The 57,671-nt window shown below is 63.0% G+C and carries 48 protein-coding genes (2 of these 48 running past the window's edge); 30 read left to right on the forward strand and 18 right to left on the reverse strand.

From position 1 onward, the window contains the following. Window positions 1-116 carry the 5' portion of a hypothetical protein gene (locus tag M1E17_RS22935; protein ID WP_457964428.1) on the reverse strand. 85 nt of this gene lie to the left of the window's left edge, so only the first 116 of its 201 coding nucleotides appear in the window; the start codon lies at window positions 114-116; the stop codon falls past the left edge of the window. A 378-nt stretch (window positions 117-494) separates the two neighbouring features. On the opposite strand from M1E17_RS22935, the gene M1E17_RS22940 reads away from it, so the two are divergent. The 6 genes from M1E17_RS22940 (at window position 495) to M1E17_RS22965 (ending at window position 6,302) form a co-directional block, all read left to right on the forward strand. After that, window positions 495-1,394, forward strand: a complete 900-nt coding sequence (locus tag M1E17_RS22940) for a hypothetical protein (protein ID WP_457964429.1) — start codon at window positions 495-497, stop codon at window positions 1,392-1,394. Window positions 1,395-1,521: 127 nt separating this feature from the next. Next, a complete protein-coding gene (locus tag M1E17_RS22945; RefSeq protein WP_457964430.1) occupies window positions 1,522-2,292 on the forward strand; it encodes a class F sortase in 771 nt (256 codons plus the stop codon). A 60-nt stretch (window positions 2,293-2,352) separates the two neighbouring features. Next, entirely contained in the window at window positions 2,353-2,871 is a 519-nt protein-coding gene (locus tag M1E17_RS22950; RefSeq protein WP_457964432.1) for a universal stress protein, read from the forward strand. A gap of 240 nt (window positions 2,872-3,111) precedes the next feature. Then, window positions 3,112-3,465: a metal-sensitive transcriptional regulator gene (locus M1E17_RS22955; protein ID WP_457964433.1), complete on the forward strand. Its 354-nt coding sequence runs from the start codon at window positions 3,112-3,114 to the stop codon at window positions 3,463-3,465. 113 nt (window positions 3,466-3,578) lie between these two features. Then, window positions 3,579-3,818: a heavy-metal-associated domain-containing protein gene (locus tag M1E17_RS22960; RefSeq protein ID WP_457964434.1), complete on the forward strand. Its 240-nt coding sequence runs from the start codon at window positions 3,579-3,581 to the stop codon at window positions 3,816-3,818. Between the two features lie 24 nt (window positions 3,819-3,842). After that, the gene (locus M1E17_RS22965; protein ID WP_457964435.1) at window positions 3,843-6,302 is read left to right on the forward strand and encodes a heavy metal translocating P-type ATPase; all 2,460 of its coding nucleotides are present in this window, start codon (window positions 3,843-3,845) and stop codon (window positions 6,300-6,302) included. 18 nt (window positions 6,303-6,320) lie between these two features. Here the strand turns inward: M1E17_RS22965 and M1E17_RS22970 are convergent, their stop codons facing one another. Continuing rightward, window positions 6,321-6,593 (reverse strand): DUF2277 domain-containing protein, encoded by a 273-nt coding sequence (locus M1E17_RS22970; RefSeq protein ID WP_267276945.1) that lies wholly within the window; start codon window positions 6,591-6,593, stop codon window positions 6,321-6,323. Between the two features lie 210 nt (window positions 6,594-6,803). Between M1E17_RS22970 and M1E17_RS22975 the strand changes: the two genes are divergently transcribed. After that, window positions 6,804-7,067 carry a WXG100 family type VII secretion target gene (locus M1E17_RS22975; protein ID WP_457964436.1) on the forward strand — a complete coding sequence of 88 codons (264 nt, stop codon included), beginning with the start codon at window positions 6,804-6,806 and terminating at the stop codon, window positions 7,065-7,067. A 107-nt stretch (window positions 7,068-7,174) separates the two neighbouring features. Here M1E17_RS22975 and M1E17_RS22980 read toward each other — a convergent pair whose 3' ends face one another. Further along, on the reverse strand, window positions 7,175-8,260 hold the full coding sequence (locus M1E17_RS22980; RefSeq protein WP_457964437.1) for an EamA family transporter: 1,086 nt from the start codon (window positions 8,258-8,260) through the stop codon (window positions 7,175-7,177). A gap of 71 nt (window positions 8,261-8,331) precedes the next feature. Here M1E17_RS22980 and M1E17_RS22985 point away from each other — a divergent pair, with 71 nt between their 5' ends. After that, window positions 8,332-8,877, forward strand: a complete 546-nt coding sequence (locus tag M1E17_RS22985; protein ID WP_457964438.1) for a CGNR zinc finger domain-containing protein — start codon at window positions 8,332-8,334, stop codon at window positions 8,875-8,877. 99 nt (window positions 8,878-8,976) lie between these two features. Here the strand turns inward: M1E17_RS22985 and M1E17_RS22990 are convergent, their stop codons facing one another. The 3 genes from M1E17_RS22990 to M1E17_RS23000 form a co-directional block, all read right to left on the reverse strand. Further along, window positions 8,977-9,357: a hypothetical protein gene (locus tag M1E17_RS22990; RefSeq protein ID WP_457964440.1), complete on the reverse strand. Its 381-nt coding sequence runs from the start codon at window positions 9,355-9,357 to the stop codon at window positions 8,977-8,979. A 126-nt stretch (window positions 9,358-9,483) separates the two neighbouring features. Then, a complete protein-coding gene (locus M1E17_RS22995; RefSeq protein ID WP_457964441.1) occupies window positions 9,484-10,074 on the reverse strand; it encodes a hypothetical protein in 591 nt (196 codons plus the stop codon). A 25-nt stretch (window positions 10,075-10,099) separates the two neighbouring features. Next, entirely contained in the window at window positions 10,100-11,455 is a 1,356-nt protein-coding gene (locus M1E17_RS23000) for an MATE family efflux transporter (protein ID WP_457964442.1), read from the reverse strand. Between the two features lie 195 nt (window positions 11,456-11,650). Between M1E17_RS23000 and M1E17_RS23005 the strand changes: the two genes are divergently transcribed. The 3 genes from M1E17_RS23005 (at window position 11,651) to M1E17_RS23015 (ending at window position 18,011) form a co-directional block, all read left to right on the forward strand. Beyond that, a complete protein-coding gene (locus tag M1E17_RS23005) occupies window positions 11,651-12,085 on the forward strand; it encodes a DoxX family protein (protein ID WP_457964443.1) in 435 nt (144 codons plus the stop codon). 426 nt (window positions 12,086-12,511) lie between these two features. Beyond that, window positions 12,512-16,903, forward strand: a complete 4,392-nt coding sequence (locus M1E17_RS23010; protein WP_457964444.1) for a rhamnogalacturonan lyase family protein — start codon at window positions 12,512-12,514, stop codon at window positions 16,901-16,903. A gap of 124 nt (window positions 16,904-17,027) precedes the next feature. Continuing rightward, window positions 17,028-18,011: an acyl-CoA thioesterase gene (locus tag M1E17_RS23015; protein ID WP_457964445.1), complete on the forward strand. Its 984-nt coding sequence runs from the start codon at window positions 17,028-17,030 to the stop codon at window positions 18,009-18,011. A gap of 19 nt (window positions 18,012-18,030) precedes the next feature. On the opposite strand, the gene dnaB is transcribed toward M1E17_RS23015, so the two are convergent. Then, the gene (dnaB, locus tag M1E17_RS23020) at window positions 18,031-19,413 is read right to left on the reverse strand and encodes a replicative DNA helicase (RefSeq protein ID WP_267276951.1); all 1,383 of its coding nucleotides are present in this window, start codon (window positions 19,411-19,413) and stop codon (window positions 18,031-18,033) included. Window positions 19,414-20,097: 684 nt separating this feature from the next. Between dnaB and M1E17_RS23025 the strand changes: the two genes are divergently transcribed. Both M1E17_RS23025 and M1E17_RS23030 read left to right on the forward strand, forming a co-directional pair. Continuing rightward, window positions 20,098-20,553: a hypothetical protein gene (locus M1E17_RS23025; protein WP_457964446.1), complete on the forward strand. Its 456-nt coding sequence runs from the start codon at window positions 20,098-20,100 to the stop codon at window positions 20,551-20,553. Window positions 20,554-20,556: 3 nt separating this feature from the next. Further along, window positions 20,557-21,132 carry a hypothetical protein gene (locus M1E17_RS23030; RefSeq protein ID WP_457964447.1) on the forward strand — a complete coding sequence of 192 codons (576 nt, stop codon included), beginning with the start codon at window positions 20,557-20,559 and terminating at the stop codon, window positions 21,130-21,132. A 149-nt stretch (window positions 21,133-21,281) separates the two neighbouring features. On the opposite strand, the gene M1E17_RS23035 is transcribed toward M1E17_RS23030, so the two are convergent. The 7 genes from M1E17_RS23035 to rpsF form a co-directional block, all read right to left on the reverse strand. Beyond that, window positions 21,282-21,623, reverse strand: coding sequence for a TFIIB-type zinc ribbon-containing protein (locus tag M1E17_RS23035; protein ID WP_457964449.1), 342 nt, complete (start codon window positions 21,621-21,623; stop codon window positions 21,282-21,284). Between the two features lie 66 nt (window positions 21,624-21,689). Then, window positions 21,690-22,316 (reverse strand): FMN reductase, encoded by a 627-nt coding sequence (locus tag M1E17_RS23040; protein ID WP_457964451.1) that lies wholly within the window; start codon window positions 22,314-22,316, stop codon window positions 21,690-21,692. A gap of 95 nt (window positions 22,317-22,411) precedes the next feature. Continuing rightward, window positions 22,412-23,296, reverse strand: a complete 885-nt coding sequence (locus M1E17_RS23045; protein WP_457964453.1) for a PhzF family phenazine biosynthesis protein — start codon at window positions 23,294-23,296, stop codon at window positions 22,412-22,414. Window positions 23,297-23,518: 222 nt separating this feature from the next. Further along, window positions 23,519-23,971 (reverse strand): 50S ribosomal protein L9, encoded by a 453-nt coding sequence (rplI, locus tag M1E17_RS23050; protein ID WP_457964455.1) that lies wholly within the window; start codon window positions 23,969-23,971, stop codon window positions 23,519-23,521. A 17-nt stretch (window positions 23,972-23,988) separates the two neighbouring features. Then, window positions 23,989-24,228: a 30S ribosomal protein S18 gene (gene rpsR, locus M1E17_RS23055; protein WP_003800144.1), complete on the reverse strand. Its 240-nt coding sequence runs from the start codon at window positions 24,226-24,228 to the stop codon at window positions 23,989-23,991. 123 nt (window positions 24,229-24,351) lie between these two features. Continuing rightward, window positions 24,352-24,924 carry a single-stranded DNA-binding protein gene (locus M1E17_RS23060; protein ID WP_267276957.1) on the reverse strand — a complete coding sequence of 191 codons (573 nt, stop codon included), beginning with the start codon at window positions 24,922-24,924 and terminating at the stop codon, window positions 24,352-24,354. Window positions 24,925-24,994: 70 nt separating this feature from the next. After that, entirely contained in the window at window positions 24,995-25,300 is a 306-nt protein-coding gene (gene rpsF / locus M1E17_RS23065) for a 30S ribosomal protein S6 (protein WP_050683795.1), read from the reverse strand. Between the two features lie 305 nt (window positions 25,301-25,605). On the opposite strand from rpsF, the gene M1E17_RS23070 reads away from it, so the two are divergent. The 17 genes from M1E17_RS23070 to M1E17_RS23150 all read left to right on the forward strand — a co-directional run bounded on the left by M1E17_RS23070 (window position 25,606) and on the right by M1E17_RS23150 (window position 47,218). After that, window positions 25,606-26,256: a DUF1345 domain-containing protein gene (locus M1E17_RS23070; protein WP_457964458.1), complete on the forward strand. Its 651-nt coding sequence runs from the start codon at window positions 25,606-25,608 to the stop codon at window positions 26,254-26,256. A gap of 434 nt (window positions 26,257-26,690) precedes the next feature. After that, window positions 26,691-29,384, forward strand: a complete 2,694-nt coding sequence (locus M1E17_RS23075; RefSeq protein ID WP_457964460.1) for an AAA family ATPase — start codon at window positions 26,691-26,693, stop codon at window positions 29,382-29,384. Window positions 29,385-29,544: 160 nt separating this feature from the next. Continuing rightward, window positions 29,545-31,131, forward strand: a complete 1,587-nt coding sequence (locus M1E17_RS23080; RefSeq protein ID WP_457964462.1) for a sugar transferase — start codon at window positions 29,545-29,547, stop codon at window positions 31,129-31,131. A gap of 28 nt (window positions 31,132-31,159) precedes the next feature. Further along, on the forward strand, window positions 31,160-32,299 hold the full coding sequence (locus M1E17_RS23085; protein WP_457964464.1) for a Gfo/Idh/MocA family protein: 1,140 nt from the start codon (window positions 31,160-31,162) through the stop codon (window positions 32,297-32,299). After that, window positions 32,296-33,291 (forward strand): NAD-dependent epimerase/dehydratase family protein, encoded by a 996-nt coding sequence (locus M1E17_RS23090; protein ID WP_457964466.1) that lies wholly within the window; start codon window positions 32,296-32,298, stop codon window positions 33,289-33,291. The genes M1E17_RS23085 and M1E17_RS23090 overlap by 4 nt, the downstream gene beginning before the upstream one ends. Then, window positions 33,288-34,454 carry a DegT/DnrJ/EryC1/StrS family aminotransferase gene (locus M1E17_RS23095; protein WP_457964468.1) on the forward strand — a complete coding sequence of 389 codons (1,167 nt, stop codon included), beginning with the start codon at window positions 33,288-33,290 and terminating at the stop codon, window positions 34,452-34,454. Before M1E17_RS23090 ends, M1E17_RS23095 begins: the two co-directional genes overlap by 4 nt. Then, a complete protein-coding gene (locus tag M1E17_RS23100; protein WP_457964470.1) occupies window positions 34,451-35,110 on the forward strand; it encodes an acetyltransferase in 660 nt (219 codons plus the stop codon). The genes M1E17_RS23095 and M1E17_RS23100 overlap by 4 nt, the downstream gene beginning before the upstream one ends. Further along, window positions 35,107-36,297 carry a DegT/DnrJ/EryC1/StrS family aminotransferase gene (locus tag M1E17_RS23105; protein WP_457964472.1) on the forward strand — a complete coding sequence of 397 codons (1,191 nt, stop codon included), beginning with the start codon at window positions 35,107-35,109 and terminating at the stop codon, window positions 36,295-36,297. The genes M1E17_RS23100 and M1E17_RS23105 overlap by 4 nt, the downstream gene beginning before the upstream one ends. Before the next feature lie 2 nt (window positions 36,298-36,299). Continuing rightward, window positions 36,300-37,862, forward strand: a complete 1,563-nt coding sequence (locus tag M1E17_RS23110; protein WP_457964474.1) for an oligosaccharide flippase family protein — start codon at window positions 36,300-36,302, stop codon at window positions 37,860-37,862. Next, window positions 37,859-39,022 (forward strand): glycosyltransferase family 4 protein, encoded by a 1,164-nt coding sequence (locus M1E17_RS23115; protein ID WP_457964476.1) that lies wholly within the window; start codon window positions 37,859-37,861, stop codon window positions 39,020-39,022. The genes M1E17_RS23110 and M1E17_RS23115 overlap by 4 nt, the downstream gene beginning before the upstream one ends. Next, window positions 39,015-40,088, forward strand: coding sequence for a glycosyltransferase family 2 protein (locus M1E17_RS23120; protein ID WP_457964477.1), 1,074 nt, complete (start codon window positions 39,015-39,017; stop codon window positions 40,086-40,088). The genes M1E17_RS23115 and M1E17_RS23120 overlap by 8 nt, the downstream gene beginning before the upstream one ends. Window position 40,089: 1 nt before the next feature. Next, window positions 40,090-40,983, forward strand: a complete 894-nt coding sequence (locus tag M1E17_RS23125; protein ID WP_457964479.1) for a DUF6492 family protein — start codon at window positions 40,090-40,092, stop codon at window positions 40,981-40,983. After that, window positions 40,980-42,245: a glycosyltransferase family 1 protein gene (locus tag M1E17_RS23130; RefSeq protein WP_457964481.1), complete on the forward strand. Its 1,266-nt coding sequence runs from the start codon at window positions 40,980-40,982 to the stop codon at window positions 42,243-42,245. Before M1E17_RS23125 ends, M1E17_RS23130 begins: the two co-directional genes overlap by 4 nt. A 2-nt stretch (window positions 42,246-42,247) precedes the next feature. After that, window positions 42,248-43,693, forward strand: coding sequence for an O-antigen ligase family protein (locus M1E17_RS23135; protein ID WP_457967903.1), 1,446 nt, complete (start codon window positions 42,248-42,250; stop codon window positions 43,691-43,693). Continuing rightward, entirely contained in the window at window positions 43,681-44,517 is an 837-nt protein-coding gene (locus M1E17_RS23140) for a chain-length determining protein (RefSeq protein ID WP_457964483.1), read from the forward strand. Before M1E17_RS23135 ends, M1E17_RS23140 begins: the two co-directional genes overlap by 13 nt. Next, a complete protein-coding gene (epsE, locus tag M1E17_RS23145; RefSeq protein WP_457964485.1) occupies window positions 44,514-45,812 on the forward strand; it encodes an exopolysaccharide biosynthesis GT4 family glycosyltransferase EpsE in 1,299 nt (432 codons plus the stop codon). Before M1E17_RS23140 ends, epsE begins: the two co-directional genes overlap by 4 nt. Before the next feature lie 98 nt (window positions 45,813-45,910). Continuing rightward, the gene (locus M1E17_RS23150; protein ID WP_457964487.1) at window positions 45,911-47,218 is read left to right on the forward strand and encodes a hypothetical protein; all 1,308 of its coding nucleotides are present in this window, start codon (window positions 45,911-45,913) and stop codon (window positions 47,216-47,218) included. A gap of 171 nt (window positions 47,219-47,389) precedes the next feature. Here M1E17_RS23150 and M1E17_RS23155 read toward each other — a convergent pair whose 3' ends face one another. The 4 genes from M1E17_RS23155 to M1E17_RS23170 all read right to left on the reverse strand — a co-directional run. Then, entirely contained in the window at window positions 47,390-50,116 is a 2,727-nt protein-coding gene (locus M1E17_RS23155) for a WecB/TagA/CpsF family glycosyltransferase (RefSeq protein WP_457964489.1), read from the reverse strand. 5 nt (window positions 50,117-50,121) lie between these two features. Further along, window positions 50,122-51,576: a glycosyl hydrolase gene (locus tag M1E17_RS23160; protein ID WP_457964491.1), complete on the reverse strand. Its 1,455-nt coding sequence runs from the start codon at window positions 51,574-51,576 to the stop codon at window positions 50,122-50,124. Between the two features lie 28 nt (window positions 51,577-51,604). Continuing rightward, window positions 51,605-57,121, reverse strand: a complete 5,517-nt coding sequence (locus tag M1E17_RS23165) for a DUF4082 domain-containing protein (protein WP_457964493.1) — start codon at window positions 57,119-57,121, stop codon at window positions 51,605-51,607. Between the two features lie 304 nt (window positions 57,122-57,425). Next, window positions 57,426-57,671, reverse strand: partial view of a M18 family aminopeptidase gene (locus M1E17_RS23170; protein ID WP_457964494.1) — the 3' end only. The gene runs 1,095 nt beyond the window's last position; only the last 246 of its 1,341 coding nucleotides appear in the window; its start codon lies off the right edge, out of view; the stop codon is at window positions 57,426-57,428.

Consider the following 57,671-nt stretch of genomic DNA (forward strand, 5'->3'; position numbering starts at 1 on the left):
CCTGCCTCGGCGATGCCCTGGAGCACTGGGAGGGGCAACTCCTCGGCGCGCAGATTCTCCCGGAGCCATTCCTTCGTTGCCAGATCCAGATCGAGCCACCACATGAAGATTTCCATGCCGTTCACGCACCTTTCATATGTCTCCACGTTAGGCGCGGGCATGGCTGCGTACAAGGGAAAGATGAGGGGTTCCGGACGCGCTTTAAGGCCTGGGAGGCTCCGCAGTTTCTGTTCGCGTTCAGGCCGGGCATCCGACAAATCCCCTGCTCAGGCCGTCATCGCTGGGGCAGGTAGTGCCCACTAGTTTCCGGGTACCCGCAGGTAACGGAGCCGATAAGTACGGGGGAAAGACGAGTACACGCTACTCGCGACTGCCTCCAGCCCCCGCCCTAGCCTAAAAACACAAAGCTGACTGTGCTGCTGGGGCACTGAGAGTCGTTGCTTCTCCCCCTTGGCTTGGCATGGTCCGTTTCCAACAGACTGGGGAGAAATATCATGAAACGAACTTCTGCAACCCTGGCGGTGGTGGGGCTGGGACTAATCAGTGTCACCGCCCCCGCCAGCGCCGCTCCGAATATGGTCACCGTCTGCCATGACGGGTCAGACACGGGTACGGGCTGGAACCCAATGCAATTCAATGTGAACGGCTTGAACGGCCACGACGGGCATCCCACCGACATCATTCCGCCTAACAATTCCATTCCGGGCGGCCTGAACTGGACGAATTCGGGAAAGATCATCTACATCGCCAACTGCGCCCCGTTGCCGCCGGGTGAGACGCCGCCGGTCTATCCTCCTGTGGAGGAAGAACCAGTCGTTCCCCCCGTCGAGGAAGAACCAGTGGTCCCCCCGGTCGAGGAAGAACCAGTCGTTCCCCCCGTCGACGAAGAACCAGTGGTCCCCCCGGTCGACGAAGAACCAGTGGTCCCCCCGGTCGACGAAGAACCAGTGGTCCCCCCGGTCGACGAAGAACCAGTCATTCCCCCCGTCGATGAAGAACCAGTCGTTCCCCCGGTCGACGAAGAACCAGTCATTCCCCCCGTCGACGAAGAACCAGTCATTCCCCCCGTCGACGAAGAACCAGTGGTCCCCCCGGTCGACGAAGAACCAGTCGTTCCCCCGGTCGAGGAAGAACCAGTGGTCCCCCCGGTCGACGAAGAACCAGTGGTCCCCCCGGTCGTGAACCAGCCTGTAGTGGCTCCAGCTGCTCCTGCCGCCGCTGTTGCCGCCACCGGCATCCAGAGCAGAAATCGGGGCTTCAACGCACAGACGGCAATCGGCGAAGCCACCGATACCGCACCAACCTGGTTGGGAGGCCTGGGCGTGATGGTTGCGGCAGTTATGGCAGTTACGGTCCGACGTCGGGTTCGCTCAGAAGCACCAGCCGTCCGATAAGACGGACCGAACGCAGACTCGGCCATCGCCAAGCGGCGAACTGGTCGACACAAAAGGAGGGCGCCCCGCCGGATAAGGCAGGGCGCTCTCCTGCAAAAAACCTTCTTTCCAGGGCACAGGGGGCATCATGGGAAAGCATCGGGAATCCACAACAAAACGCCGGCGCCGCTTTAGCCGCGCAGATGCAGCCATCCTGTTGTGCGGGATCCTGGGGTTTCTTTCCCTCACGTTCGGTGCACCGCTCCTCCAAGCGGGAGAACCTGGCGCGGGCGGAACGGCCGCCACGGTCGAGTCGCCAGGAACGACGTCGTTTATTGAGTGGCCGGAATCCGCTGGCGCCACCCAACCGGTGGCCAGGCCTGCAGCACCGACACAGGAGGCTTCTGGTCCCCCGGACCCGGTAGCTGCGGTGGCAGCTGAGCCTGCACCAGCACCCGCCGGTCCCGTTCTTCCCGATGCCTCCGCACCCGTCCGTATCCAATACGCAGCCGCAGCTATCGATACCGCCGTCCATCCTCTTGAGCCGGACAACTCCGCCATGGCCAGCCAGACCATCGTGCCACCCACCACCATGGACGGATACTGGCTGATGCCCTTCGGCGCGCCGGGAAACGGGTCAACAAACACGACGTACATCATTGGCCACAGCTGGGAAGGCCGTGATGCCCCTTTTAACCACCTCAGCTCGGACGCGGCGGTGGGCGACGAGTTCGATGTGGTGACCGGCAACGGCACCATCCGCTATCGCGTGGACAGCGTCACAACGTACGTCAAGGCCGCCCTGAAGGACAGCCCCATCTGGGACATGGTGCCCAATCGCATCGTGCTGATCAGCTGCTACACGGAAGACCCATGGGGAAAGAATGTGGTGGTATCGGCGTCGCCCGCTGTTGCCTGAAAAGCTTGCCCACCAGCCGCGGTACTGTTCAAGTGCCACTGCCCGGACAGACAATGAGCTATGACTCCAGAACGTTTCAACGCATCGGCTCCGCTGCTGGTGGGGGTTGTGCCGAACCAGCATCCGGAGGTTCTTCAGACTGCGGCAGCCCTCGCAGTCAAGCTCTCAACTCCGCTCGTGTGCGCCTATGTGGATGAAGCAAGCTATCTGGTGGAATGGGACCCGGCCAGGTCAGCGCACCGGCTGTCCCTGCATCCGGACAAGAACGACGACGACATCCGGGCGGTGACCGTGGAGCTCGGGGCCGTGATCGAATCCGCAATGAACGATGCGGCCACAGGAGGTCCCCCACCGGAATGGAGCCTGCGCACCCTGGCAGGGGATCCTGCCCGGGCACTTGCCCGGCTCGCCGCGGAAAGCAACGCCCCGATGATCATTGTGGGAACGTCCGAGCGCGGGCTGGTGCACAAGATTTCCGAAGTCCTGACCGGCTCGGTGGGAGCGTGGCTGACCCATCATCAGAGCAAACCGGTGCTGCTGGTCCCCTATCGGATGCCAGCCCATCAGGATGGATTGTGAGCGCTAAATAATAAAGCGAAAGTAGTTATTCGAGGTGGTGGCGGAGAGCGTTCTGCCCACGTAAGCTGGTTCAAGCAGAGAGATCCGGTCGAAAGAACGGATAGCAAATCTGCCCAAAGGCTGCTCCGGAGTGCGTATCCCCCAATAACGCACTCCGGAGCTTTTTAATGCCTTTTTGAAGCAGCTGGATACCCCCTAGGGGTACTTGCAGTATACCCCCTCCGGGTATATGTTTGCATTATGAATACACCGGAAGAAGCCGCCCAAGTGCTGCCTACCGCTGAATCGCAGCCGGAGCACGCACACGGCTATACAGGAAATAAAGAGGCTTACCTCCGCCGTTTGAAGCGGATCGAAGGCCAGGTACGGGGAATCGCCCGCATGGTTGATGAGGACAAATACTGCATCGACATCCTGACCCAGGTATCGGCGGTAACCAAGGCCCTCCATGCTGTGAGTCTCGGGCTTGTGGAGGAGCATATCGGGCATTGTGTCGTGGGAGCTGCGGCCGAACCGGACTCGGCGCTGCGGGCGGAGGCCATCGATTTCAAGGTCAAAGAGGCCGCCGACGCTATTGGCCGGCTGCTTCGCTGACGGCCACACCGCACCACTTACGTCGCACACTGCATAAACCGGACCCACACTTCAGACTTCGCACTAAACACATCGCCGGCCTACAGGCCGGCCAGAACCCCAGGGAGCCAGCCATGAGCACCACCTCCACAGTCACCACCACCGTCAGCGTTTCGGGCATGACCTGCGGCCATTGCGTCTCGTCGGTGAGTGAAGAACTTGAAGCCCTCGCCGGCGTCGAAGCTGTCGACGTCGATCTCAACGCCGGTGGCATCTCCACCGTTACCATCACCTCCAGTGATGAACTGTCCCCCTCCGAAATCGGCGAGGCGGTCGCGGAGGCCGGCTACCTCGTTGTTGCCAACGAAGCCTGAACCCCAGGGATCCGAACGGACATCATGACTAACGAACAACTCCTCCATCAGGGCGGGAGCCGGGTGGTTGAACTTGATATCGAGGGTATGACCTGCGCGTCCTGCGTGAACCGCGTGGAAAAGAAGCTCGGCAAGCTCGACGGCGTGGAAGCCTCGGTCAACCTTCCCCTGGAATCAGCCCACGTGACGGCTCCGGACGGCATCACGGATGAACAGATCGTGAATACGGTCAACGCCGCGGGTTACAAGGCAACGGTCCGCATGCAGGAGGCGCCCCCGCAGGACGACGGGCAGAGCCAAGACCACGGGCAGAGGCAGGACGACGGGCAGACCGGGCACGCAGGTCACGGGATGGATGGCACTGGACCATCCAGTCATGTCCAGCACGGCGGCGCGGCGGCCGCGCTGAAGCCGCGCCTGATGGTGGCCGCCGTCCTGACCGTTCCCGTGTTCCTGATCTCGATGCTGGAGGCCTTCCAGTTCCCGCATTGGGGCTGGGTTGCCGCGGCCCTCGCGCTGCCCGTGGTCACCTGGGCGGCCTGGCCCTTCCACCGTGCGGCAGCCGTCAATGCCCGCCACCTTGCCTCCACCATGGACACCCTGGTGTCCATCGGCGTGGCGGCCGCCTACCTGTTCTCCACCGCGCAACTCCTGATGGATCCGCGCATGACGGAACACCCCGGGATGGAAGGGATGGAGTCCGGCGGGCTGTACTTTGAGGTGGCTGCGGTGGTGACCACCTTCCTGCTCCTGGGCAGGTTCCTGGAAGCCAGTGCCAAGCAAAAGGCCGGTGATGCGCTCAGGGCCCTGCTGAATCTCGGGGCCAAGGAGGCCACCCTCCTCAGTAACGGTACGGAGCGCAAGATTGCCGCCGAGCAGCTCCAGGTGGGTGACGTGATGGTGGTACGCCCCGGTGAGAAGATCGCTGCCGACGGAATAGTCATCGACGGCAGTTCCGCAGTTGATGCCTCCCTGGTGACCGGTGAGTCTGTGCCCGTGGAGGTGGGCCCGGACAGCAAGGTCACCGGCGCCACCATCAACACCTCCGGCCGGCTGCTTGTCCGTGCCACCCGGGTGGGCTCCGAAACCACGCTGGCGCACATGGCCCGCCTCGTGGCACAGGCGCAAACGGGGAAAGCCCCCATCGCCCGGCTGGCCGACCGTATCAGCGCTGTTTTCGTTCCGGTTGTCCTGGTAATTGCGGTGCTCACCTTTGCGCTGTGGCTCCTGTTCGCCGCGCCCGTTATCAGCGACGCGGAGCTGCGCGCCGCCTTCACCGCCGCGGTCACTGTCCTGGTCATTGCCTGCCCGTGCGCGCTGGGGCTTGCCACACCGGTGGGCCTGCTCACCGGATCCGGCCGCGGCGCCCAACTGGGCATCCTGATCAAGGGTCCTCAGGTCCTGGAGGACACCCGGACCGTGGACACCATCCTGCTGGACAAGACCGGTACGGTAACCACCGGGAAGCTTGCGGTAGACGGCGCTGAGGCCTTTGACGGCTTCAATCGGTCCGAAATTCTGCGGCTCTCCGGTGCAGTCGAAGCGGCGTCCGAGCACCCCATTGCGCACGCCATCGCCGCGGCCGCGCTGGCAGAACGTATTGCCCACTTCGCCCCGCAGGCGGGGGCGGCGCATGCCCCCGAGCCGGCACTTACTGGACAATCGGGCCATCCGCTTGCCCACACCCCAATGGGCAACGAAAGCCACGACGACGACGGCAGGCGCCTTCCCGCCGTCGCAAACTTCCGCTCCGCGCCAGGTGGCGGCGTAACCGGAACCGTGGAGGGGCAAGTGGTCGTGGCCGGCCGAACAGGATGGCTGGAAGAGAACGGCATCTCCATTGCGCCAGCACAGCGGCAGGCGTTTGCCGCGGCCGAACTCAGCGGTGCCACAGCCATCTGGGTCGCGGTGGACGGCAGGACCGCTGGCTTTATCACGCTCCGGGACACCATCAAGGAAGGCTCAGCCGAGGCCATCTCCCGCCTCAAGCGGCTGGGTCTGCGCCCCATCCTGCTGACCGGCGACAACGGCGCGGTTGCAGCGCAGGTTGCCGCCGCCGTCGGCATCGCCCCGGAGGATGTTTACGCGGAAGTCCTGCCCGCCGGAAAAGTTGAGGCCGTGCGAAAGCTGCAGGCTGCCGGCGCCACGGTGGCCATGGCCGGCGACGGGGTCAACGATGCCGCCGCCCTGGCGCAGGCAGACCTGGGCATCGCCATGGGCTCGGGCACTGATGTGGCCATCGAGGCTGCGGATCTGACGGTGATGGGCAACGATCTGGGCCAGGTGGCCCAGGCCATCGAACTGTCCCGCCGGACCTTGGGCACCATCAAGACGAACCTGTTCTGGGCCTTCTTCTACAACGCGGTGGGCATACCGGTGGCCGCGCTGGGCCTGCTGAATCCCATGATTGCCGGCGCTGCGATGGCCGCCAGCTCAGTCCTGGTGGTGGCGAACTCCCTTCGGCTTCGCAGCTTCGGCAAGTAGCCTCTCAGGTAAATACAGCTAAGCCGCGCCGAACCGAACGGCGGAGCGAGCCTTGGCCTTGGCCGCCTCTTCCTCCCGGTCCTTGGGCGGAGCCTGGGTAACGAGCGAATCCAGGAGGTGCTGGGTGATGTGGGCGATCTCGTGCACCGCCTCCTGGAAAGCTTCCTCGTTGGCCTTGGACGGCTTGGTGCTGCCGCTGATTTTCCGCACGTATTGCAGCGCGGCGGCATGCACCTCTTCGGAGGAAGCGTGCGGTTCAAAGTTGTGGAGGGTTCGGATATTCCGGCACATATTCACATGCTAGGCTCTGGAGCGCCTGGGATCGACCCCCCTCGGCCAGCTGCCGAGGTACCCGACCATGGGGAGTACTTCATGGGCAGGGGTGCCCATCGACACTGTTTGGGGGCCGGGATAGGTTTTAGGCAATGGATCTTCCGGACAAGCCGGAGGCCGCTGGGGAGCCGATCTGGATCGGATCCAAAAAAAATGAAGGAGAACACCATGGCTATTTGGGGCGCAGACGTAGAAGGTCTCAGGACTCTCAGCACCAAGCTCAACGGAGGTGCCGAGGCTATCGAGGCTCAGAAGAGTGAGCTCAACTCACGGCTCGAAAGCACGCAGTGGATGGGCCCGGACGCGGACAAGTTCCGCAGCGAATGGTCCGGCACCCACATGACCGCGCTTTCGCGGGTCGTTGAAGCCCTGCGCGATGCCGGCACCCGTGCAGGCAAGAACGCCGACGAGCAGACCACCGCTTCGGCCTAGTCTCCACCGTTTGACGAGGGCCCGGACACATCACGTGTCCGGGCCCTCTGACGTTAACTTTTTCTGCCGTGGCCGGGCGGTGTTTGCGGGTCGCGTCAGCTGGGCGCTTACGGTACAGGTTCGACGTCGTTGGCGTGCGCCAGGGGCGACGCCGCCTTTGCAGCACCTGCCTTTTTCGGCTGCGATTTTTCCCCATCCGCCAGTGCCCGGGCTGACAGTTTCGTGGACGGTGTCCGGGGCCGGCGGAGCTCATCAAGCCGGACCAGGATGACACCGCCGACGATGAGGGCCCCGCCCAGCAGCTGGATGACTCCGGGAAGTTCACCCAGCAACAGCCACGCCCAGATGACGGCGAACAGAACCTCGGTGAGTGACATGAAGGACGCCACCTTGGAGCCCAGAGCTCGGGCAGCCATGATGCCGGACACGTAGGCCAATACCGTCGCCAGGATCACCAGCCCGCCCACGGAAACCCACCACGGCGTCACCCAGGGGCCGAGCCTGGTATCGGCAGTGCTGAATTCCATCGGCAACAGGCCTGTTGCGCCGGCCAGCCACATGACCGCCGCACCAACCATCAGCCCGGTTGAGGCCAGGACGATCGGCGGCAGGGACTCGTTCTCCTTGGCGGTGATGAAGAAGTACATGGCAAGGCAGACCGCAGCAGCGATTCCCCAGAAGACGCCGACGATATCGATCTTGACGGCCCCTGTGAGGTCCAGCACCAGGACCAGGCCGGCGAGGGACAGCAGCGTTCCGCCGAAGGTGAGCGCACGGGGCCGTTTCCGGCTGGCAGCCCACAGCCAGAGCACAATGATCACCGGCGCCAGGTACTCCAGGAGGAGCGCCACCCCCACCGAAAGCCTGGCTACCGCGTTGAAGTAGAACAGTTGGCAGGCGGCAACCCCGATCAGGCCAAACAGCACGATGGTGACCCAGTTGTCCCTTAACTGGTGCCAGTTTCCGCGCAGCGCGAAGAGCGCCGGAATGGCAAGGATAAGGGCGGCGCCCGTGAGGCGGGCAGTCACGGCCGCCCCCGGCGACCAGCCGGTTTCCAGGAGGGCCTTGGCGAAAGAGCCCGAGATTCCGAACACGGCAGACGAAAACAGTGCGATCCACAGCCCCCGGGCTCCGAAGCCGCGGCGTTCTGCAGCTGGTGGCCGGCGGAACCGGATGGTTTTGGCGGCAGGCAACGTCGCCTCCTGTCAGGAGTAAAGTGGGGTAATGGTCATGACACTACGCGCCCTCCCTGTAAGGAGTCAAGATGCTTTTTGCCCCTGACACGGACGTTGCGCTGCGCACCGTCGTCAACCTGATCAATACGGCTGCGAACGGAAGGGAAAACCTAGCCAGCGTTGGCGATCTGGACCGCTTCCTGGAGGCGGAAGGATTCAGCGGCTCACGCACCCGCGATGACGCCGAGCTCGCCAGCGTTCATGAGCTCCGGAGCCAACTGGCTGTGCTCTGGACTATGGATGAGGACACGGCCGTGGCGACAGTTAACCGCCTCCTGCGGGACGCCAATGCCCTCCCGCAGCTGATGAAGCATGACGAATGGGACTGGCATCTGCATGCCACCACGCCCGAAGCGCCACTGGCGGACCGAATGAGCACCGAGGCTGCCATGGCGCTGGTGGACGTCATCCGCAGCAAAGAAATGGACCGAATGCTTGTCTGCGAAGCGGAAGGCTGCGATGCCGTGGTGCTGGACCTCAGCCGCAACCGCTCGAAGCGGTACTGCGATACGGGAAACTGCGCCAACCGGATGCATGTTGCCGCCTACCGGGCACGCCAGGCGGCAACAACCTAACCCAAAGAGTTTTCGTCCAGATACGGCGGGTTGTAAGGGCTCGAAGTCGCCTTAAATGGACAAAAACTCACCCGGGGTGGCGCGGACTGACGGTGCTGGCTAGGTTCCGGCGCCTTTGCCGCTCGAATCCGGATTATCGGATTCGGGCGCTCCGGGACGGGCCGTTCCCTGGCTGCCGTGGCCGCCAAACCCGTGAGATGACTTCTTGGCCGAACTCAGGTTCACGCCGGACCCCTTGCCAAGGTGCTCGGCGTTGTCCTTGTAGCTCATGGAAAGCATGGCGGCGATGACCAGCGTGACGATGAAGGCTATACCGGCGCCGGTAAAGGCCAAGTCAAAGCGCGGGGCACGGGAACTGCCGCCGGAGGCGAAAATCAGTACTGCAAAGAAGGCGATGACGGCCCAGAACGCGGAGAACATCAGCGGCCCCTTCACCGAGGTCCGCAGCTTACGCGGTTTTCCTGGTTGCTGGTCTGCCAAGGTGGTTCCTCCCGTTCAGGCATGGCGCTGCGGCTGCCTGGTTTGAATATTGTGGTGTGAATGCGTCCTGCTCTGCACTCACCCGCGGCGATTCTTCTACGCTGAGTAGAACCGTGCCTTCCTAGTTTACGGCTTCTCGCTGGCTGGCCTGGCATCGTGCCTGAGGGTCAGCCCGGACAGCGTCCACAGAACTCCGGAAATGATGGCACCACCACCGGCAACGCCAAGCAGGGCGTGGGCGCCCAGGCTGATGAAAAAGGGCAGGGCAGCGGCGGTGCCAAGGCCAACGATGCCGGAGATCAGCCAGTCCCTTGCCAGGACATGCCGGCCGCGGTACTGGACACCGCAGTACAACTCCACGGCGCCGGCCAGGCCCAGGCCCAGCGCTGCCAGGACACCCCAGACGAGGTCCCCGTGGATCAGGACAAGAGCCACGCCGCCGCCGGCCAGAACCGATCCGGCGGCGGAAAAAATCCGCCCCGGCATGGCGTCAGCTCGGAAACCGGCCAGCGGGATGCTCTTGAGGAACAGCAGGCCGGTGGCCAGCAGGTAGAGTCCGCCCGCCCAACCCATCACGGCGACGGACGGTGAAGTCCAAAAAACGGTCACCGCGCCAAACGCCAGCGCCGCCCCGGCGCGCAGGAGTATGGATTTCCACAGCTCGGCTTGGGGTGCGGTACCTGGGGACGTTCCTGCGGGTGTCAGCGGTTGGGTCACCGGACCAGTTTAGTGGCCGCGGACGCTAGGACGAACCGAGCACCATCCAGCGGTCGGACCGCGCACGGAGACCGAGCGTCACGGCGCGGGCGGCCATATAACCCAGGGCAAAGGCGGCCCAGAGCCACATCAATCCTGATGCCCCGGAAATACCAGAGCCACTGATGGCAAGGAGCATGGGCACATACACGGCAAGATTGACCACGCCCGCGAGCGCCAGGTACTTCGCATCCCCGGCACCGATCAGGACGCCGTCGAGGACAAAAACGTACCCTGCGACAGGCTGGCCGGCGGCCAGTACCCACAGCGCAAGGGTGAGGGTGGACTGCACGCCGGGATCCGGCGTAAACAATGCGCCCACCCACGGCGCGGCCAGGGCCAGCAGGATCCCGGTGACCACCCCGAAGCCCGCACCCCAACGGATCATGATGCGGGTCAACTGGCGTGCCATGCGGGGGCGTGATGCCCCCAATTCCTTTCCGATCAGAGCCTGGGCGGCGATCGCCAGCGCATCGAGCGCGAAGGCGAGGAATGAAAAGATGGTCATGGCCAACTGGTGTGCGGCAAGGTTGGTTGCGCCCTGGGCTGTGACCACCAGGACGGTAGCCAGGATGGCCACCCGCAGGCTGAGCGTGCGCAGCATCAGCCAGGAACCGATCCGGGTCATGGTGCGGATGCCGTGCCAGTCCGGCAGCAGGCTGACCCCGTGCCGGGAGGCATTCCGTTGGACCATAACGAGATAGACGGCTGCCATGGCCCACTGCGCGATGCTGGTACCCACCGCCGAACCTGTTACCGACCAGCCCAGGCCATAAACAAGCCACAGGTTGAGGGCGATGTTGAGTGCAAAGCCCACAGTGGCCACCACCAGGGGGGTGCGCGTGTCCTGCAGCCCGCGCAGCACGCCTGTCCCGGCGAAAATGAGCAGCATGGCCACGAGTCCGGGCATTGACCATCTGAGGTAATCCACCGCAAAGGTGCGAACGTCACCCTGGGCGCCCATCAGGTCCATCAGAGGCTCGGCGGCGACAAACCCTGCCGCGGCAAGGATGATGCCGAGCAACAACGCCAGCCACACGCCGTCACGGCCTGCAGCCAGTGCCTTGGCGAGCTGCCCGTGGCCGATGGCGCGGGCCACTGCGGGCGTGGTGGAGTAGGCCAGGAAAACCATCAGCCCGACGACCGTGTGCAGCACCGCCGAGGCCAGTCCCACACCGGCCAGCTGCGCGACGCCGAGATGACCAACAATGGCGGAATCAGCAAGCAGGAACATCGGTTCGGCAATGAGCGCGCCGAAGGCCGGCACAGCAAGCCGCAGGATCTCCCGGGCATGGCCGGCAGGCGCCGTCGAATAGGCATCAGGCGTGGTTTGGCGAGGCACGATGACAGCGTAGCCCGACCTGCCGACAACACTTGATTCAGGCTGTCCCAGTTTATGACAAGGGACACATCGCCTGCATTTAGTTGACGGTTCAAGTAAGTATGGTGGAGACTTGATACTTCAAGCTTCAACGCTGCGATCCGGCCCGCTTGTGTCCAAAACAGCCCTGACCGATATTCGAACGGTGAAACTCCCATGAACCAGACCTCCCTTACCACCAGCGCCATCACCATCCTGCGCGTCATCCTCGGCTTCCTCTTCACGGCCCACGGTTGGCAGAAGTTCAACGAATTCACCATCGCCGGCACCCAGGCCTCCTTCGCCAAGATGGGTGTTCCAGCCGCCGAAGTGGCCGCACCTGTCATAGCAAGCCTTGAGTTGGCCGGCGGAATTGCCCTGATCCTGGGCGTCCTGACCCGCGTAGTAGCCGCCCTCCTTGCCCTGGATATGCTCGGCGCCCTGTTCCTGGTGCATGCCCCGGCAGGCATTTTCGCCGCCACAGGCGGCTATGAGCTGGTACTCCTGCTCGCCGCCGCTGCCTTGGCCCTGGCCCTCACCGGAGCAGGCCGCATTTCGGTGGACCGCGCCCTCTTTGGCCGCAGCAACTCAAAGCTTGCAGTCCTGGCCTAAGCACCGAAAAGCAGAACACCGCTCGACGGCGGCGGGGCACCCTGGGTGCCCGGCCGCCGTCGGCGTTTAACACCGCTCCTCCTGGACACCCCCGCACCTGCAGCGAACCGCGGAACAAGAAGTCTTGAGGAGGACGGCAATGAGAGTTTCCTTGGGCAAGACTTAACACTTGCGGACAATTAGCACCAGAAGAGCGCGGGAAAGTTGGGAAAACGCTTGCCAGCCTCCTGTTGCTGCTGGTAAACCTATGACTGTTGCAGTGAGAACTGCATCACCGCACCCCAGGTCTCAGCTTTTCTTCAACGGGTCATCCCCGGGAACCTTCCCTAGTCTCGCGCGCATTTGCACTACAGCTGCGCGTTTCTTTTGAATCGTTCCAACCGAGGGCCGGGGCCGCTTCGCCACCGCTCATCGAAGGAGATGTCCGTGAAGAAACCCCCGCAAGCGATATCCAGCTCCAAGGCAGGGCCCCCGCACCGCCGCAGGATCCTCACCTCAGGCACCAGGGCTGCCACCGCAGCCGTTGCCTCTGCCGCGATCGCTTTGACCGGCCTCCCGCCGGTCCACGCGGACACGCTGCCACCGGTGGGCAGCGGATTCAAGTTTGATTTCGGTCCTGGTCCCACGGCGGATGGGTACACCCGAGTGGACGCCGCTACCCAATACACGGCAGCAGGAAAGTTCGGTTTCACGGACACCGCCGTCACCTCCGGCGCAGACCGTGGCACCGGTGATGCCGTCCGCTCAGACTTCGTGCAGGCCCAGGGCAGCACGTTCCTGGTTGACCTGCCCAACGGTGACTACACCATCAAGCTGCTGGCAGGCGATGCCGCAGAAGCAACCAACATCGCCATCACCGCCGAGAAAATGGCAAAAGTCCAGCTCACAGACAAAGCTCCCGGCCAGTACCTGGAGATGGAGTTCCCCATTTCGCTGGTGGACGGCCAGCTGAACCTCGATTTCAGCGGCACCGCAGCCAAGATCAACTCACTGGTCATCGCCGCACGGGCACCCCGCACCGCCACCACCGATCCCGGCATCTACCTGGCCGGCGACTCAACGGTCCAGACCTATGACCCGGGCTTCGTTCCGCAGGCCGGCTGGGGCCAGATGATCGACCGCTACTTCGACAGTGCGGTGACGTTCCGCAACCACGCCATCGGCGGCCGGAGCTCCAAGAACTTCATCAGCCAGGGACGGCTCGATGAGATCCTCCGCGTCATTAACCCCGGCGATTACCTGATGGTCCAGTTCGGCCACAATGACGCAACCATCGGCGTGGACGACCGGTACGCCTCCCCCGCGGACTACAAGGAATACCTGCGGACGTACGTCCACGGCGCCCGGCAGCGCGGTGCCACCCCCATCCTGGTCACTCCCGTGGGCCGCCGCGACTTTGATGAGGCCACCGGCAAATTCAGGGTCAGCTTCCCCGAGTACGTAGCCAAGATGCAGGAACTGGCCGCCGAGGAAAGTGTGGCCCTGGTGGACCTCTCCGCCTCAAGCCGCGCTTATTATGACGAGATCGGGCCGGAGGACACCAAGTCCGTCTTCCTCCACGTGGACGCCGGGGTCTACCCCAACCGGCCCACCGGGACAGTGGACAATACGCACTTCCAGGAGTACGGGGCCATCCAGATCGCCCGCCTCGTGGCCGGCGGCGTGAAGCAGCTCAGCGTTCCGCTGGCCTCCCGCGTCAAGGAAATCGCGCCGCCGTCGTCCGTTCCTGCCAAGCCGAAGGGCCTGGTGGCGGGCAGCATCTCCAACGCGGGCGCCCTCCTGAAGTGGCAGCCCGTTGAGGGTGCGGACATCTACAAGGTGTACCGCAAGCCGGCCGCCGAGCCGGACAGCGCCTACAAGCTGACCACCACCGCCACGGTCCCCACCGCCAACCTCGCCGGGCTGGCCGAAGGCACGGCCTACAGCGTCCGCGTTGCGGCCATGAACGGCAAGGGCCTTTCCGAGCCGAGCGACACCCTCAACCTGACCACCAAGCAGGCGAAATACAAGTTCGATTTCGGCCCGGTGGGAGCACCGGTCGAACCGGGCTACACCGAGGTGAACCGGACCATGGGCTACTCTCCGGAACGCACCTTCGGCTTCAAGGACATCTCCGTCCTCAGCGACCGGGACCGCGGTGCGGTGACCACGAACCTGCTGCGCGACTTCGTCCTCAGCGGCTCCAGCTTCGAATTCCAGCTGGACGTGCCCAACGGCACCTACGCCCTGAAGACCTACCACAGCGACTGGATCGGCTCCACGCGGACAGACGTTGCGGCCGAAGGCACCCCCTTCGGCCAGGTCTCCTCCGGCCGTGCCTCCTCCGCCACCAAAATCATCAACCAGGTCCTGGTCTCGGACGGGCAGCTGAACCTGTCCATCAGCGGCTCCGGGCAGCGGCTCAATGGCTTGGAGGTCACCCCGCTGCTGGTGGGCCCCACGAACCTGCACGCCACGGGCCTCAACGCGGCAGCCGAACCGCCCACCGTGGACCTTGCCTGGGACGCAGTGACGGACGCCGCCAGCTACAAGGTGTTCCGCCAGGCGTCCTTTGAAGCCGAGCCCGGGCTGATCGCGGAAAACGTCTCAGCCCCGTCCTTCCAGGACGCCACTGCTTTCGCCGGGCTGACCTACAAGTACTTCGTCACCGCACTGGACAACACCGGCCTGGAATCAGTCCCCTCCAACACGGTAGGGATTCCGCTGGTGGATCCCGGCACTCCTGTCCCCGCAGCCACAGCCAAGGTGGACATCAAAGCCGTGGAGAAGACCAGCGTGAACCTGAAATGGCAGAAAGTGGCCAACGCTGCCGCCTACCAGGTCTACCGGTCCACGTCACCTGACGGTCCCTTCGACTACGTGGGCCGGGCCACCGAGGTGAACTACACCGACTACACGGTCCTGACCACCATCAAGTACTACTACCGGGTCACCACCGTGAACAAGGGCGGCGAATCTGCTCCCTCGCCTGTTGTGGGCACGGAGAAAGTGACCGTGGTCAACCGGCAGATGGAGAAGCTTGACCGTGCACCAGTGGCCCTGCTGACTGACGGCGGCGTCCGCGTTGGCTGGCGCATGCTGGGCCTGGACCCGGAGCAGGTGGGCTTCCATGTCATCCGCGACGGCGTCCAGCTCACCGAGGAGCCCATCCGCAGCAGCACCACCTTCCTGGACCCGTCAGGGACAGCGGCTTCCCGCTACGTCATCAAGACCGTCGGTGCCGGCGCTGACCAGCTGACCGGAGAGTTCACGCCGCTGGCGCAGGACTACCTGGCAGTCAAGCTGGACAAGCCGGCGGACGACTACACCAAGGACGGGCAGCCCTACTCCTACTCGGCCGGTGACGCGAGCGTTGCTGACCTGGATGGCGACGGAACCTACGAAATCCTCCAGATGTGGTCTCCGTCCAACTCCAAGGACAACTCCCAGGCGGGCTACACCGGCACGGTCTACGTGGACGCCTACCGGATGGACGGCACCAGGCTCTGGCGGATCAACATGGGCCCGAACATCCGCGCCGGCGCACACTACACGCAGCTGCTGGCCTACGACTTCGACGGCGACGGCAAGGCCGAAGTTGCCATGAAGACAGCGGATGGCACACGGGACGGTGCCGGAACCGTCATCGGGAACACTGGGGCGGATTACCGCAACAGCAGCGGCTATGTGCTGACCGGGCCCGAGTTCCTGACGGTCTTCCACGGGGCCACCGGCACGGTCATGGACACAGTGGCCTACGACCCGCCGCGCGGTGATGTGGCTGCCTGGGGAGATGGTTACGGCAACCGGGTGGACCGGTTCCTGGGCGCGGTAGCGTACCTGGACGGGGAACGCCCCTCCATGATGTTCAGCAGGGGCTACTACACCCGCACCGTGCTGGCCACCTATGACCTGCTGGGCGGCAAGATCATCAAACGCTGGATCTTCGACTCCGATGTTGCAGGGGCGCAGTACCGGGGCCAGGGCAACCACAACCTGTCCGTGGCTGACGTGGACGCTGATGGCAAGGACGAATTCATCTTCGGTTCCATGACCGTCGATGACAACGGCAAGCCCTTGTACAACACCGGCCTGGGTCACGGGGATGCCATCCACACCAGTGACTTCGATCCTTCCCGCCCGGGGCTGGAAACGTTTATGCCCCACGAGGACATGGGAGCCAGCGGCAACACGGGCGCCACGTTCCGGGACTCCCGGACCGGCGAAGTCCTGTGGAGCATCCCTGCCGCGAAGGACACGGGCCGGGCCGCTGCCGGCGACATCGACCCCCGCTACGCCGGCGCCGAGGGCTGGGCCATTGGTGGTGATGCTGCCTGGAATTCACCTGTCGGCGAGTTGCGCTCCGCCAAGGGTGAACTGATCGCGAACAAAATCCCGGCCGCCAACTTCCTGGCCTGGTGGGACGGGGATCTGCTCCGCGAAATCGTGGACCATGACTGGGATGCCACCACCAGCCGTGGAACTCCGAGCATCGCCAAATGGAACTGGGAGACAGAGTCCAGCGACAGGTTGCTGACAGCCTCCGGAGCGAAGTCGAATAACACCACCAAGGGCACACCTGCCATCCAGGCGGACCTGCTCGGTGACTGGCGGGAAGAAATTACCTGGCCGTCGTCGGACAGCACCGAACTGCGGATCTACACCACCACCGCCGGCACCGACATCCGCCTCCGGACGCTGATGCACGATCCGGTGTACCGGCTCTCTGTGGCGCGGGAGAACGTCTCCTACAACCAGCCGCCGCACCCGGGCTTCTACATCGGAGTGGGCATGGAAATGCCCTCCCAGCCGGACATCGTCTACACGGGAGTCCGCTAACCCCGGCCAGCTCAACCAGTGCCCAGCTGCCCCGTCCGCCCTTCGGCGGGCGGGGCAGCTGCCGTTTGCAGGACACTTTCGTTCCGAACCGGCGGGTAGCGGCAGCCGTCAGTAAGATCGCACCATGACTGAGACCGCACCCAATTCAGTAACCCTCCGCTTCCTGGCCGCTCCCATGGACGTCGGCCACAGCGGATCCGTGGATGCCGGAACTGTGCTGGAGTGGGTGGACAAGGCCGCGTATGCAGCGGCCGTTGGCTGGGCCAAGGCCTATTGCGTCACCGCCTACGTGGGCAATATCCATTTCGCTGACCCCGTCAACGTCGGGGACATGGTGGAGGTCGAAGCCACCATTGTTTACACCGGCCGTTCCTCCATGCACATTCATACCGTTGTTTCCTCGGGGGATCCCAAGGGCGGTCCTGCCACCATGCGGAGCCAGTGCATGGTGATATTTGTGGCGGTGGGCCAGGACGGGAAGCCCGTCCCGGTAAAGCACTTTGAACCGGTCACGCCGCGGGAGATCGAACAACGCGACCACGCTCTGGCACGGATCAGGGTCCGCGAGCAGATCGTGGAGGCAATGAATAGCCAAAAATATACCGACGCCGGCACCGCCGAACGCGTGACCCTGCGGTTTATGGCCGCCCCGACAGATGTCAACTGGGGAGGGAAGGTCCACGGCGGCATTGTGATGAAGTGGATCGACGAAGCCGCATACGTCTGCGCGTCACGCTACTGCGGGAAGGACACCGTTGCCGTCTTCTCCGGCGGCGTCCGTTTCTACCGGCCCCTGCTGATCGGCCACGTGGTGGAAGTGGAAGCCAGGCTGGTGTATACCGGCACAAAAGGCATGCACGTGGCGGTCCACGTCCGCTCAGGAGATCCCAAAAGCGGCGAGCTGGACCTCACTACCTACTGCCTCACCGTGATGGTGGCGCGCGACGCCGAAGGCAACTCCGTGCCCATCCCGCCGTGGGTGCCCGTCTCGGAGGAAGACAAGCGGCTCCACGCCCACGCACGGGAACTGTTGGAGATTCGCGGCACCGCACCGGGTAACCGGCTACCCAACCACCTGCTGGAGGCGGGCGCAGCAGGGCAGAACTAACCTGGCAGACGGCGGCGCCCTAGAAGCCGCCGCCGCCGGCGTCCGCGGCCATGTTGGCGAAACGCGAATAGTGGCCCTGGAATGCCACCACGATGTCTTTGGTAGGGCCGTTACGGTGCTTGGCGATCAGGATGTCCGCCTCGCCCGCGCGCGGTGACTCCTTATCATAGACGTCCTCACGGTGCAGCAGGATCACCATGTCAGCGTCCTGCTCAATGGAACCGGACTCGCGAAGGTCCGAGACCATCGGGCGTTTGTCCTGGCGCTGTTCGGAGCCACGGTTCAGCTGCGAGAGGGCGATAACCGGGACCTGCAGCTCCTTGGCCAACAGCTTCAGCGCACGGGAGAATTCCGATACCTCTTGCTGGCGGGACTCCACTTTTTTACCCGAGCTCATGAGCTGGAGGTAGTCCAGGATGACCAGCTTGAGGTCATGCTGCTGCTTGAGCCGGCGGCACTTGGCCCTGATTTCCATCAGCGACATGTTGGGGCTGTCATCAATGAACAGCGGCGCATCATTCATCCGGCCCATGGTGGTGGCGATCTTGGACCACTGCTCGTCCTTGATGGTGCCCTTGCGGAGGTCCTGCAGACCGATGGTTGCCTCGGCCGAGAGGAGGCGCATCGCGATCTCGTTGCGGCCCATTTCCAATGAAAACATCACGGTGGCCAGGTTGTTCTTGATCGCCGCTGACCGGGCGAAGTCCAGGGCGAAGGTGGACTTGCCTACGGCAGGGCGGGCAGCGATCACGATCATCTGGCCAGGGTGCAGGCCGTGCGTCAGCTCATCAAGTTCATAGAAGCCGGTGGGAACACCTGTCATTCCCTCGCCACGGTGCCCGGACGCTTCGATCTCGTCCACCGTGGACTCCATCACGTCCTTGAGGACCACGTAGTCCTCGGCAGTGCGCCGCTCGGCCACAGCGTAAACCTCGGCCTGGGCCTGGTTAACCAGGTCCTCCACTTCGCCGTCGGAGCCGTATCCCAGCTGGACGATCTTGGTGCCGGCATTGACCAGGCGGCGGAGAACAGCCCGTTCGGCCACGATCTCCGCGTAATAACCGGCGTTGGCTGCCGTGGGGACGGTCTGGATGAGCTCGTGCAGGTACGCGGGGCCGCCGATCCTGTTGATCTCGGCGCGTTTGGTCAGTTCGTCCGAGACCGTGACGGCATCGGCAGGTTCACCGCGGCCGTAGAGGTCGATGATGGCTTCGTAGATGGTTTCATGGGCGGGCCGGTAGAAGTCCTGCCCGCGGAGGATCTCCACGACGTCAGCGATGGCGTCCTTGGAAAGCATCATGCCGCCCAATACCGACTGTTCGGCAGGAATATCCTGCGGCGGTTTACGGCTGCCTTCCGACGCGCGGGTGCCCTCGATCGAATCCAGGTGCGTTACTGACAAAGCTGCCGTCCTCCGTAGTGTGCCGCGGCTTGCTCAACTGCCGTTGCTTTGATGCCATCCCTGCCGGGGTGCACGTGCTGCCAAGCGCCAACAGCTTCCTTAGCTCAGGTGTACCGGTTGGCACCGACATTGAGCCGCGCGGACCTGCCCGGTTTGGGACATGACGCCTGCCCGTGGACAGAGTTATCCCCAGAATCCACAGGTTATCCACAAGGGCCCCATCCGGTGGACCGGTGGATCCTTGCCAGTGGCAGCATGCCCAAGTGCAGCTTTTTCTGCACCCGTAAAACAGGTATCCCGCTACGCTAGCCGCCCTGCTCCCAGCCGCAAAGCCGGGATCCATCCAGGGCTGTGGATAACCTGTGCACTAAGTGGCATAGCTTGTGCACAGCCTGTGGGCGGCCCTGTGGAAAGAAAAAAAGTTCCACTGCCGATGGGGCTCTGACCTGCGAAAACGTTCTTCCCAGCGTGTGGACTAAATATTCTTTTCGGCAACCTTCATCCACAGGTTGTGACCGGTGGCTGTTGAAAGGGACAGCCGTTTCCCCCTCCACAGCGATAATGGATGCCTTTTTTGTGATCGATCACACTAGGGCCGGGTGAAATTGACGTGAACAGCCGGGGCCTGTATACGCGGCGGGGAATATGCTGTGGAGAACAGGGGATCTGACATAAGCTCTATCTATGGGCGAACTACTGATGGTGTTACTGCCTGGTTTCATTCTGGTAGCAGTCTTGTGGGCGCTTTCAACAGCCCTGCGCCCGCGCGACTCCGGCATTTCGGACGCAGAGCGATACCAGCTGGACCTCGCATTGCGTTCTGCTGAACACTATGCGGCACAGGTACAGGCCGCCACCGCTGCACGCGCCCGCGTGGATGCCATGACCAGGCCAAGCCAGAATGAGCAGCAGCAGTCCCAGCAGCAGGACCACGCCCGGGCAGCCTTCCGGGCTCAGACTGGTCCGGTCCCCGGGCATTACGGGAACATGGCAGTGCCCGGCGGACAGTTGGATCCCCAGTTCGCCCTGCAGCTGCAGTCGATGGCACGCAACGGGCAGAAGCTGCAGGCCATCAAACTCCTCCGCCAGGCAACCCACTCTGACCTGGCTACCGCTAAGAAGTATGTAGATCGGCTTTAGAACATGGAATCGCTTGTGATCCCCGCCCTCATTCTTGTGCTGGTGGCAGCCGGTGTCGCCCTGGCGTCACGCGCCATCAGCAGGCGTCTGGCCGCCACCACACGTCATGCCAGCGCTCCTGCTGTCGTGGACCCTGTGGAGGTTGCCCGGGCAGCCTCAGCCAGGCTCACCGAGGATCAGCACCGCAGGCTGTATGCGCTCATCGCCCAGGGACAGGCGATGGCGGCCATCAAGCTCTACTACGAGTCAACGGGCGAAGGATTGCGGGCCTCACGGGACGCCGTCACTGCGTTGGCGGCCCATCCGCAGCCTTACCGCAGCCCCACTGCTGAACCGGTTGCTGCGGAGCCTGACGACGACGACACCCCCCAGCGGTTTCCGTACCGCTACCGCGCCATCGCCAGCAAGGGTGACGTTACACGGGAGGTCAGCAGCAACATGCTCAACGACGAGATCTACGGGCGGATCCGGACACTGGCACGCAGCGGAGACACCGAAGCAGCCGCCACTGCACTCACGCGGCATTCGGACATCTCCCTGAAGCAGGCCCGCGAGTTCATCGCCCTGCTGGACGACTGACCCTCTGCACGACTGATCCTGCTGGACGACTGGCCCTTCCGCACGGCCCACGCCAGTGCCACAGCAGGCTGGAAGCCTAATGGTACGAAGCCTGACGGTGCGAAGCCTGGCGGGACCTGGCAGTTGCGGTCGGAGAGGTTGCGGCAGGACTAGAAGTCGAAGAGCTCGCCCAGCCAGCCTTCCTTCTTCTTGGGCCGCCGCCGGTCGTAGTCGCGGTCATAGCCCTGCTTGCCGTAGTTCCTGTTGTCGCCGTAGTTCCTGCTGTCGTGCCCCTGTTCCCGGCGCGGGTCCAGGTTCTGGTACAGCGGCGGCGGAGTCATGGCAGGGGGCGGGGACGCAGGGCGCTCCGGCGCAGCCGTTCCGCCCATGGCTTCGGCGCGGTCGATGATCTTGTCCAGCTCACCCCTGTCCAGCCAGACACCCCGGCACTGGGGGCAGTAGTCAATCTCCACACCACTGCGTTCGCTCATGATCAGGTCAATGGAATCCACAGGACACTTCATGACCCGGTCAACGATCGGGGTGGCAGGAAAGTTCGGCCCCTTCCGAAAGGTGACTCAGTGGCCGCCCGAGATACCGGCGAGCAACTGCTCAAAGGGCAACGAGGCAGAGACCACAGGCCTGGGCGCTGGCTGGGTGCCCTGAAGGAGGCCGGCGAACTCTCCGGCGGCCCGCGCGATCCGGTCCGAAAGCGGGGAGCTGCCTTGATCGGCGTTCCCCCAGTCCTGCGGCCCGGCAAAGACACCCGTGGCAGCGATGCGCGTCCTCAAGTAGCTGAACAGCGGACGCAGGGCGTAGTCCAGAACCATCTGGTGGCGGTCTGTGCCTCCGGTCGCACCCAGCAGGACTGCTTTTCCCTCCAGGGCTTTGGGATCCAGGATGTCGATAAAGGACTTGAAGAGGCCGCTGTAGGACGCACTGAACACCGGAGTGACGGCAATGATGCCGTGCGATGCCTCCACCCCCGAAACAACATCAGCCAGCCGCGGGGCGGCGTAGCCGGTCACAAAGTTGTTCGCAATGTCCACAGCCAGGTCGCGGAGCTCAACAACGTCCGTGCGTACCCGGTAGCCGGCATCGGTGAGCTGGCGTTCTGCTGACGTTGCAAGCTGGTCAGCGAGCAGCCTGCTCGACGACGGGACGCCAAGGCCGGCTGAAAGAACTGTGATGCGGCGGGTTTCCACGGTCTGCTCCTGGTTAGGTTCAAAGTACACTATATGCGTTTGCATGTACCTGGCTAACCGCCACCCACCAGTGTTTATTCCCAGCGGTGCCCGCCCTAAAGGACCACAGATCCGTTAATGCAGGTAGTGGAGCTTCCGCCGATCCAGATGTCGCCTTGCACAGAATACACGCTGACCCTGCCTGCCCGCCCCAGCGCCGTGCCCTGCGCGGCAGTGTACGACGCCGGCGCGCGCCCGGTGCCGATCAGCCATTGCGCTGCCCCGGCATTAAAACTGCCTGTCACGGGATCTTCGGCTGCGGCATCGCCCGGGATGAAGGTACGGACCTCAAAATCCGGCCTGCCCGGATCCGGGTAGGCACCCGTGCTGCCCGTACCGTAAGGCCCGATAACACCCACACTAAGCCCGTCCAGTGCGGGGTAGTCGGGCGTGACTGCCAGCACGTGCCCGGCCGATTCCAGCAGCACTCCGATCCAGCGAGGTCCGTTCACCAGCCAGGACGCGTCCAGAAGCGCTGTACGGGGCAACTGGAGTCCAAAAGCGATCTTCAGGAGGTCTTCCTCATCCACCGGTCCGGAACGCGTGAGCGGGGGCGCTGCGAAGGACAGCTGGCCGCCGTCGCGCTTTACCCGGACCAGCCCGGCGCCACATTCCTGAACCAGGAGGCCCTGCTGTTTGGGCATGCCGCCGGCCTCCAGCCACGCATGGGCAGAACCCAGCGTGGGATGCCCTGCAAACGGGAACTCCTCCCGGGCCGTGAAGATACGCACGCGGTAGTCGGCCTCCGGATGAGTGGGAGGCAGGAGAAACGTTGTCTCCGAGAGGTTGGTCCAGTTGGCGAACTGCTGCATCTGCTCCGTTGTCAGTCCGTCTCCGTCCACCACCACGGCCAGCGGGTTCCCCCGGTACGGTTCAGCGGTGAACACATCCACCTGGCTGAAGGGGCGACGTCGGCGGGCCGCTTCTGTTTTCTGAGTCACCGCTGCAGGCTACCACCGCCACTCAGCAACTGTTTTCCGCGAGATGACACTTCACCGGAGTGTTTCGCGCCGCGATTGCTGCGAAGTGTCATCTCGGCGGAGGGTCTGCAGACAAAAAACCCCGCCGCCGGAAATCCGGCGACGGGGTCCTTGTGAAGTCAGAGACTACTTGCCGTGCGTAGCGTCCCTCAAACCTCGCAAGCTCGGTTTCAGGGAACCCTGCTACTTGCTGGCGACGACGTCGAGTTCGATCACAGCGGCAACGTCGTCGTGAAGACGGACGTTGGCCTGGTAGGAACCAACCGACTTGATGTGTGCCGGAAGTTCAACCTTGCGCTTGTCGATGCGGCCAAGGCCAGCGGCCTCAACAGCGTCAGCAACGTCGGCCTGCTTGACGGTGCCGAACAGGCGTCCGGTCTCGCCGGCCTTGACGACCAGCTTGACCGGCTTGGCGGAGAGTGCAGCGGCCTGCTTCTGAGCATCTTCCAGGGAAGCGTGCTCGCGGGCGGCGCGGGCAGCCTTGATGGACTCAACCTGCTTCTCGCCACCCTTGGACCAGGTCAGGGCGAAGTTGCGGGGCAGCAGGTAGTTACGTGCGTAACCGTCCTTGACCTCGACAACGTCGCCAGCAGCACCGAGACCGGTTACTTCGTGGGTCAGAATGAGCTTTGCCATGTTAGTTAATCCCTTCCTTAGCCGCGGCCAGCGCCGGAGTAAGGCAGCAGAGCAACTTCGCGGGCGTTCTTGATTGCCTGTGCGATTTTGCGCTGTTCCTGCACCGTGACGCCAGTGACGCGACGGGCGCGGATCTTTCCGCGGTCGGAGATGAACTTGCGCAGCAATGCTACGTCCTTGTAGTCGATGACAGTGATGTCAGCGGCCTTCAAGGGGTTGGACTTTGGTTTGGGCTTACGGAGTTCAGCCTTAGCCATCGTGGAGCTCCTATTCTAGGGAGCCCGTGGATATTGATCCACGGGATGGTGGTGGTCCGACGGCGTCATCGCCATGGTGCCATGGGCACCGGGGCGGAGCCGACGTCGGCCCTTTGTGAATGGTTAGAAGGGAGGTTCGGAATCCGGGCCGTTGCCCCAGCCGCCTGCGTTGCTGACACCGGGGGTGGCCCAAGGGTCCTCCTGTGCAGCAGGCTGGTTGCCGCCCCAGCTTCCGCCGGAGTTTCCACCCTGGTTTGCGCCAGGGTTGCCTCCGAAGCCGCCACCGCTGTTGCCGCCGCCGAAGCCACCTTGTCCGCCTCCGGCGCCGGAGCGCTGGGTGCGGTTGACTTTGGCATTGGCGTAGCGCAGGCTAGGGCCGATTTCATCGACCTCAAGCTCGATAACGGTGCGCTTCTCGCCTTCTTTTGTTTCGTAGGAACGGCTCTTCAGGCGGCCTGAGACGATGACGCGCATGCCCTTGGTCAGGGATTCCGCGACGTTCTCGGCAGCTTCACGCCAGACAGAGGCGCGGAGGAACAGGGTTTCCCCGTCCTTCCACTCATTGGACTGGCGATCAAAGGTACGAGGGGTGGAAGCGATGGTGAAGTTCGCAACTGCCGAACCCGACGGTGTGAACCGCAATTCCGGGTCACTGGTGAGATTACCGATGACCGTAATGGTGGTTTCGCCTGCCATCTACTGCCTCCTTGTTCGATCTGGGTGAAGAGTTAGTTCCTGCGGGGTAAAGAATGAAAATCGGGCTGAATTACTCAGCAACGACCTTCTGCTCTTCGGGGCGGGTGATCTTGGTGCGCATGATGGTCTCGTTGAGACTCAGCTGGCGGTCAAGTTCCTTGGCGGTGTCCGGCTTGGCGGTGAAGTTCACCACGGCGTAGATACCTTCAGACTTCTTCTTGATGTCGTAGGCCAGTCGGCGACGGCCCCAGATGTCAACCTTTTCGATGGTTCCACCATCGTTGGTGATGACATTCAGGAACTTCTGAAGCGACGGCTCAACGGTACGCTCTTCGACCTCGGGGTCGATGATTACCATCAATTCGTAAGGACGCATATGTGAACCCACCTCCTTTGGGCTAAGCGGTTACGGCATTTCCGTAACAGGAGGTTCATTTGCGATGCCATGCAAGGCCCGGCAACCGGAACGGAAGCAGAGCGCAGCACAGACTTCACTATCTTAGTGCATGTGGACCGGTTAGGCGATTCGTGCTTCACTCCAGACTAGGCCGCCAGCGTCCACCCTGGAACACCGGCTGCGGCTATGTGGAAAACCGCCGCGCAGGTTGCGAAAGACGGGCACGCGAATCACTGCGGCCCGGAGCCGCGGGGAGTGCAGGCGCCGCCGTTAGAGTACAGACCATGGACGCCTCCCCCACCACCCTCCGCCGCAGCAGGCTTCGCTTCCTCGCCATGTTGGTCGCGGGGGTTGCCGCGGCAGCAGCCACCGGGGCCAGCGGCGGGTGGCTGCAGGCTCCGGCGGCAGGCTGGGCCACCGCGGCACTGGTTTATGTGGTGTGGGTGTGGACTGCGGTGGGCCGCATGGACCCCATGGAAACCAAATCGCACGCCACCACCGAGGACCCGTCCCGGGCCACGACTGACCTCCTCATCCTGGTGGCAAACATCGCCTCACTGGTTGCGGTGGCCGTCGTCGTTGTTGATTCACACCGGCCAGACGGTGGCGCCAGGCTGGAGGGTGCGGCGCTGGTGCTGGCAAGCGTTGCACTGTCGTGGATGCTGGTGCAGACCTTGTTCACACTCCGGTATGCCGGCCATTACTACGGCGGGCAGCAGGACGGCGGAGTGAACTTCAACCAGGACGGGCCACCCCGGTACACCGACTTCGCGTACCTGGCCACGAGCATCGGCATGACCTACCAGGTGTCCGACACCAGCCTGGAGAACCACCTGATCCGGCGCGAAGCCCTCAAGCACAGCCTGCTGTCCTACCTGTTCGGGACGGTCATCCTGGCGGCCACCATCAACCTTGTGCTGGACCTGGCGGCTTGATGGTGGCCTGCCGCGATTAGGACACTGGACCTGCCCCTATGGCGGCATCCTCGTCTTCGGCAGATGCCGGCGTGTCGCTGATGCCCGTGAACACCCGCAGTAAGTGTGCACCGGCACCCATCTGGTCATGGCCGTATCAGATGTTGTCACAACATAGAGCACCAACAGGAACCAGCCGATGCCTCCACGTCACTTTTGAAACGCAGCCGAAATACAAGTACCTATGCCCCAAAGACAGGTACCTAATCGGCCAAAACTCTCTGGTGCGCACGGTGCAATGCGGTCTATATTTGCACCCAGCGGCTGGGAACCGTGCTGGGCGCGAAAGCGGCCGGGTAGCTGGTCCGCCCGTCACGAAAGTGGCCGGACGGACCAGCAGGCAGCTATTGCCTTAAATGAATATGTCGGTCTCTTTCTCGGAACGGGGGACCTGCATGTCGTTAATTGGCCGAAGCAAGGAGCTGGACCGGGTCCTCGCAGTTATCCGAGGGCCGAAGGATTCCGCCCTGACCATCGTCGGCAGGCGCGGTGTCGGCAAGACGGCGCTGCTCTCCGAGATCCCAAGGCTCTCTGATTACCGGACAGTGTTCCTGCGCGCCAGCGCGTCCGAATCGGACTGGCCCCTCTCCGGCCTTACCGCCCTGCTCAACGGAATCGACGATCCGGTCCTGAACAGGTTCACCGATGAACTGCTCCGGGACTCCAACAGATCCATGGACGTCCCTACTGTTTCCACGATGCTGCTCAACGGACTCCACCAACGCTCATCGTCCCGCACCGTGATCGTCATCGACGACGCCGACCGGCTTGATCCCAGCAGCCAGGCCGTGATCGGTTTCCTGGCCCGGCGCCTCGCAGGAACGGAAATCGCGCTCTTCCTCAGTGTGCGGGAGGAAACAGCGGAGAGTCCTTTTGCCAGCCTGCCGGCGCTCGTGCTGAAACCGCTGAACTACAACGACACCGTCCGGATGCTTGAGTCGATTCCGGCGCGGCAGACCGCCACCGCAGCAGTCCACGCCGTTGCGGCAGCCACCCAGGGTAACCCGCTCGCCGCCGTCGAGCTCTACACCTGCCTGCTTGAGCGGCAGGCCGAGGGGAAGTACGCCCTTCCGGTTCCGCTTCCCTGCAGGGGTAGTTTCGAATCTGAGTTTGCCGCAACCGTTGGAGGGCTCTCGCGGGCGGCCCACCATGTCCTTGAGTTGCTTTCGCTGTCATGCCGGAGCGACATCGCAACACTGGAAAAGGTGTACAGCGATCTGTGGCCTGGAGTGGATGAGCTGCTCGCCTGTGGAATGGCCGCCAGAACGGGGCCGCACCTTCGGATTTCGGACCAGCTGCTCCGGGGTTATGTCTTTGCCGCCATGACACCGGCGGTCCGGACAGCTAACCACCGCGCCATGGCTGCAGCGGCGGACCCTACAGACCCTTACGCCAGGCGGTGGCACCTGAGTTTTACCGCACTGGAGCGGCAGACACCGTTTGGCCTCCTCCGGTTCGCCGTGGACCTCATCCGGAGCGGGGAAATTGCCTTCGCCGTCGAATACATTGAGCGCGCCCTTACCATCAACCCCTGGGAAGCAGAGACCGCTTCCCGCCTCGCCACTGTTGCCGAGCTGCTGTTTAACCGAAGCGAGTTTGTCTACGCAAAGCGCTACCTGGAGTGGGCGCAGCGGGTGACGCGCAACCCCGCCCTGATCCTTCGCCTCACAGGCCTCTCCTTCGAAATCCAGTTCGTTCAAGGCGCCGCCGTGCGCTCCAGCATGGTGCTGCGGCTGGTCAAGGAATTCGGCCGGCACGATCCCACTTTCGCCGCCAACCTACTGGCAGTGGGCGCGCTCTACTACGCGGAACGGTGGGAACTGGAGGACGCGGTCGGCCTGCTCCACTATGGGGAACAGTTCAAGGATTCAGCCAACGCGGACTGCCTGGCCCTGATGGGACGCACGAAGCTCCTGATCGAGGCCATCAGCGGAAAAACCGACAACGTCAACCGCAAACGCGACGCCGGAGGGTCGGATAACGCGGCAACCCTCCTGGTGATGGCCCGTGCCCTGAGCTATGCGGAGCACCATGAGCTGGCCCAGGAGGCCTTCGCCATGGTCCGGAACACCGTTGAGCCGGGCAACATCAACTGGCGGGAAACCGCAGCCTACCTTGCGGCGGACAATGAGATCCGTGCAGGCAATGTCCGGACAGCCGTGAGACTGATCGAGGACCTGGAGCTCTCTGAACCGGAGCTCAAATACCACCGCGGGATGCGGCATATCTTTCGGGTCTGGCGGGCCCATGCCTTGGGCGACGAAGCGCTGGCGCGGATCTACGCCACAGAGGCACAACACTTCTCCGGCGCCGAGAGCCACGCTGCCATTACGGCCCAACTGGCCGCCTGCCAGGGCCATTTTGCCCTGATGCGGGGCAACCTGGCTGAGTCATTCGCACAGCTCTCCCGGGCGGTGGAGATCGGAGCGGCATTCGGGAACCCCACACTGCTGCGGTGCGAGGCCGATCTGGTGGAAGTCCTGATCCGAATGGGAAGACACCGCGAAGCCACCGTGGCGCTCTTCCGGTTGGAGAGCCGGTCGGTGGGCCTGAGGTCCCCCTGGCTGATGATGGCTGTTGCGAGGAGCAGGGCGATGCTGGCCGACGGCGAACAGTCCCTGCAGCTGTTCGGCCAGGCGCTGGACGGCCGGAACGGCCATGAGTCCGTGCTCGAGCGGGCGCGGACGCTGCTCTGCTACGCAGAACGGCTCCACGCCTTTGGCCGGCTGCGGGATGCCCGCGACGGCCTGCTGCGTGCCAAGGTGATGTTCGATGAAGCCGGCGCCGATGCCTGGACCCAGCACGTGGACTCGCTTTTGCTTGATGAACGGGTGGAACCGGCACGTGCGGCAGGCAACCCGGCCATGCTCATGCTCATTGACCATGAACGTGCGTTGGCGCAGATGGTGGCCAGGGGGATGCGGAACAAAGAGATCGCAGCCACACTGTACGTCTCCGTCCGCACGGTAGAAGTGCGCCTGACGGCGATCTATCGCAAGCTCGGAGTAGAGTCACGCGCCCAGCTGACGGCCCTGGCTGCGGGCAAGGAAGCTGCCGCCCGGGAACCGTACGTCCTGCCCGTCTTATAGGGCAGAACCGGCAACATTTGCAGGTACCCGCAGTATCCACACTGTTGCCTTCCCACAGCCACATAGCCCCTGTTTTTCCCCGCTAAAAGCGCCCCGACCGGACTAATTTTGCAGCACGGCCAGAGGACAAAAAGCGTCAGTCGCCGGGAAAGGGGTCACCATGGCAGAGATACCAGTTGCCCGCACCCGGCATGGCGCCTTTAGCTGGCCCGTTGCCACCGTTGCTGCACAACGGCAGGCAACCGCGCCGTTGGCGGCAGCAGTACCCGTTGGAACCCGGGACCTGCTGCCGCCGGCGGCGGCCTTCCCCCAGGCCGGGCAAGGCCGTAAGGCGGCCAGTGCCTGGATCGGCACACTCATTGGACTTCTTCGCACCGCGGACTCGCTCCTGGTGGCGGGCGCCGTCTACGCCGGCTACCTGCTGTCCGGGGGCGGAGCTTCAGCCGGCACAGGCAACGGCAACAGAACTCTCGCCACCGCAGCAGTAGTAACCGTCCTGTGGCTCGCAGCCCTGGAGCTCTACCGGACCCGTGACTCAAAGGTCCTGGGCGTTGGCGCCGATGAATACAAGCGCGTTGCCTCCGCAAGCCTGCGGATCTTCGGGCTGATGGCGATCATCGCCGTCGTGTTTTCAGTCCCCGCCACCGCCTTTGTTACCGTCTCCCTGCCACTGGGCCTGGTGGCCCTGACAGGAAACCGCTGGGCCTTCAGGCGCTGGCTTACCAAGGAAAAGGCCCGCGGACACCACCTCTCGAGGGCAATCGTGGTGGGGGAGCCGGAGGATGTCCGGTACGTGGTCCAACAGGTCGCCAGGAAATCCAGTGCGGTCTACAAGATTCTTGGGGTCTGCCTTCCAGGTGCACGCAGGGGGGCAAGTCTCCGGGTGGACAGGGAACAGGTACCGGTCCTGTCCTCCACTGACGACATTGCACGGACCGCGCGCCTGGCAGAGGCCGACGCCGTAATTGTTGCCGGCCCGCTCCCTGGCGGCAACAGGTTCATCCGTGAGCTTGGCTGGAAGCTGGAGGAATGCGCCGCCGAAATGGTCCTGGCGGCTACACTCACCAACGTGGCCGGTCCGCGGATCCATTGGCGTCCGGTGGAGGGCCTTCCCCTCATGCACGTGGACATACCGCAGTACTCCGGGGCGAAGCATGTGCTCAAGCGCGTCATGGATGTTGCGATGGCGCTGGCGGCGCTCCTGGCACTGTCCCCCCTGCTCGTGGCTTTGGCAATCATCGTCCGGATGGACAGCCCGGGCCCGGTGTTTTTCCGCCAGGACCGGGTTGGAAAGGGCGGCAACGTGTTCGCGATGTTCAAGTTCCGGTCCATGGTGGTGGATGCCGAAGCCCGTCTTGCGGCCCTGAACGGCAGCAATGAAGGAGCCGGCGTTCTGTTCAAGCTGCGGGATGATCCCCGGGTCACCCGCTGCGGACGCTGGATGCGGAAGTACTCACTGGACGAACTTCCGCAGCTGTGGAACGTGGTGCTCGGCAACATGAGCCTTGTGGGCCCGCGTCCCCCTCTAAACCGGGAAGTGGACGGCTACGAACGGCACACACACCGGCGCCTGCTGATCAAACCGGGAATCACGGGGCTCTGGCAGATCAACGGCCGCTCGGACCTTTCCTGGGACGAGGCCGTACGCCTGGACCTCTATTACGTCGAAAACTGGTCCATCGCCGGAGATCTCCTGATTCTCTGGCGGACCTTCCGCGCAGTCATCCGGCCTTCCGGCGCCTACTAAGAACCGCACGCAGGGAAAGAAAAGTGACATGAAAAACTTCGCCAATCCGTTCCACACCCCCACGCACCGGCAACCGACACGGAAACTCAGGATCGCCGTCGTCGGGGCCGGGTACTGGGGTCCGAACCTGGCCCGGAACCTGCAGGCAAGCCCCGAGTGGGACCTGGTGGCCATCTGTGATCTGGACATTGAGCGCGCCGCCAAGCTGGCTGCCACGCTGGGTGAGATTCCCGTCGTCGAGTCCCTTGATGAACTGCTGGACACCTTTGACGTGGACGCAGTGGCCATCGCGACGCCGGCCCGCACCCACCACGGGACGGTCATGACCGCGCTGCGCGCCGGGAAGCACGTCCTGGTGGAGAAGCCGCTGGCAGACAGCCGGGCGCACGGGCTGGAGATGGTGGCCGAGGCCGAGGCGAACGGGCTGGTCCTGATGGCAGACCACACCTATTGCTATACCCCGGCGGTGCTGAAGATGCAGGAACTGGTGCAGGCCGGCTCACTGGGCGAGATCCTCTTTGTGGATTCCGTACGGATCAATCTGGGGCTGGTGCAGCCCGATGTGGATGTGTTCTGGGACCTGGCGCCCCACGACCTGGCCATCCTGGACTTCATCCTTCCCGGTGGGCTGAACCCGGCTGAGGTGTCAGCATTCGGAGCAGATCCCTTGGGTACGGGCCGTGACTGTGTGGGACACCTGAATTTCAGGCTGCCCAATGACGCCACTGCCCACGTGCACGTGAACTGGCTGAGCCCCACCAAGATCCGGCAGATGGTGATCGGGGGTTCGCTGCGGACGCTGGTGTGGGACGATCTCAACCCGCAGCAGCGGCTCAGTGTCTACGACCGGGGAGTCAGCCTGGACCGGCAGCCCAAATCACCTGGCGAGAAGAAAACCTCCGCGATCTCCTACCGGCTGGGTGACACCTGGTCCCCGGCCCTGCCGGAACGGGAGGCCCTGAGCCAGGTGGTGGAAGAGCTGGCCTACTGCATCCACAACAGGCGTGAAGCCCGCACCGGCGGAGCATCCGGCCTCCGGGTTCTCTCCGTGCTGGAAGCGGTGACCCGCAGCCTGAGCCTGGATGGCCGGGCCTCTTCAGTGGCCGGGGTTGGGGCTGCAGGTTCCGAAACTGTAGATTCCGCTGTTCAGCTGGAGCGTGTGCGGTGAGCGAGCTTCAGGGGGCCAACGTCCTGGTGACCGGTGGAGCCGGGACCGTGGGGTCGACCTTGGTGGACGCCCTGCTGGAAGCAGGCGTGAACCGCATTGACGTACTGGACAACATGGTCCGGGGCAGGCTGACCAATCTCGCCGGGGCGCTGGCCACAGGGCAGGTGGCTCTGGTCCAGGGAAATATCTGCAACCGGGACCTGGTGCACGACCTGACCAGGGGCAAAGACCTCGTCTTCCATCAGGCGGCCATCAGAATTACCCAATGCGCCGAGGAACCCCGGCTTGCCCTGGAGGTCCTGGTTAACGGAACCTTCAACGTTTTGGAAGCTGCCGCCGAACACCAGGTTGACAAGGTGATAGCGGCCTCAAGCGCCTCGGTGTACGGCATGGCGGAAGAGTTTCCCACGCCTGAGCGCCACCATCACGCCAACAATGACACGTTCTACGGAGCCGCCAAGTCCTTCAATGAGGGGATGGCCCGCAGCTTCCACGCCATGACCGGGCTGGACTACGTGATGCTCCGCTACTTCAACGTTTATGGACCCCGGATGGACGTCCATGGCCTGTACACCGAGGTACTGGTCCGGTGGATGGAGAGGATCGCGGACGGCGAACCGCCCCTGATCTTTGGCGATGGGCTGCAGACCATGGACTTTGTGTATACCGCCGACGTGGCCAGGGCCAACGTCCTGGCGGCCGGCAGCGACGTCAGCCATGGCATCTACAACATCGCCAGCGGAACCGAAACAAGCCTGCTGGACATGGCACGCACGCTGCTCCGGGCCATGGGCTCTGAGCTGGCCGTGGAGCACGGCCCGGCGCGTCTGGTGAACAGTGTGGTCCGGCGGCTCGCCGACACCACCGCAGCCCGGCGCGATCTGGGATTCGAAACCGAAGTGGGGCTCGAGGAAGGGCTCCGCGAACTCGTCAGCTGGTGGGAGCCATTGCGGGACGAGATCGCCGCAACCAGGAAAGTTGGTGCCCGATGACTGCGGAAACAGTCCTTGCCCGGATCAACGTCATGAAGCCCTGGCTCGGCGACGAGGAGGCCCGTGCTTTGGCGGAGGTTGTTGCCTCCGGCTGGGTTGCCCAGGGACCCAAAGTCAAGGAGTTTGAAGCGGACTTCAGCCGCGCGCAGCAGGTGCGTCACGCCGTCGCGACCTCCAGCTGCACCTCCGCGCTGCACCTGGGGCTGGTGGTGGCCGGCGTCGGGCCCGGAGACGACGTGGTGGTGCCGTCGCTGTCCTTCATTGCCACAGCGAACGCCGTGGCGTATGTGGGGGCCCGGCCCGTGTTCTGCGACGTCGACCCGGCCACCGGCAATGTGACCGCAGAGACGATCCACGCGGCATTGACCCTGGATACGCGGGCGGTCATCGTGGTGGACCAAGGCGGCGTACCCGTTGATCTGGACCCCATCCGGGAGCTGTGCAACCGGCACGAACTCACCGTCATCGAGGACGCGGCATGCGCCGTCGGGTCCACCTATAAAGGCAGGCCGGTGGGGACCGGGGCGGATGTGGCGGTGTGGTCGTTCCATCCGCGCAAGATCCTTACCACCGGCGAGGGCGGGATGCTGACCACCCACCGCGCTGATTGGGCGGCCCGGGCCAGGACATTGCGGGAGCACTCCATGAGCGTTTCCGCCACCGACCGCCACGGGTCCTTGCTGGCCCCGCCGGAGGTGTATCTGGAGATTGGCTTCAACTACCGGATGACTGACCTGCAGGCCGCCGTCGGGATTGTGCAGCTGGGCCGGCTCCATCAGATAGTGGAACGGCGGCGGGAGATCGCAGACCAGTATGTCGCCCGTCTCTCAGGCTTGAAAGGCCTTCGGTTTGTTGCCGACCCGCCATACGGTGCCACCAACTTCCAGTCTTTCTGGCTCGAGGTCCTGCCGGCCTTCCCGGTTGACCGTGAAGGGCTGCTGGCCCGGCTGGCCGATGCCGGCATCTCAGCCCGCCGCGGGATCATGGCGGCCCACCGGCAGCCGGCTTACCGCTGGCGCGACACCGGTAACGCCGCGCTGCAGAACACGGAGCGGCTCACCGACAGGACCCTGATCCTCCCGGTCTTCCACGAACTGGATGCATCGGGGCTGGACCGGGTCATTGCCTGCATCCGTGCCGCGGCCGGCGAGGTGGGAACGTGAGCGAACTGATCCTGATCGCGGCGAGCGGACTTGCCCGCGAAGTCCTGGCAATGGTGCGCAGCAGCGGCCAGTACGACGTCGTGGGACTGCTCGACGACGACAAGGAGATGGCGGGCGTCACCGTCGACGGCGCGCCCGTCCTGGGGACCATCGATGACGCCCCCAAGTACACCCACGCCTTTGTGCTGGTCTGCCTGGGATCCGGCAAGGCGCGTGAGGCGGTGGTGGACCGGCTCACCGCGATGGGCCTGCATGAGGCCCGCTACGGTACGGCGATCGACCCCAGCGTGCAGTGCCCCGAAGGCTGCCGGATCGGCAGGGGCAGCATCCTGCTGCGGAACGTCACGCTGACCGCGTCCGTCACCCTGGGACGGCACGTAGTTGCAATGCCGTCAGTGACGTTCACGCACGACGACGACGTGGCTGACTTCGCCACGTTTGCCGCCGGTGTCTCGCTGGGCGGCGGAGTCCGGATCGGCAGGGCTGCCTACCTCGGGATGAATTCCAGCGTCCGCGAGAGGACATCTGTGGGAGCGTACGCCACAGTGGGCATGGGTGCCGCCGTCCTGAGCAACGTCCCGGATGGCCAAACCTGGGTGGGGGTACCGGCCCACGAAATGGACAACGGAACCTTCAGCTTTGGGAGCGCACGATGAGTGCGGGGATGCCCGTCTGGGCGGACGCCGGCACTGCTGAGGCCCCGGCTCTGTTTGTGTTGCCTGGAGCACCAGTGCCGCTGGTTGATCTCGCTGCCCAGCAGGCAGAGGTCAACGACGAGGTGATGGCCGGGGTGCGGGAAGTCCTCGCCCGGGCGGCCTTTATTGGCGGTCCAGCCGTAGCCGGCTTCGAGGCCTCCTACGCGCGCTTCGTCGGTGCCCGCCATTGTGTGGGGGCGGCAAATGGCACCGATGCGCTGGAACTGGCACTGAGGGCATCTGGTGTTGTTTCGGGTGGCGAAGTCATTCTTCCGGCCAATACTTTTATTGCCACCGCTGAAGCGGTGAGCCGCATTGGCGCAGTGCCTGTTCCGGTCGACGTCGATCCTGAGTACCTGCTGATCGATCCAGAGGCCGTCGCGGCCGCCGTGACGTCCCGGACCCAGGCAATCGTCCCCGTGCACCTGTTTGGGCAGACGGCCTTTGTGGAACGCCTCATCCCGATTGCTGCTGCCTGCGGAGCTGTCATCGTGGAAGATGCCGCGCAGGCGCAGGGCGCCAGCCGGTTTGGCCGTTCTGCGGGAACGCTGGGTTTGGCAGCCGGGACAAGCTTCTACCCAGGCAAGAATCTCGGAGCTGCCGGGGATGCAGGGGCCGTTCTGACGGACGACGCCGGCATTGCCGACAGGGTACGCCTGCTTAGCGCTCACGGCAGCTCACAGAAGTACGTGCACGACGCCGTGGGGTTCAACTCCCGGCTGGACGCCATCCAGGCCGTGGTGCTCAGTGCCAAACTGGCCAAACTGCAGACCTGGAACGCGATGCGTCGCGCAGCAGCCGCCCGCTACTCCGAGCTTCTGGCTGATATCCCTGGGCTTGAACTCCCCCGTGAAGCACCTGGCAACAGGGACGTGTGGCACCTCTACGTGGTGCGGGTGGCCGAACGGGATGCGGTTTTGCAGGCTCTGCACGCTGCAGGCATCGAGGCCGGAGTCCACTATCCGGTCCCGGTACACCTCAGCGGAGCCTATGCCGATCTTGGCCTGGGCAGGGGCTCGTTCCCGGTTGCCGAAGCGGCCGCGGCGAGGATCCTCTCACTCCCGCTCTTTCCGCACATAACGCCGGAACAACAGGTGCGCGTGGTGGAGGCGCTGCGGAGGACGCCGGCAGCGGTGGACGGTGCCTAGAAATGACCGATGAGTCCAAGGTCCGGGTGACGACGCAGGAGGCCCTGCCCCGCCAGCACAAAAAGGCTGCTAATTCCAACGCCGCTTTGGGTTCAGCGGTAAGACGCGGGGCCCTGTGGACAGCAGGCAGCACAGTGCTGCTACGCCTGGGCAACATCGCACTTATGGCAGTCGTGGCCAGAATCGTGTCACCAAGGGAACTGGGGATCTTTACGCTCGCGGTAACGGTTCATGCGGTGATCGTGAGTGTCGCGGAGCTCGGAGCGGCCTCTGCTATTGCACGATCCGACTTGGACCTCGGCCGCATTGCCCCTACCGTAGGCTTGATTTCAATCGTCAGCAGCCTCGCTATGGCTGCACCAATGTTCATCTTCGCTGACAGCATCGCTGAGGTACTTGGCACGGCAGAAGCTGGACCGTCCATGAAGATCATGGCCATCGGAGTGGCGCTCATCGGCCCGTTTGCCGTACCCGGAGCCCTTCTTCAGCGGGATTTCCGTCAGCATGTGATCTTCTGGGCCTCCGCCATCGCCTTCGTGCCCGGCAGCGCCACTTTGCTGCTCCTTGCCCTGCAAGGCAGCGGTCCCGAGTCCTTCGCTTGGTCACGGATTGTGGGCCAGGTGGTAATGGGCGCGATCATCCTGGCGGCAACCGGCAGGCCATTGATGCCCCGGCTGGACCTTAGCGTGCTCAGACCGCTCCTCGCCTTCGGGCTGCCACTGGCGGGGGCGAACCTCCTAAGCCAAGTGCTGCTGAACGCCGACTACCTATTCATCGGACGGATGTTGAGCGCCACCGAACTTGGTATCTACTTCCTTGCCTTCAGTATTGCTATGTGGCCCACGGCAGTGATCGGCTCGATGCTGAACGGGCTCGTGCTACCCGCCATCTCCGCGGTCCGCCGCGACGGCGGGGATGTAGCGGGAGCCGTCAGGTTGGGAGTACGGACCGTTGCTCTCATCGCGTTCCCTTTGGCGGCGTTCCTTTGCACGTTCTCGGCTGCGTTGGTGGAAACGATCTACGGGACGGCGTGGCTGCCGGCTGCACGGGTGCTTTCCGTGCTGGCCATCTATGGTGCGGTGTCGGTCGTGGGACTCTTCCTGGCCAACGTCATCATCGCCACCGGACGCACCGGTGTCCTGCTCGGGGTCCAGGTCTGCGCCCTGGCGGTGCTTCTGCCGGGCCTTCCGTCGGCTATCAACTTGGGCGGCATCGAGGGTGCTGCACTCACGCATGTCATCGTCATCGTGGCCGTCACTTCACCGGTTTACGTGGTTGCCCTGAGGCGCTCCACCGGACTCCGGATCCCCGAACTCCTGGCGGCGCTATCTCTTCCCACGGGGACAGCCGCGCTGACGGCACTGGTCGCGTGGGCGGCCACGCTTGGCCTTGAGGACCCGCTGCTGAAACTCATCGTCGCAGGCATTATCGGCCTGTGCCTCTACATGTCACTCAACTGGCGGGACATATCCTCGCTGGTCCCAGCCAAACTCATCACCCGTCTCCCACGGGCGAAAAGCCGCTTCTTCGGCCGTACAGGCGGTCCAAAGAGGAGTTCACTATGAGAGTAGGAATCATCTACCCGGTTCCGGAGCCGCTTGCAGCGGCTAACTGGTCCGGCACGCCCCACGGGATTGCCTCTGGATTCACGTCCATTGGAGCCGACGTCGTGCCGCTGGGGGTCAAGGTCCCACCGGTTCTGCACGAAGCCGTGGCAGTCCTGTCCCGGGCCACCGGCCGACGGGGCGCCGTCGCCGATCGCATGCAAATCCGGCAGTGGGCGAGGACCAATGCCCTGAAGAGCCGCATCGCCGAAGCACTGCCCCTGAACGCCGTCGTTGCCATGGGCACCGAAATGTACGACTTGGCCAGTATCCTGCCACCGGGTCTACCGGCGGCGACCTACGACGACGGGACCCTACTCCAGATGTACGCGGACCCAATGTCCGACATCAGCCAGTCCCGATTTCCAGCAGGACACGTCAGGCGTTGGGTTGACCGGCAGAAGCGGTCGAGCCAGGCCGCCCAGGTGTGTTGCGTTAGCACTGGCTGGGCTGCTGAATCGTTTGTTGCGGATTACCGTATTCCGTCACATCTCGTTGCAGTTGTAGGTATGGGGCACCGTCCGCGCCGGGCTGCTCCCGGTGTCGTCAGAGACTGGTCAGTACCCAGGTTCCTTTTCGTGGGTGTCGAGTGGCAGCGCAAGAACGGTGACGTCGTGCTGGAGGCATTCCGGGAAGTCCGGCACCGTCACCCGGAGGCCACCCTCGACATTGCCGGAAACCATCCGGCCCTGAACGTCCCCGGTGTCACCGGGCACAAATTCCTTTCCCGTACGGATGTGGCCGCGCAGGAGCGGCTGGATGGCCTTTACGCGCGGGCTACCTGCTTTGTGCTGCCCAGCCGGTTTGATCCCTCACCAATCGCCTACCTTGAAGCCGCATCTTCAGGACTGCCTGTCATCGCGACCACTAGGGGCGGGGCTGCAAGCCTACTAAAAGACGGAGCGCTTGTTGTCGAGCCCGACGACCACGACGCCCTGGTGGCGGCCATGCTCACCTACTCAGATCCGGCCGCAGCCGCCAAGGCCGGTGCGGCCGCCGCGGACAGTGCAGCTACATCGTCCTGGGCCCACGTCGCCCGCCGCATATGTGACAGCCTCGGCCTTGGTGACGGGCGCGAGAGCGTCGCAGCCATCAGAACGCAAGGAAAACGCTATGTTTAGGCGCGTCCGGCAGGGCGGGGGCGACCGCCAGCCCGAGGTCCTGGTCGTCGTCCCGTGTTACAACTACGGCCGCTACCTCCAGGCTTGCGTACTGAGCCTGCTGTCCCAAGAAGGCGTTTCAGTCCGGATCCACATCCTCGACGACGCTTCAACTGATGGGAGTGACAAGGTTGCGGAAGCGATCGCTGAGCGGGACCGGCGGGTCCAGTTGACTCTACATGCCAGCAACCGCGGACACATCGCAACCTACAACGAGGGTCTCATGGTCGCCGATTCCGACTACGTAGTGCTACTGTCCGCTGACGACATGCTCGCACCCGGCGCGCTGGCACGCGCTACCGCACTGATGGATGCCTTTCCTTCCGTTGGATTGGTTTACGGCCATCCGCAAGCATTTGAAACGGAGCCTGAACCCGAGACGGGCCGGCTTCGGAACTGGTCAGTCTGGCATGGTGACCGCTGGATCGCCGCCCAGTGCAGGCGGGGAATCAGCATCATCAGCAGCCCGGAGGCGGTGGTCCGGACAGCAGTTCAGCACCGCGTGGGCTACTACAGGCCGGAGCTGCCGCATTCGGGTGATCTCGAAATGTGGCTCCGGATCGCAGACGTAGCAGGCGTAGGACGGATCAATGGACTCGACCAGGCCTACCGCCGTGTGCATCCTGCCAGCATGATGTCCACCGGATACGGCACCCTGCAGGCGGACCTGCAAGAACGCGTCAAGGCCTACGACTCATTCTTCGCCCGCACTGCACTCGATGACGCTAGAACCCAACAGCTGGGGCGCGTCGTGAAACGCCGGATGGCCATGGAGGCACTCGAATGGTCAGCGACATCATGCACGGCGGGCAACGTTCCCGCCCCTGAAATAGACGAGGCCATTTCCTTTGCCCTCGAAATCTATCCGGAGGCAGTGTCATCGCCCGCGTACCTGGACTACCTCTACCGCTCGGGGACCGCCTCAGGGCCGAGCCTGGCCAAGGCGGTGACCGCGTGGCGCGGGTCCATCCAGCGCGACGTTGGCCCGCGTATCCGGTGGCGCCAGTGGAGGAGATATGGAATCTAAAATGCGCGGCCTCGCTGTGGTTACGCCAAGCTACGCCCCCGACAGCGAACTCTGTCGCGATCTGAACCGCTCTGTCCTGCAATGGACGCCTCCGGACGTACAGCACCACATCATCGTGCCCAAGCAGGACCTGGCGCGCTTCCGGATGCTCGCCAACGACAGAACAGTCATCCACGATGACAGAGAGTTCCTCTCATCCACGATCAGGAGGCTGCCGCTGCTGAAGTTGTGGATCAACAGCCAGCGCCCCTGGCTGCCTGTCCGTGGCTGGATCACGCAGCAGCTGATTAAGCTCTCCGCCGCAGCAAACCTGGATGCGGAAGCCACGCTGCTGGTCGATTCGGACATGGTCTTCGTCTCGACGACCGGATTGAAGTCATTTCAGCAGAACGGCACGCTGGCACTCTACAGAAAGCCCGGGGCTGTCCATTCCGGGCTGCCCAGGCACCGGCAGTGGCTGGAGTCGGCACACTACCTGCTGGGCTTGGAACAGCCCGGCCCGGAGGACCTGACGGACTATATTTGCTGGCCCTGCGCATGGGATCCCGGAACCGTTCGGGCCATGCTCCGACGGGTCGAGGACGTCACGGGGCTTCCATGGCAGTCAGCGATCGCATCCCAGCTTCACTTCTCCGAGATGATGCTCTACGGCGCCTACGTTGACGGGGTCCTGGGTGGTGCACTGGCTACGACATCTTCGATGAACAGTGTCATTTACTCCGCCGAGGCGCCACTGAACCCCGCCGAAATCAACGCCCTGCTTAACAACGCCACCGGAACCGTACAGTCGGTAATGATTTCCGCCAAGTCCGGGATTGCGTACGAGGTCCGCGCGAAGGCCCTGCAGGAATACGTGGATTCCCGCCTCCGCAGCAGAAGTGGAGGCTCTTTGTGACTTCGATCCAGCGTTTCCTCTACCGTCCTTGGCGGCTTCTGCAGACCCAAGGGACAGCCGGCGTGACCACGATTGTGGCACGACGGCTGGTGAACAAGATGAACGAGCACATGGACCTTGTCTCCGCTGAACTGCCCGTGCGGCCCGAAGACCTCGCCGACTCCAGTGCCCTGCCTCCGACAATCACGGGTGCACCTCGGTTGGGCAAACTGCGGATCGGATGGGTGTGCGCCCCGCCGGCTGGCGGTTCGGGTGGCCACACCACCCTGTTCCGGATGGTTGAGATGGCTGAGCAGCGCGGGCACGAGTGCACACTGTTCCTCTACGACAAGAACTCCGACGACGTCACCCGACATAGGGCAGTCATCAGGCGGCACTGGAAAAACCTCAAGGCAGATATCCGCAGCGCCACCACCGGAATGGACGGTATGGATGCCGTCGTCGCCAGTTCCTGGGGTGCGGCGCACGTCGTGGCTATGCGAGCCCCACGAAGGGCCAACAAGTTCTATTTCATCCAGGACTTCGAGCCCTACTTCTATCCGCGGGGTGCCCTCTACACCTTCGCAGAGGACACATACCGGTTCGGATTCACCAACATCGCGTTGGGCGAGATGATTGCTTCCAGGCTGCGGACGGAAATCGGCATCGAACCGGCCACCGTGGTGCCATTCGGCTGCGACGACGCAGAGTACCGAATATTGAGTAGGGATGGTGCGGCGGCACCACGCACTGGAGTCGTCTACTACGCCAAACGCTCAGTGGACCGGCGCGGCTACCTTTTGGCGAAACTCGCCCTTGAGAAGTTCCACCAAGACCACCCGCAACATGAGATCCATGTTTTCGGCGACCGGGTGTCCGGGTGGCCGATTCCGGTGACAAACCATGGGTCCCTAAGCCCACGCGACCTGAACGTCCTTTACAACCGGACCATTGCCAGCCTCACATTCTCCTTCACCAATATCAGCCTTGTTGCGGAGGAGCTGATGGCGGCGGGAAATGTCCCTGTCCTGAACGATCACCCCTTTGCCCGGGCGGATCTTTTCGCGCCGTACGCGATCTGGACGAGGCCGAATCCAGCAGCGATGGCTCGGGCCCTGTCCACCGCGGTAAGCGCACCGGATATCGAAGAACGGGCCCGGCTTCTCAGCGCATCAGCCCGTCGCGGCTGGACCACCACAGCAGTATCCGTGTCAGAAACCATAGAGGGCGCCTGCGCATCTCCGGGCCCGCGCAAGGCTGACGCCCAAATCCTGAGGCCGTGACAATGAACAGGATCGGGATGGAGACGGGAAGGGCCGGGAGGGCCGGCGGAGGACGTTCAACCGCCCCCGTTGTTGTCCAAAGCCGCCCGGGGGTTCCTCTGATCATTCGGGCAACGGCCTTTTGCATCTTCTTTTTCCCGTCTTCGATGGTGTTCAAGCCCATCGGGGCTGCCGGAACAGCCCCGATGATCCTGGCCCTGATCGTATTCGGGCTGTGGGTCTGCAGTATCCTTTTCGGCCTGCATGATCCGCTGAGTGTCAGGCATCCCGGACGCCTGGCGGTGGGTGTCCTTTTCCTGGCCACTAGTGCTTCGTATGTAGCCCTGTATGCGGGGATCACCGGGGGAAGTACAGACGTTGCGCGGGCATCCGCGGACCGGTGGATGCTTCTGCTGCTGGCTAGTGCCGGTGTTGTCATAGTCCTGGGTGAGGTAGTGCGGACAATGGACGATGCCATGGTGTTTCTTCGCGCGCTGCTGGCCGGTGCCAGCTTTTGTTGCCTGGTGGCAGTGGTGCAATTCGCCTTCCAATTGAATCCGATGGAATGGTTCCGCGTTGCGATGCCCGGTTTTGACTACAACGGTGGTGACACCCCGTTTCAATCCCGCGGCGCGCTTCTTCGCGTTGCCGGCAGCACGTTCCACTCCATCGAATTGGGTGTGGTATCCGCAATGCTCCTGCCACTATCCATCTGGCGTGTGATTTACGACCGGCGCGGGCACCTGATGCGTCGGTTACTCGGTCCGGCCCTCCTAATTTTCGCTATCGCGTCCACGGTGTCCCGCTCCGGGATTCTGGGGATAATTACCGCGATGGTGGTCTTCATCCCCTTCCTTCCCCGCATTCCCCGGCTGTGGGCCCTGTTAGCCGCCCCGGTCGCGCTGGCAGGTCTGTTCCTGGGAGTGCCGGGACTGGTCAGCACGCTTACAGGCACTGTCACCACATCGGGCTCCGATCCGTCGATTACTACGCGTACCAACAACTTCCCTCGTGTGGAGGCGATGGTTTCCGAACGTCCATGGCTAGGGCTCGGCCCCGGAAACTACCTCGCGGACACAGCGGTGCATATTCTCGACAATCAGTACCTGAACGCAGTCGTCACGCAGGGCATTGTCGGGCTGGTGGCCATCATCATCTACTTGGTGCTGCCGGGCGTGAGCTCCATCATGGCCGCTCTCGCCACCCGCGATCCGCAGCTCAAGTCCTTCACCGGCGCTGTAGGCGCCGGAGCCTTGGTGGCGTCCGTGTGTTCCCTGACTTTTGACTCCATGTCCTTCCCGGTTTTTGCGCTGATCTATCCAGTTCTAGTCGGACTGGGCGGTGCGGTCTGGGTGATGGTAAAGCGCGAGAAGGATACGGATTCACAGATTGAGTTTGATTTTTCCAGACCTGTTCCGAGCACGGGATCGGGTCAGCCCCTGAGAGGAGAAAGCCCATGGACCCGATAGCCGTCGTGAGGACCATTTGGCAGCATCGAATCGTTTCGATTCCGATCCTGGTGCTGACAGCACTGGCCGCCCTGTACATCTTCGAGTTTGCACCCCGGTCCTACGAGTCATCGTCGACCTTCGCGATGATCAACCCAGACATCCCCTCGGAACTGGACATCATCAAGCACCCGGAGCTGAAGGACCTGAACAACAAGAATCCGTACCTCCGTTCCTCAGATCCATCATTGATCGTCCAGGTTCTATTGACCAGGCTCAATGACCGGTCCACGGCCGATCTGCTCGTCGAACAGGGCCTCAGCGACCAGTACACGGTCAGCCGCGGCGTGGGCGGTTTGAATGGCTTCCTGGTGGACATCACCGGAGAAGGGGAAACGCCGGAGAAGTCCATAGCCACGACGCAGGCTCTGGGTCAGCTGCTGCAGGAATACCTGCGTGAGGCTCAGAAGGTCAACGGAGCAGATGACCTCTACCTGTTTTCCGCTCTCGTGGTCGCTACCCCTGACAAAGCCAAGGAACAGTTCTCCAGCCGGCTTCGCGCCCTGATCGTTGTGTTCCTCTGCGGAGTGGTGACGATGTTTGGTTCAGTCTCAGTGGCGCGATCGATGGCGGCGGCCAGGGAGCGGCGCCTGCTGTTATCCGACGATGCAGGTGGCAGAAGAAAACGCCGCAAGAGTGCTCCCGACAGCAGCACAGTCCAAGAGCCTCCCCCCACACGCGGGTCGATGGCGCTGACCGGTCAAGCCCAAATCGATCTGGGCTTGGATGAACCCAAAACGCTGGACGCCCTGCCAGGGCATCACCTATCCGGAGTCAAGCAATGACAGTTAGGACAGTGCCTGATCTGCTGCGGATGGGATATCTTGTTCCTGAGTTTCCTGGCCAGACGCACGGTTTCTTCTGGCGTGAACTGGGGGTCCTGAGGCAGCTCGGCGTCACACCGATGGTCGTTTCAACCCGGCATCCCGGCGCGAATGCGTCCAGGAACGGGTGGGCGGAAAACGCCGAATCGAGTACCATCTACCTGGCATCGGCCTCCGTGCCGGCGTTTCTTTCCGTCGCGCGGGAACTGCGGACTCTGAAGCGCGGCAGGCTGGCAGCCGTCCTCCGTCGCGCCGCCGACATGTCAAAGGCCGGAAACGACTCGCCCCGCCATCCCGCCCGACCTCGCCAGTTCGCCGCCCAGCTCGTGTGGCTGGCCCTCGGCGCGAGGTTGTCTGGCCTGGCACGGGAACTGGGCTGGCAGCATGTGCACGTGCACTCGTGCGGCAACGCGGCCTACATTGCCCTGTACGCCCGGCTCCTCTCCGGCCTGCCTTACAGCCTGACACTGCATGGGCCGCTTAGTGACTATGGCGGCAACCAGGAGTACAAGTGGTCCAACGCCGCCTTTGCGTTCGTCATCACCAATGAACTGCACAGCCAGATCCGACAGTCCCTGGGAGCGGCCCTGCCGGCGACCGTCAAGGTGGTTCCGATGGGCGTGGATGCGAACGAATTCAGCAGGAGCCAGCCTTACGTTCCGTGGACCCCTCCCAGCGCGTTCCGGATCTTCTCCTGTGGCCGCCTGAATCCAAGCAAAGGCCACGACGTTCTCGTGGCCGCGGTAAGGAGGATGGTTGAAACCGGTGCCGACGTCCAACTGACCATCGCCGGTGAGGATGAGGCCGGCGGCAGGGGATATCGCCGGGAACTGGAGGGCCTGATTGGCCAGATGGGCCTCCGTGACCGCGTGCGGCTCCTCGGTTCCGTGCCGGGCAGTGTGATCAGAGAGGAATTGAGCCTTGCGCACGTTTTCACCTTGGCCAGCCACGCTGAGCCGCTTGGCGTAGCGATCATGGAAGCAATGTGCATGGGCGTTCCAGTAGTGGCTACAGATGCCGGTGGGGTTTCCGAGCTGGTGCTGGCAGGTCGGACCGGGATCCTCGTCAGGCCAGGTGATCCGGGAGCCCTGATGGACGGGCTAATTCAATTGATGTCTGATCCTTTGTTGTGCGCAGACCTGGGTGAAGCCGGGCGCAAGCGTGTCAGCGCCCTGTTCGGATACCGCCGGAGCGCGGAGATGCTTGCACAGCTGGCCAGGGCAGGGATGGCCGAGAATACGGAATCAATCCGGTAACGGAAACAAGACCGGACCGTACCCGGATGTGCCGACCAGTGAGCAGGACAATTTTCCGTCTAATCCATTCACCCCCACATTGCCCGCGAGGAGTTCATATGTCCGCAAAAGCCCACCGCGTTGCCGTCCGCAAGCGGTCTGACGTCCACGTCTTTGCCCTGACAACCGTCATAGGGCTGATACTGTCTGCTGCGCTGAGTGCATGCGATGCGGTTGATGTGGGTTCGGCGGGCCCGGCCGGCAGTTCGGCATCACGGATCGGCGACCTGCCGAGGATCCCCTGGGAAGGTGGTCCAGCCTACTGGGATAGGTTCCCCAAGGCCGCTGCCGCCGGTTGGAACGATCCCTCGTTCTTTCCGATCTCTGTATTTATGGGTAAACCCGAGCACGCTCAGCAGTTGAAGGCGCTCGGTATCAACACCTACATGGGGGCTGAGCATGACGGCTCGCCGCTATCAGCCGTTACTGGCAAGGGCCTCTTTGTCCTGCCCCAGGACGAATGGTCAACGGCGGAAGTCGGCGACGATGCACGCGCCGTCGGTTGGTTCGTGTCCGACGAATGTGACATCGGTCTGGGCTGCTCGGGCTTGGACGCCGCCGCCAACCTGATAGATCAGCAACAGAAGGTCGCCAGGATACGTGGGCTCAATGACAACCGCTTCACCATGGCCAACTACTCCAATGGCGTCCTGGACACGTACTGGGCTCAGGGTTCAATGGCCGAGCTGATGAAAACAGTGGATGTAGCCAGTGTGGACAAGTATGCCTACACGAGTCCTTTCGTTGATGATCAGTTAGCTCATTCGCCGCATTGGCCAAGTGGCGTTGAACCTGCTTCCTCAGGCGCCTACGGCTGGCTGGTGGACCGGATGCGGTCTTATCAGGATCCGGCCGGCGTCCATCCCAACTGGATATTTATCGAGTCGGCACGGCCTCTCCTCCTCGAAGACGGTTCCCTCACCATTTCCCTGGAGCAAATGGAAGGCGCCGCCTGGTCAGCCATCATCCATGAGGCACGAGGACTGGCTTATTTCCAGCACAACAACGGCAGCACCTGCGGCTTCTACTCCCTGGTGGACTGCGATACCGACCGACTTAATGGGATCCGCGCCATCAATGCCCGTATACAGGCGCTGGCACCGGTACTGAACACCCAGTCTTACCAATACAACTTCAACACCACAACGGACACAATGCTCAAGGAATTCCAGGGCTCCGCATACATCTTCGCCGGCATTGGACTCACACACTCGCCGGGCCAAAAAACCTTCACCCTGCCGGCAGGTGTTACGTCCTCCATTGTTGAAGTGGTTGGTGAAAACCGGACGCTGAACGTGGTGGGCGGCCAATTCACCGACAACTTCCCGGCTGAGTACTCACACCACACCTACAAAGTGTCCCTCTGATATGTTGGCTGCGGTTGTCCGTGGGCGTGGATGAGCGGCCTCCGGCTTTTTGTTCCGGGGCCGCTCATCTGTGTGCCGTAGGTCCGGTCCGCGAAGGCGTTGACAGAGTCTGTGCGACTGCAGTGTCAGTGTCAGCCTGATAGTGGCGGGATGATTGCCGGTAGACGACTACTAGCGGCTTGAATCGTCCCGCTCCCATGCGACAGGCCCGGGGCGGAGGCGGCGTCCGCGGACGGCGAAGGCCGCATAGGCGGCGGCATCGAACGCCGATCCAGGGCCCCTGACTGACCTCAGCAGTTGGCCAACAGTGCGGAAGGTACCGGAGCCCGGCATTGTTTTAAGTTCTGCGTTGCCCCTATAGACCCTTCGCAGGATAGCTAAAAGGCCCGATGTCGACCGGGGTGTGCGGATGATGACAGGCGGGCAATGGACGACGGTCTTCTCGGAGCTGTCAAAGAGGCGGTCCACGTAGCAGTCGTCGGCAGTGACTGTGGGAAATTCGCCAAGTCTCTCGTGGCCCTTGAGGCTTATGCCGTAAACTCCTGCTCCCCACATTGATTCCGAAGCCTGCGGCAAGCGGTTCCGCGCACGGTAGTAGGCCCGAACCGGCCAGGATGCGCCCTCGGCGTCGTACCTGAACTCGGGGCGCGCACACTGGACGGTCCCGTCGCAGGACAGCAGTTCCAACGTGGAACGGAGCGCTTCGGCCGGCACCTCGATGTCGGCATCCAAGTATACGCGGGGCCACCGAGTTGCCACACGGTCCCCCGCGTTCAGGGCCGCGACCTTTGACGCTTCAGGGACGTGGAGGACCTGGACACCGGCAAACGATTCCGCAATGGCCTCCGTCCCATCAGTGCAGCCGTTGCACGCCACAATCACTTCCACGGCGCCGCTTGCCAACGGGACGGCCAGTTCCTCGAGCGTCCGCCGCAGGACTGCCGCCTCGTTGTGCGCCGGTATGATCACGGACCCCTCGGGAAACGCTTCTCGGCCCGCTGCTGTCTGGGGATAGCGGGTGGCGTGTGGCAGCTGCTCCCATCGCCGTTCCCGACTTACTATTGAAAGGATTTCCTTGCCGTGCGGCAGCGCTGAACGCAGCAGTGCTGCCAGGACCACGGCGGCCCGGAACGCGCGTGCGTAACCCGAGGAATGGAACTTCCGCACATACTTGATGCGATTAATCGTCATCAGGGCGTCCAACGCGGAAGAACTGCCCGAACCTCCCCGGCTGTGCCGCATCCGTGCCAGCGGTTCGAACCAGACACTGGCTCCGGCCTCTCGAACCCGCCGCAAATAGTCCGTTTCTTCGGAGTACAGGAAATAGCCTTCTTCCCAGTCTCCCACCAACTTTGCCACTTCAGGCCTGATCAGGAGGGCTGCTCCCGTTGCCCAGTCGATTTTGTGGGCATGAAGGTAGCTTTCTGGATCGAGATCCATTTCGGCCAACCAGCCCGGACGCCCCGGGAGCTTGCTTCCCATCAGCGCATCTCCGATCGCCCGGGAAACGCTTGGCTCCCGGCGTAGGGATGGGTAGACACTACCGTCGTCGTCGAGCAATAGGGGGACCACCACGCCGGCCCCGGACGAAGCCAACCTGTCCCGCAGCGCCCGGACCGATCCCGGCACCACGCGCATATCCGGGTTAAGTATCAGATAGGAATCGGTGTCGCCCGCCTTGATAACGGCCGCGTTGATTGCAGCAGCGTAACCGACGTTTCCCCCTGTCTGGAAGACGAAAACGTCAGTCTGATCCGTCAGAGCCAAAATAGTGGACGGTGCCGGGGAATTGTCCGCGACGATGACCTTGATTGATTGATCCTCTGTCTCCACTCTCAGACTTTCAAGGAGTATCGGGATATCTTTTTCGCTGTTGTAAGTGACCACAAGAACGGCAACGTCGGTATGTTCAGCTCTCGGCGAGAACGCTTGCACGCGCGCGATTCTGCGAACTGGCGATGTGCCAGCCTGTCCAGGCGTCAAACGCCCGCGGCCGGTACCGCCCGTCGCGCTTCCCGGATGGCTGATACCACTGCAGCGCCGGAGGTTAAGGTAGGCTTCCGGCCCGTCCACCAGATAGCGGCGCGCCAGCCGCCTGGGCTCGAGCGCGAGCCGCCAGGCCCATTCCAAACCTGCGTTGCTGACCCGTGCTGGAGCCCTGCGCACACGTCCTGCAAGGAAGTCCACTACAGCGCCAAAGGCCAGCATCACCTTCGCTCCTGTCAAGTGGCCGAACTCGGAGATCCAAAGTTCCTGGCGGGGTTTGCCAAGGCAGACCACCAGGATGTCCGTCCGGGCTTTCGAAATTTCGGCCGCAAGGTCACGTGAAGCGGCCGTGTCCACAAGTGAACTGCGTTCGGGAGCCCACCAGCCAGCCACAGTGAGACCGGGATGATCGATGGCGAAGTTTTCGCGTATCAGGTCGTGGCACTGAGCGGTTCCGCCGATGAAACCCACCCTTAGTCCGGCGCCTTCGGCGGCATCCAACAATGGCCCGATAAGGTCACTTCCGGAGAGCCGCGGCCACTTCCGCCCAGTGATCACCGCGGCTTGGGAAACCAGGGGAGAGCCGTCCAGGAGCGTCAGCCATTCCACCGGTGCCTGGTGGTCCAAGGTGTCGGCCCACCGGCTGTCCTGGCCGAAGTGCTTCACATGGTCAAGGTTCGCGGAGGCCACAGCCAAGGGCTGGCTTCCGCCGGCCCGTGCCCGGTCAACGATGGTCCTAAGGGCGTCATCGAGTTCCAGCAACTTGACGGGCACACCCCCCAGCTTCACCCATTCGCTGACGCTGTCCTGTCTGGCCAGTCCGCCTTCCTTGGAAAGGACCGGGCGTTGGCGTACCGGCCGCAGCAGTGCCGCGGGCTGCACGAGGCTTCGGAGGGAGCCTGACAGTGTCATAATGCCTAGCCTTTCGTGGGTGTTCCGGTCAAGGTAAAGACAGAGCCGGGAGCGGCTGTAAAGGTGACTATCCCGTCCGTCAGGACGGCTGGATCGCCGGCCTCCATGTTCCTGCGGGCGTCCGTGGTATATGTTGCGAGCTGCATGTCCTGGACCACCCCAGGTAAGTGCAAAGTGGCCACCACATCCCTGTCGGACGTGTTGTTCCCGAAGAATGTGATGCGCCCCGTCGCCTGGTCGAGGAAGGCGACCACCCTGATGCCTTCGTCGTCGGAGGATACGGCTATCCGCACGGCGTTACGGGGGGTGTGGCTGATCAGTTGCTGCATCACGTAATAGGTTTTGCGCGGTGTGTAGTTTCCCGTCGTCTGGTCGTAAGCCAGCAGGCCCCAGTAGCCCATGCTTTCGTGGTGTTCGTAGTAGCCGTCCCAAGCGTCATACTGCTGCAGCCCTGCGGCTCCCTGTTCCAGGAGATTGAGGGCGTATGCAGCAGTGGCGGCGGCGGATGACCAATCCGTGGGGTTGGGTGATCCGTTGTCACAGCCGGGGCAGGGACCCGAAAATTCCGTGACCCAGAAGTCCAGCCCCGGGTTGGCCAATCCTTGCAACGCACGCTGCGTCCCTGCCGAGTCGCCGTCGTAGGTATGGATGGCGAAGTGCGCCAGCCGCTCCACAACAAGTGGGTCCTCTGCCAGTGCCGGAAGGTACTTCGAGACCCCTGTAGATGCAGACGCCGTGTCCGGCCCTACGAGGCGGATATCGGCAAGGTCCAGCTCGTCGAGGCGGACGATGAGTTTGTGGAGCATCCGCACGTACTGCTCAGGCCCTACCTGCGGACCTTCGATGCCGTTCCAGTCCGATTCGTTCATCGGTCCGAGCAGTGTGAAGTCCAGGCCCCGGACTGTGCGGCCATAGGCCACCATGGAGGCGATCATGCGTACCCAATGATCTTCGTGGGCCTCGTCGATCCTGTTGCCACCCATCCAGCCCGGCACGCCGCCCATGACATTGACCATGATCTGCTGCCCGGGCTTGGAGTCGATGTACGTGATGGTGTCCCAAAGGTCGGCCATCTTTCCGTTCTCATAGATGGGCGTGTAGCGGTCCCAGTCGATGGTTTCCGTGCCGCCGGGGATCTCCTCGGTTTCCCAGTCCGCCCTGTCGATGATGACTCGCCAGGTCACCTCCCCCAGCCCGGCGATTTTGTCGATGGCGGGTTTCAGCTCGCCGTCATTCCAGCTGTGGACATTGGCGTTCACACCCAGGCCGGACATCTGCTGGAATTCAGTCACCTTGCCCAATGCTTCCGACGTGGGCTGAACGGCGGGCTGTCCTCCGGAAGGGGGTGTGGCATGCGTCGTCCGGATGCTTCCTCCGTTTGCGCCAGCCGAGCATCCCGCCACTTCCAAGGCCAGCAGACCTCCCAGCGCTATGGTGGCAACCCTGGTAGCCCATCTCATCCCGTGTTCCTTGGTTGTCTGTCGATGGCTAGGAACGGGTAAAAACGACGTCGACCCAGTAGTTGGTATTTTTGAAGCTTTCCGTTGGGAAGGCCGCGCTACCGTAGCGGTAGACACCATTTGCTCCATCGACGCCACTGGCCAGCCCGTGCAGCGGAGGGTTGTCCGCAGATGTACCGCTGAAGTAGTCCTTAGTCGATGAGTAGAAGCCCACAGGTGCGTGATAAGAGACAACATAAGTTGTGTTTGCTGCGATGGGGACGGGCGTGGCGAACAGCGCCTGCTGCCAGCCGGAGCCTGTTTCGCCCGTAAAGGTGACGGATGCAAGCAGGGCACCGGTCGATGACCAGAGGTGGCCAACATGCGTTCCTGTGTTGGAGCTGCCCTTGAAGAACCGGACTCCCGTTACCGTTCCGGCTACATCGGAACGGAACTTCATGCCCACCTCCACGGCCTTTCTGTCGTTGGAGTTGGCAACGGTTGGAACGGCGGCGGGACTGAAAACGCTGCACGGACAGGCTGCCGGGGCAGCCTTGGTGGTGAAAGTCCAGGAGTAAGGCGCAGTCATTGCCGTGCCGGCGGCATTCGTTGCGCCGCTGACGGTAGCCGTGAAAGTGGTACCGAACGCTAGTGCCGCAGCAGGCGAGAATGTGGATGTATTCGTCGCCGGATCATAGGCGGTTGACCCGGGTACGACAGTTCCCGTGGCATCTTTTAGACCGAAGACCACCGACGATCCCGTCACCGCTTGGTCGAAAGTGGCCGTAGGGCGCACACCCTGTGATACGTCCGTTGCGTTGCTTGCTGGTGAAACGGCGGTTACTGCCGGCGCTACTCCCGACGTGCTGGCGTTGAAGACCACGTCTACCCAGTAGTTCGTACTGTTAAAACTTTCGGTTGGGAAGGCCGTTGCGCTATACCGGTAGACGCCATTGGGTCCATCGGTTCCACTCGCCAGGCCATGCAACGGCGCCCGGTCAACGGCGGATGAGAAGTACCCGCTGCTCGATGAATAGAATCCGTCGGGTGCGAAGTACGAAACAACATAGGTGGTGTTTGCGGCAATCGGAACAGGTGATGAGAAGAGTGCCTGCTGCCATCCACTTGCTGTCTCTCCGGCGAAAGTTACCGAAGCCAGGAGTGTTCCTGTCGAGGACCAGAGATGCCCGGTGTGCGTCCCTGTATTTAGTTCTCCTTTGTAGAACCGTACGCCGGCAACTGTGCCGGCAGTATCGGAGCGGAACTTCATACCGAGTTCCACAGCGTTGTTATCCGCGGTTGAGACCGTGGCGGGGACCGCATCTGGACTGAACACTGTGCATGGACAGGCGGCGGGGGCTGATGCCGTCGAAAAGGCCCAGGAGTGTGGCGCGCTCATGCTTTGCCCAGTGGAGTTTGCTGCACCACTGACCGTTGCTGTGTAGGTGCTGCTGTAGCTGAGTGCGGAGCGTGGCGTGAAAGTCGCGGTGGATGTGGCCGCGTCGTAAGCTACGGTGCCCGAAACGGCCGCGTTAGCAGCGTCCTTCAAAGTGAAGGCGACGGAGGATGGAGTCACCGCCTGGTTAAACGTCGCAGTCGGTTCCACGGCAACAGCCACGTTCGTAGCGTTGTTTGCCGGAGTTGAGGAAGAGACGGCCGGTGGTATCGCCGCCGCAGTTGTACTGAAGGCCCAAGCGTAAGGCCCGCCCATAGTCTGGCCGGTGGCGTTGGTGGCACCACTAACCGTTGCCGTGTACGTGGTGTTGTGGGACAGGGAGGCGGACGGCGTGAACGTCGCTGTGTTTGCGCCGGCGTCGTATGACGTAGAGCCGGCTACATCCGCGTTGGCTGGGTCCTTCAGGGTGAACACCACCGAGGATGCCGTCACGGGCTGATTGAAGGCCGCCGTCGGCTTCACGTCTACGGCAACGCCTGTGGCACCGGCCGCGGGTGCAACGGTCGTCACAGATGGGGCCGTCGTAGTGGCCGTCGCACTAAAGACCACGTCCACCCAGTAATTCGTATTGTTGTAGCTGTCCGTGGGGAATGCCGAATTTCCGTACCTGTAGACGCCATTTGGTCCGTCGACGCCGCTTGCCAGGCCATGCAGCGGCGCCCTGTCGGCGGAGCTGCCGAAGTATCCGCTGTTCGCCGCGTAGCGGCCGTTCGGTGCGTGGTAGGAAACTACGTAAGTAGTATTCGCGGTAATCTTCACCGGAGTCGAGAAGTCTGCCTGCTGCCAGCCGGAGGCGGTCTCTCCCGCAAACGTAACTGATGCAAGGAGTGATCCGGTGTTGGACCAGAGGTGCCCGGTGTGGGTACCGCTGTTGGAGGTGCCCTTGTAGAACCGAACTCCGGTGACGCTGCCGGCTACGTCGGAGCGGAACTTCATACCTAGCTCCACAGCGTTAGAATCGCTGTCGGCTGGAACAGCAGGCACGGAGGTAGGGCTGAACACCGTGCACGGACAGCTCGGCGGCGCAGCAGTTGTACCGAACGTCCAGGAATGCGGACCGGCCATCTGCTGGCCGGATGCGTTCGTGGCACCGCTTACTGTCGCTGTGTAGTTGGTGCTGTATGCCAGCGCGGCAGCCGGAGTGAACGTAGCAGTGCTGGACGAGGCGTCATAGGTGGTCGAACCACTGACGGCGGACCCGGCTGCGTCCTTGAGCCCGAAGACGACGGATGAGGCAATCACCCCTTGGTTGAAGGTGACCGCCGGCTTCACATCTACAGCGACGCCAGCGGCGTTGGTCGCCGGCGAAACCGCGGTCACCTCAGGAGCAGCGGGCTCCGCAACTGTCGTGAAAGACCACGAATACGGCGCGGCGATCGTTTCCCCTGCCGCATTCCTAGCCCCACTGACTGTTGCCGTGTAAGCCGTACCATTGCCCAGAGCACTCGCCGGAGTAAAAGTGGATGTGTTCTTTGTCGAGTCGTGGGCCAGTGAACCTGCGATGGTAGTGCCCGCCGAATTCTTCAGTGTGAACACCACCGACGACGCAGTCACTGCCTGGTTGAAGGTAACAGAGGGCTTGACGGCCAAGTCGACATTTGAAGCGTTGGGGCTTGGAGAGACTGATGAAACCGCAGGAGCAACTGTTCCCGACGGAGTGAATAATGCGTCCACCCAGTAGTACTCGGCATCAAAAACCTGGTTCGGGAAACTGGACGTGGAGCCGTAGCGGTAAAAGCCATTGGGTGCCCCCGGAGTACTTCTCGTGAAGTGAAGCGGAGCACTGTCTGTGCTGTTTGACCCCCCGGATGGAGAAGGGTTGTTGTAAAAGTAGCCAACATTCTGGGCATAGTGGCCGGACGGTGCGAAATAGGAAACCACGTATTTGGTATTCGCAGCAATAATCAAGGGCGGCGACAGCGTGGCGGTCTGCCAGCCAGTGGCGGATTCAGCGGTGAACGTGGCACTGGCCAGCCTTTGGCCCGACTCACTCCAGACGCTGCCGATGTGGGTGCCGGTGTTCCTGGTGGACTTGAAAAAACGGACTGCACTGATGGTACCGGGGACGTCGGAGTAGAACTTCGCGCCAATCTCGATCGAGCCAGGGTCACCGGCGTCCGTATTCGCTGGAACAAGATTTGCTCCCACAAGCGAGCAGGGGCAGGAAACATTGACAACACTCCCTGAGGAGGCCGGCCCCAGATTGCCGCTGTCGTCCACAGCCCGGGACCGCAACACTGAGTTGGGGCTCCCGTGCGCGTTCCACGTATAGGTCCAGTTTGTGGTCCCACTCGCGCGGCGCCATGTCGTACCACCATCGGTGGATACCTCGACGCCAGCCACTACGCCGCCCACGTCAGAGGCGGTCCCTGATACAGTGACGGTCGTGCCGTCGGCAACTGTCGACCCTGTGGCCGGCTGCGTCACGTTGGATGTCGGGGCCGTTGCGTCCGTAGACGCTTGGGCTGCAGAAAGGCCTGAAATCAGCGTTGTCGGCTGGGTCCGCATGTCGGCGAAGAGATTGATCGTGGCCTGTTGCATGTTCCGGTCCACGGCTTTGCCCGTTGTGTAGCCGTCGAGGCCCCAGGACCATTGGACAGTCCCGGCGCCGAACACCAAGGCGCCGCTGTTCGCCTTGTACAAAGTGAGGTTGTGGGTCGCTGGCTGACCAGGCAGAACAGTCGAGCCGTAATCCGTAAAGATCTCAGCGGAATTACTGTTCGTGTGAGACAGCTGGAAGGCGCCCGGTGGACGGAAGCCGTTATCCGCATCTATGTCCCATTCATACCCCAGCGTCCCTAAGCCATCCCCGAGGGTCACTAAAGCACCATTAGCCATCCCTGGAATTGATGTGCCCCGCCAAAACCGAAGGTGTTTGAACGCTGAAGGCACATCTATGTCTGCTGTCCCGGAATTGACCATGAAGTACTGGCCAGTGAGGGCATTTTCCGGATTCCCTCCACCGGTGGAGGTCCCATATCGCGGATCCCGCCAGGTACCCGTCCAGGAGACCGGATCCGTAGGGCCGTTGAAGTGCGTGTCCTTATAGGAGACCAGGGTCCGTCCGGCAGTGTTGGTGCCGTCAGAGCTGGGTTCCCATCTCGTTTTCCAGAACATTTCATTGCCGCTGAAGAAGGCGAGGCTGACACCTGCGTCCCGGGCAGCCTGGACGTTCGTCCGCTGTTCGGCGGACCAATACTCATCGTGACCCACGGACAGGAATGCCTTGTGGTTGAGCAGCAACGGGGCTTTGGTTGCGACATCAAGCCCGCTCATGTAGCTCACGTCGTAGCCGTTAGCCTCCATGAAGCGGATCATGGGATATTCGGCATACATCAGCCAACTGCGCCCCTGGTCATCCAGCGCCGAATTGAATGGCCTGTTGTAGGACACTTTGAAGGCTGCCTTGTAGGCCAGGGGGTTTCCCGGGGGGCAAGCTACGGTGCAGCTGTAGAGGCTGTTGCCGCCGTAGGTGTTGTAGGCCTGCCACGTGGTGTCGGATGTCTGGAACAGCATGTCGGATTTGGCGGCGTCATCGCGGACAACAAACGGAATAACACTCGCGGCGCTGTTGTCCGTCCTGACCAGCCGCGCCAGGTAGACACCTGATACCGCCGACGCCGGCACTGGCCAGGACGCCGATACAGCCCAGTTGCCACAGTCGATCAAACCTGTGGCCGGGAACGTGGCGCAGTTCGGTTGGGCCTGCGGCAGGGGTACCGAGGGAAGAATGTTGGGGGCGACTTTACGGGCACCAAGCCCCTGGTAGTAGCCCAGCCGATAGATGTCGATCCGGTACGCGGAGGCCGTCGTCTTAACCTTGAAGGTGACGGTCTGACCCACGTTGACGCTCATCGACGTCGCGTAGCCCTGGATGGTGCTGTTGCCCGCACCTGCCACCTGCCACTCAGACGCCGGGCTGCCGGGCTGGGTATTCTCGCAGGCAACCTTGCTGACCACCGGCGCATCGCACGGACCTGCGGCACGGGCAGGAGCCAGCAGCGAAGGGTCGGCCGCGACCGAAAGCGTCGAAACAATCAGTGCGAGGATCAGGGCAGGCACACCCTGCTTGAGGATCCGCCGGGAGAACAATCCAGGTGCAGACTTCATTTTTCGGCTCCATAGTCGCGGCACAACCACGCAGCGGCAGGGTTCGGGTCTGCACTCCCGTTTCCTGCCAGCGGTACCGGCTTCCCGGCACCTGCTGTCGCATTCAGATAGTTGTCACCGGTGTCCTGCGGGTGGCGAGACGTTGAGTCTCTCCGCCATGCGGTCCGGAACCATGGACCGCATGCCCACGGGGCATCCGTATTGTTCAACCGTAGGCTTGGCCGCAGCCGGGCACTATGAAAGCGCGGCGACTATGTGGGTATCCGCACCAGCTTTGTGGTGCGGAAATCATGCTAAAGAAGTCCTACGGAGAGGTCCTGAAGAACAGCTCCGCCACCCTGGCCAGTCCGTGCGGATCATCCACACCGCACAGTTCGCGGGCGGAGTGCATCGAGAGCAGCGGCACCCCAACGTCCACAGTGCGGATGCCCAGCCTCGTAGCGGTCAAAGGGCCGATGGTGGAGCCGCACGGCATCACATTGTTTGAGACGAATTCCTGGTACGGCACCTTGGCCTCCCCACACAGCCTGGCCCAGAAAGCAGCCCCGCT

The sequence above is a fragment of the Arthrobacter sp. D1-29 genome (genome assembly GCF_054130585.1).

Bases quoted from the DNA above. Each gene is read 5' to 3' on its own strand.
- M1E17_RS22985 (WP_457964438.1), top strand. From the start codon at position 8,332: ATGCTTTTTGCCCCTGACACGGACGTTGCGCTGCGCACCGTCGTCAAC.
- rpsR (WP_003800144.1), bottom strand. From the start codon at position 24,228: ATGGCTAAGGCTGAACTCCGTAAGCCCAAACCAAAGTCCAACCCCTTG.
- M1E17_RS23120 (WP_457964477.1), top strand. From the start codon at position 39,015: ATGTTTAGGCGCGTCCGGCAGGGCGGGGGCGACCGCCAGCCCGAGGTC.
- M1E17_RS23160 (WP_457964491.1), bottom strand. From the start codon at position 51,576: ATGAGATGGGCTACCAGGGTTGCCACCATAGCGCTGGGAGGTCTGCTG.
- M1E17_RS23110 (WP_457964474.1), top strand. From the start codon at position 36,300: ATGACCGATGAGTCCAAGGTCCGGGTGACGACGCAGGAGGCCCTGCCC.
- rplI (WP_457964455.1), bottom strand. From the start codon at position 23,971: ATGGCAAAGCTCATTCTGACCCACGAAGTAACCGGTCTCGGTGCTGCT.
- rpsF (WP_050683795.1), bottom strand. From the start codon at position 25,300: ATGCGTCCTTACGAATTGATGGTAATCATCGACCCCGAGGTCGAAGAG.
- M1E17_RS23095 (WP_457964468.1), top strand. From the start codon at position 33,288: ATGACTGCGGAAACAGTCCTTGCCCGGATCAACGTCATGAAGCCCTGG.
- M1E17_RS23085 (WP_457964464.1), top strand. From the start codon at position 31,160: ATGAAAAACTTCGCCAATCCGTTCCACACCCCCACGCACCGGCAACCG.
- M1E17_RS23150 (WP_457964487.1), top strand. From the start codon at position 45,911: ATGTCCGCAAAAGCCCACCGCGTTGCCGTCCGCAAGCGGTCTGACGTC.
- M1E17_RS23080 (WP_457964462.1), top strand. From the start codon at position 29,545: ATGGCAGAGATACCAGTTGCCCGCACCCGGCATGGCGCCTTTAGCTGG.
- M1E17_RS23140 (WP_457964483.1), top strand. From the start codon at position 43,681: ATGGACCCGATAGCCGTCGTGAGGACCATTTGGCAGCATCGAATCGTT.
- M1E17_RS23115 (WP_457964476.1), top strand. From the start codon at position 37,859: ATGAGAGTAGGAATCATCTACCCGGTTCCGGAGCCGCTTGCAGCGGCT.
- M1E17_RS23070 (WP_457964458.1), top strand. From the start codon at position 25,606: ATGGACGCCTCCCCCACCACCCTCCGCCGCAGCAGGCTTCGCTTCCTC.
- M1E17_RS22970 (WP_267276945.1), bottom strand. From the start codon at position 6,593: ATGTGCCGGAATATCCGAACCCTCCACAACTTTGAACCGCACGCTTCC.
- M1E17_RS22965 (WP_457964435.1), top strand. From the start codon at position 3,843: ATGACTAACGAACAACTCCTCCATCAGGGCGGGAGCCGGGTGGTTGAA.
- M1E17_RS23105 (WP_457964472.1), top strand. From the start codon at position 35,107: ATGAGTGCGGGGATGCCCGTCTGGGCGGACGCCGGCACTGCTGAGGCC.
- M1E17_RS23155 (WP_457964489.1), bottom strand. From the start codon at position 50,116: ATGACACTGTCAGGCTCCCTCCGAAGCCTCGTGCAGCCCGCGGCACTG.
- M1E17_RS22975 (WP_457964436.1), top strand. From the start codon at position 6,804: ATGGCTATTTGGGGCGCAGACGTAGAAGGTCTCAGGACTCTCAGCACC.
- M1E17_RS22960 (WP_457964434.1), top strand. From the start codon at position 3,579: ATGAGCACCACCTCCACAGTCACCACCACCGTCAGCGTTTCGGGCATG.
- M1E17_RS23135 (WP_457967903.1), top strand. From the start codon at position 42,248: ATGAACAGGATCGGGATGGAGACGGGAAGGGCCGGGAGGGCCGGCGGA.
- epsE (WP_457964485.1), top strand. From the start codon at position 44,514: ATGACAGTTAGGACAGTGCCTGATCTGCTGCGGATGGGATATCTTGTT.
- M1E17_RS23015 (WP_457964445.1), top strand. From the start codon at position 17,028: ATGACTGAGACCGCACCCAATTCAGTAACCCTCCGCTTCCTGGCCGCT.
- M1E17_RS23005 (WP_457964443.1), top strand. From the start codon at position 11,651: ATGAACCAGACCTCCCTTACCACCAGCGCCATCACCATCCTGCGCGTC.
- M1E17_RS23125 (WP_457964479.1), top strand. From the start codon at position 40,090: ATGCGCGGCCTCGCTGTGGTTACGCCAAGCTACGCCCCCGACAGCGAA.
- M1E17_RS22955 (WP_457964433.1), top strand. From the start codon at position 3,112: ATGAATACACCGGAAGAAGCCGCCCAAGTGCTGCCTACCGCTGAATCG.
- M1E17_RS23165 (WP_457964493.1), bottom strand. From the start codon at position 57,121: ATGAAGTCTGCACCTGGATTGTTCTCCCGGCGGATCCTCAAGCAGGGT.
- M1E17_RS22940 (WP_457964429.1), top strand. From the start codon at position 495: ATGAAACGAACTTCTGCAACCCTGGCGGTGGTGGGGCTGGGACTAATC.
- M1E17_RS22950 (WP_457964432.1), top strand. From the start codon at position 2,353: ATGACTCCAGAACGTTTCAACGCATCGGCTCCGCTGCTGGTGGGGGTT.
- M1E17_RS23075 (WP_457964460.1), top strand. From the start codon at position 26,691: ATGTCGTTAATTGGCCGAAGCAAGGAGCTGGACCGGGTCCTCGCAGTT.
- M1E17_RS23030 (WP_457964447.1), top strand. From the start codon at position 20,557: ATGGAATCGCTTGTGATCCCCGCCCTCATTCTTGTGCTGGTGGCAGCC.
- M1E17_RS23025 (WP_457964446.1), top strand. From the start codon at position 20,098: ATGGGCGAACTACTGATGGTGTTACTGCCTGGTTTCATTCTGGTAGCA.
- M1E17_RS23060 (WP_267276957.1), bottom strand. From the start codon at position 24,924: ATGGCAGGCGAAACCACCATTACGGTCATCGGTAATCTCACCAGTGAC.
- M1E17_RS22945 (WP_457964430.1), top strand. From the start codon at position 1,522: ATGGGAAAGCATCGGGAATCCACAACAAAACGCCGGCGCCGCTTTAGC.